Annotated in this window: 35 protein-coding genes and 1 tRNA gene (1 of these 36 cut by a window edge); 25 read left to right on the forward strand and 11 right to left on the reverse strand. The window is 31.3% G+C overall.

Going from position 1 to position 41,943, the window contains the following annotated elements:
• The 3 genes from P9515_RS08995 to P9515_RS09005 form a co-directional block, all read right to left on the reverse strand.
• On the reverse strand, nt 1–843 hold the 5' portion of the coding sequence (locus tag P9515_RS08995) for a valine--tRNA ligase (RefSeq protein WP_011821164.1). The gene continues 1,914 nt to the left of window position 1, outside the view; 843 of the gene's 2,757 nt are visible here — the first part of the coding sequence; its start codon is at nt 841–843; its stop codon lies off the left edge, out of view.
• A 91-nt stretch (nt 844–934) separates the two neighbouring features.
• Nucleotides 935–1,273, reverse strand: coding sequence for an AIR synthase (locus P9515_RS09000; protein WP_011821165.1), 339 nt, complete (start codon nt 1,271–1,273; stop codon nt 935–937).
• A gap of 17 nt (nt 1,274–1,290) precedes the next feature.
• Nucleotides 1,291–1,362, reverse strand: a tRNA-Val gene (locus P9515_RS09005).
• A gap of 99 nt (nt 1,363–1,461) precedes the next feature.
• On the opposite strand from P9515_RS09005, the gene mazG reads away from it, so the two are divergent.
• The 10 genes from mazG (at nt 1,462) to P9515_RS09055 (ending at nt 12,276) form a co-directional block, all read left to right on the forward strand.
• Nucleotides 1,462–2,316: a nucleoside triphosphate pyrophosphohydrolase gene (gene mazG, locus P9515_RS09010; protein ID WP_011821166.1), complete on the forward strand. Its 855-nt coding sequence runs from the start codon at nt 1,462–1,464 to the stop codon at nt 2,314–2,316.
• Nucleotides 2,313–3,164, forward strand: a complete 852-nt coding sequence (gene speE, locus P9515_RS09015; RefSeq protein WP_011821167.1) for a polyamine aminopropyltransferase — start codon at nt 2,313–2,315, stop codon at nt 3,162–3,164. Before mazG ends, speE begins: the two co-directional genes overlap by 4 nt.
• 1 nt (nt 3,165) lies before the next feature.
• Nucleotides 3,166–4,050, forward strand: a complete 885-nt coding sequence (speB, locus tag P9515_RS09020) for an agmatinase (RefSeq protein ID WP_011821168.1) — start codon at nt 3,166–3,168, stop codon at nt 4,048–4,050.
• 50 nt (nt 4,051–4,100) lie between these two features.
• Nucleotides 4,101–5,213, forward strand: a complete 1,113-nt coding sequence (gcvT, locus tag P9515_RS09025) for a glycine cleavage system aminomethyltransferase GcvT (protein WP_011821169.1) — start codon at nt 4,101–4,103, stop codon at nt 5,211–5,213.
• Between the two features lie 58 nt (nt 5,214–5,271).
• Nucleotides 5,272–7,080, forward strand: coding sequence for an aspartate--tRNA ligase (gene aspS / locus P9515_RS09030; RefSeq protein ID WP_011821170.1), 1,809 nt, complete (start codon nt 5,272–5,274; stop codon nt 7,078–7,080).
• Between the two features lie 74 nt (nt 7,081–7,154).
• Entirely contained in the window at nt 7,155–8,765 is a 1,611-nt protein-coding gene (locus P9515_RS09035; protein ID WP_011821171.1) for a CTP synthase, read from the forward strand.
• A gap of 26 nt (nt 8,766–8,791) precedes the next feature.
• Complete coding sequence (locus P9515_RS09040) at nt 8,792–9,463, forward strand: 7-carboxy-7-deazaguanine synthase QueE (RefSeq protein WP_011821172.1); 672 nt, start codon at nt 8,792–8,794, stop codon at nt 9,461–9,463.
• A 5-nt stretch (nt 9,464–9,468) separates the two neighbouring features.
• The gene (queC, locus tag P9515_RS09045; protein ID WP_011821173.1) at nt 9,469–10,143 is read left to right on the forward strand and encodes a 7-cyano-7-deazaguanine synthase QueC; all 675 of its coding nucleotides are present in this window, start codon (nt 9,469–9,471) and stop codon (nt 10,141–10,143) included.
• Complete coding sequence (locus tag P9515_RS09050) at nt 10,133–11,452, forward strand: anthranilate synthase component I family protein (protein WP_011821174.1); 1,320 nt, start codon at nt 10,133–10,135, stop codon at nt 11,450–11,452. Before queC ends, P9515_RS09050 begins: the two co-directional genes overlap by 11 nt.
• Nucleotides 11,449–12,276 carry an aminotransferase class IV gene (locus P9515_RS09055; protein ID WP_011821175.1) on the forward strand — a complete coding sequence of 276 codons (828 nt, stop codon included), beginning with the start codon at nt 11,449–11,451 and terminating at the stop codon, nt 12,274–12,276. The genes P9515_RS09050 and P9515_RS09055 overlap by 4 nt, the downstream gene beginning before the upstream one ends.
• 8 nt (nt 12,277–12,284) lie before the next feature.
• Here the strand turns inward: P9515_RS09055 and cobA are convergent, their stop codons facing one another.
• The gene (cobA, locus tag P9515_RS09060) at nt 12,285–13,064 is read right to left on the reverse strand and encodes a uroporphyrinogen-III C-methyltransferase (RefSeq protein ID WP_187146028.1); all 780 of its coding nucleotides are present in this window, start codon (nt 13,062–13,064) and stop codon (nt 12,285–12,287) included.
• Between the two features lie 45 nt (nt 13,065–13,109).
• Between cobA and P9515_RS09065 the strand changes: the two genes are divergently transcribed.
• The 4 genes from P9515_RS09065 to P9515_RS09080 all read left to right on the forward strand — a co-directional run bounded on the left by P9515_RS09065 (nt 13,110) and on the right by P9515_RS09080 (nt 18,332).
• Complete coding sequence (locus tag P9515_RS09065) at nt 13,110–14,360, forward strand: MFS transporter (protein WP_011821177.1); 1,251 nt, start codon at nt 13,110–13,112, stop codon at nt 14,358–14,360.
• Nucleotides 14,361–14,377: 17 nt separating this feature from the next.
• Nucleotides 14,378–16,456, forward strand: coding sequence for a polyphosphate kinase 1 (gene ppk1 / locus P9515_RS09070; RefSeq protein ID WP_011821178.1), 2,079 nt, complete (start codon nt 14,378–14,380; stop codon nt 16,454–16,456).
• A 206-nt stretch (nt 16,457–16,662) separates the two neighbouring features.
• Nucleotides 16,663–17,682, forward strand: a complete 1,020-nt coding sequence (locus P9515_RS09075) for an RpoD/SigA family RNA polymerase sigma factor (protein ID WP_011821179.1) — start codon at nt 16,663–16,665, stop codon at nt 17,680–17,682.
• 8 nt (nt 17,683–17,690) lie between these two features.
• Nucleotides 17,691–18,332, forward strand: coding sequence for a diacylglycerol/polyprenol kinase family protein (locus tag P9515_RS09080; protein ID WP_011821180.1), 642 nt, complete (start codon nt 17,691–17,693; stop codon nt 18,330–18,332).
• A 1-nt stretch (nt 18,333) separates the two neighbouring features.
• Here P9515_RS09080 and P9515_RS09085 read toward each other — a convergent pair whose 3' ends face one another.
• Nucleotides 18,334–19,401, reverse strand: coding sequence for a 3-deoxy-7-phosphoheptulonate synthase (locus P9515_RS09085; protein ID WP_011821181.1), 1,068 nt, complete (start codon nt 19,399–19,401; stop codon nt 18,334–18,336).
• A gap of 93 nt (nt 19,402–19,494) precedes the next feature.
• Here P9515_RS09085 and acnB point away from each other — a divergent pair, with 93 nt between their 5' ends.
• Both acnB and P9515_RS09095 read left to right on the forward strand, forming a co-directional pair.
• Nucleotides 19,495–22,068, forward strand: coding sequence for a bifunctional aconitate hydratase 2/2-methylisocitrate dehydratase (gene acnB, locus P9515_RS09090; RefSeq protein WP_011821182.1), 2,574 nt, complete (start codon nt 19,495–19,497; stop codon nt 22,066–22,068).
• Nucleotides 22,069–22,077: 9 nt separating this feature from the next.
• Nucleotides 22,078–23,436 carry a ClC family H(+)/Cl(-) exchange transporter gene (locus tag P9515_RS09095; RefSeq protein ID WP_011821183.1) on the forward strand — a complete coding sequence of 453 codons (1,359 nt, stop codon included), beginning with the start codon at nt 22,078–22,080 and terminating at the stop codon, nt 23,434–23,436.
• A gap of 9 nt (nt 23,437–23,445) precedes the next feature.
• Here P9515_RS09095 and purU read toward each other — a convergent pair whose 3' ends face one another.
• A complete protein-coding gene (gene purU, locus P9515_RS09100; RefSeq protein ID WP_011821184.1) occupies nt 23,446–24,300 on the reverse strand; it encodes a formyltetrahydrofolate deformylase in 855 nt (284 codons plus the stop codon).
• A 45-nt stretch (nt 24,301–24,345) separates the two neighbouring features.
• Between purU and P9515_RS09105 the strand changes: the two genes are divergently transcribed.
• Nucleotides 24,346–25,428 carry an FAD-dependent oxidoreductase gene (locus P9515_RS09105; RefSeq protein WP_011821185.1) on the forward strand — a complete coding sequence of 361 codons (1,083 nt, stop codon included), beginning with the start codon at nt 24,346–24,348 and terminating at the stop codon, nt 25,426–25,428.
• On the opposite strand, the gene dnaK is transcribed toward P9515_RS09105, so the two are convergent.
• Nucleotides 25,425–27,329, reverse strand: a complete 1,905-nt coding sequence (gene dnaK / locus P9515_RS09110; RefSeq protein ID WP_011821186.1) for a molecular chaperone DnaK — start codon at nt 27,327–27,329, stop codon at nt 25,425–25,427. The genes P9515_RS09105 and dnaK overlap by 4 nt on opposite strands.
• Before the next feature lie 116 nt (nt 27,330–27,445).
• Between dnaK and P9515_RS09115 the strand changes: the two genes are divergently transcribed.
• Nucleotides 27,446–28,303, forward strand: coding sequence for a shikimate dehydrogenase (locus tag P9515_RS09115; protein WP_011821187.1), 858 nt, complete (start codon nt 27,446–27,448; stop codon nt 28,301–28,303).
• Between the two features lie 109 nt (nt 28,304–28,412).
• Nucleotides 28,413–28,880: a 30S ribosomal protein S6 gene (gene rpsF, locus P9515_RS09120; RefSeq protein ID WP_011821188.1), complete on the forward strand. Its 468-nt coding sequence runs from the start codon at nt 28,413–28,415 to the stop codon at nt 28,878–28,880.
• A gap of 3 nt (nt 28,881–28,883) precedes the next feature.
• Here the strand turns inward: rpsF and P9515_RS09125 are convergent, their stop codons facing one another.
• On the reverse strand, nt 28,884–30,098 hold the full coding sequence (locus P9515_RS09125; RefSeq protein WP_011821189.1) for an argininosuccinate synthase: 1,215 nt from the start codon (nt 30,096–30,098) through the stop codon (nt 28,884–28,886).
• 289 nt (nt 30,099–30,387) lie between these two features.
• Between P9515_RS09125 and P9515_RS09135 the strand changes: the two genes are divergently transcribed.
• Genes P9515_RS09135 through P9515_RS09145 form a run of 3 tightly spaced genes read left to right on the forward strand, consistent with a single transcriptional unit; the run spans nt 30,388 to nt 32,000 of the window.
• Nucleotides 30,388–30,666: a DUF3134 family protein gene (locus P9515_RS09135; protein WP_011821191.1), complete on the forward strand. Its 279-nt coding sequence runs from the start codon at nt 30,388–30,390 to the stop codon at nt 30,664–30,666.
• On the forward strand, nt 30,650–31,726 hold the full coding sequence (gene mraY, locus P9515_RS09140) for a phospho-N-acetylmuramoyl-pentapeptide-transferase (protein ID WP_041710668.1): 1,077 nt from the start codon (nt 30,650–30,652) through the stop codon (nt 31,724–31,726). The genes P9515_RS09135 and mraY overlap by 17 nt, the downstream gene beginning before the upstream one ends.
• Nucleotides 31,727–31,739: 13 nt before the next feature.
• Nucleotides 31,740–32,000 (forward strand): hypothetical protein, encoded by a 261-nt coding sequence (locus P9515_RS09145; protein WP_041710669.1) that lies wholly within the window; start codon nt 31,740–31,742, stop codon nt 31,998–32,000.
• Here P9515_RS09145 and P9515_RS09150 read toward each other — a convergent pair.
• From P9515_RS09150 to P9515_RS09160, 3 genes are all read right to left on the reverse strand, one after another.
• The gene (locus P9515_RS09150) at nt 31,919–33,331 is read right to left on the reverse strand and encodes a glycosyltransferase (RefSeq protein WP_011821193.1); all 1,413 of its coding nucleotides are present in this window, start codon (nt 33,329–33,331) and stop codon (nt 31,919–31,921) included. The two genes, P9515_RS09145 and P9515_RS09150, sit on opposite strands and share 82 nt — an antisense overlap.
• 200 nt (nt 33,332–33,531) lie before the next feature.
• The gene (uvrA, locus tag P9515_RS09155; protein WP_011821194.1) at nt 33,532–36,432 is read right to left on the reverse strand and encodes an excinuclease ABC subunit UvrA; all 2,901 of its coding nucleotides are present in this window, start codon (nt 36,430–36,432) and stop codon (nt 33,532–33,534) included.
• Nucleotides 36,433–36,485: 53 nt separating this feature from the next.
• Nucleotides 36,486–38,162, reverse strand: coding sequence for an AAA family ATPase (locus tag P9515_RS09160; protein WP_011821195.1), 1,677 nt, complete (start codon nt 38,160–38,162; stop codon nt 36,486–36,488).
• A gap of 69 nt (nt 38,163–38,231) precedes the next feature.
• On the opposite strand from P9515_RS09160, the gene P9515_RS09165 reads away from it, so the two are divergent.
• The 3 genes from P9515_RS09165 to thrC are packed head-to-tail and all read left to right on the forward strand — an operon-like array spanning nt 38,232 to nt 41,771.
• Complete coding sequence (locus tag P9515_RS09165) at nt 38,232–40,088, forward strand: ABC1 kinase family protein (RefSeq protein WP_011821196.1); 1,857 nt, start codon at nt 38,232–38,234, stop codon at nt 40,086–40,088.
• Nucleotides 40,089–40,661, forward strand: a complete 573-nt coding sequence (locus P9515_RS09170) for an alpha/beta hydrolase (protein WP_011821197.1) — start codon at nt 40,089–40,091, stop codon at nt 40,659–40,661.
• Nucleotides 40,662–40,667: 6 nt separating this feature from the next.
• Entirely contained in the window at nt 40,668–41,771 is a 1,104-nt protein-coding gene (gene thrC / locus P9515_RS09175) for a threonine synthase (RefSeq protein ID WP_011821198.1), read from the forward strand.
• Nucleotides 41,772–41,943 lie beyond the last annotated feature (172 nt).

Below are 41,943 nucleotides of genomic sequence, written 5' to 3' on the forward strand. Positions count from 1 at the left end.
ACAACCTGTACCAAAATCCTTATCAACTTCCATATCAGCAATAATAGGTATTTCCCTATCAACAAAAGGAACTTTTACTTTTTTTGCAATATACTTTTTATATCTTTCATCATTTGGGTTTACAGCTAAAGCAGTATCTCCCAATAAGGTTTCAGGTCTGGTTGTTGCGACCTCTAAGTATTCATCTAAAATTTGACCCGCATCAGAAATTAAGGGATATTTAAAATGCCATAAATGTCCATTAACCTCCTGCATTTCAACTTCAAGATCACTTACTGCTGATTGAGATGCTGGGCACCAATTAACTAAATATTCACCTCTATAAATAAGTTTTTTATCGTGCAGAATATTAAACGCTTCAATAACTGCCTCATTTAATTTTTCGTCAAGAGTAAATCTTTCTCTCTCCCAGTCTACAGAATAGCCAATTCTCTTTAATTGAGATACTATTTTACCCCCACTCTGCTCTTTCCAAATCCAGGCTCTTTTTAAAAAATCTTCTCTTCCAATATCGCCACTATTTTTACCCTCATTTTTTAATTGTTTTTCAAGTATAGTTTGGACGGCTATTGATGCATGATCAGTTCCTGGTAAGCACAATACATTTTTACCAAGGAGTCTTTGGAAACGAATAATCACATCTATTAACGAACTATTGAAAGCATGTCCCATGTGTAAAGACCCTGTGACATTGGGAGGAGGAATAACTATACAAAAAGGTTCACCTTTATCTCTCGAATCGGGACTAAATGCTCTTAAACTATCCCATTGTTTTTGCCACTTTTTTTCAACCTCTGAGGGTGAATAATTCTTTAATGTAAATTCATCATTCAACTTATTCATTTGCAATAGTTATTTCATTAGCTTTTTATTTATTTTATATTGATAGAAGCAAATAATTGAAAAATATCAGTTTGCAAAAATAAAAATTATTCTAAATCAATTTAAATCCAGAGCCACAAGAGCACCTTTTTGCATTTTCTGGAGTTGAGATAAGAAAACCACCACCACTTAAATCACTGTAATAATCAAGTTTTAAATCTTTTAACAAAGAAAACTTTTTAATATCAGCATATAAAGTTATACCCTCGGTTCTAGATATTGGAGAACCATTATTTATTCCTGGTTTCAATTTAATATGCATCCAACCCTCTGAACCTTCATCTTTAATTAGGTCAATAAACATTTCACCTGGAGAACCCCCAAAGGATGCTTGCCTAGATAGCTCTGATGCAGCACTTTGACTGATTGAAAGATTTACGATCTCAGTCATTAAAATAAATTAGTCAATGGGCGATCCAGGGTTCGAACCAGGGACATCCTGCTTGTAAGGCAGGCGCTCTACCGCTGAGCTAATCGCCCTTATAATAATTCATTCTAATAGATGAAGTTGAAATTTTTATAATAAGTATTTAAATATTTCATGATTAAGGCAAAATTAAAAAAATAAAATAAAGATTTATGACCCCAAACAATTGCAATAACAATCAAAACGATAGAAATTTAAAGGCTTTAGAGAATTTCAAAATTTTAATATCCAATATTAAATTATTAAAAGATAAAACTTGGGGCTGTCCATGGCAAAAAAAACAGTCACATGAAACTTTGATCCCCTTTTTAAATGAAGAAAGTAATGAATTTATTGATGCAGTATATGAAAAAAACGCGAATAATATGTGTGAAGAATTAGGAGACCTTTTATTACAAATACTGCTTCATGCTGAAATTGGTTTTGAAGAAAATCAATTTGAATTAAATGATATTATCAAAAATCTCAATAAAAAAATCATCAATAGACATCCATATATTTTTAAAAAGCAAGAAAAAGTATCTTTAAAAAAATCGCAAGAAATTTGGAGAAATATCAAAAATTCAGAAAAGAAAGATCACAATAAAGAATCTTCAATTAGTAAACAATTAAATTCGGAAATAAGAAGTTTGCCTGCAACAGTTGGATCAGAAAAAATAACAAATACTGTTAAAAAATACGGTTTTAAGTGGGTAAGTAGTAATCAGATTTTTGATAAATTAAGTGAGGAAATATGCGAATTAAAAGAGGCGATACAAAGCAAAAATTCATCAGATATACAGGATGAATTTGGAGATGTTTACTTTACTTTGATAAATCTTTCAAACTTTTTAAAAATAAATCCAGAATCATCTCTACAAAAAACTAATAAAAAATTTTTAAAAAGATTTTCAATAATTGAAGATCTTGCAGGAGATAATATTAAAAAACAAACTCTAAAAGAATTTAAGCGACTTTGGAAAGTTGCTAAAAAAACATTATTTATAGAAAATCTAAAAAACAAATGAAAGATATAACAACGTGGATTGATGAATACCAAAAAGGTTCAAGATTTGGCCTTAAAGGAAAAGTTTTACTCAAAAAAAATTCTAAATTTCAAGAAATCCTGATCATAGAAAGTGATTATTATGGTAAGGCTTTAATGTTAGATAGATGTTGGATGACATCAATGAGAGACGAAAAATATTATCATGAATGTTTGGTTCATCCAGCCTTAAGTAGCATAAAAGAGAAATCTCGCATATTAATAATTGGAGGGGGTGATGGTGGAACCGCAAGAGAATGCTTAAAATATTCTCAAGTAGAAAAAATAGATTTGGTAGAAATTGATGAGGAAGTCATAAAGGCATCTAAAAAATTTTTGCAAGAAATTGGAGGTACTGCCTGGATTGATAAAAGATTAACCATACATATTGATGATGGTGTTAAGTGGGTAGAAAAAGCAAAAAATAATTTTTATGATTGCATTTTTATAGATTGTTCAGATCCCTCAGAATTTTCTAACTTATTATTTACAGATACTTTTTATAAAGAATGCAAAAGAATACTTACGCAAAAGGGAATATTAGCTACTCAAAGCGAATCACCTGAATCATTCAAAAATATACATATACATATTTTGAAATCTCTTAAGAAAGTATTTAAATTATCTGAAACTATGTACTCATTTGTGCCCATATACCCAAGTGGTATTTGGAGCTGGACATTCGCCTCAAAAGGAGAATTGAATTTATCAACACCATGTTGCAATGAGGTTACAACAATAGAAAAGGGATGTGATATTTGGAATTTAAATTTTCAAAATGCGGCATTCAAAATGATGCCAAATAAAATTGTGAAAGAACTAAATTCGTAAAATGATAAATAAAAATTTGTTTGATAAAGAAAAAGCAATTTTTATGGGGTCAAAAAGAAATCCTGATAATTGTTCAATTGGAATATTTGGAGTCAATTATGATGGGACATGCTCCTATAAGTCAGGAGCTAAATTTGGTCCTAATGCCATAAGGCAAGTTAGTACATGCTTAGAAACATTTTGTCCAAGATTAGAAAAAGATTTAGAAGATTTTAATTATGTTGATTTTGGCTCGTTAATAATTCATAAAAAGGACTCAAAGTCTGTCATTAAATCAGTCAAATCAGCAACAAATTTTTTAATGAGTAAAAGCCTAGCTCCCATTATGCTTGGAGGTGAACACTCTATTACGAGGGGTGCTATTGAGGCATTAGTCAAAAAATATCCAGATTTGATTTTAATTCAACTAGATGCTCATGCAGATTTAAGAAGTTCATATATGGGAAACGAACATAGTCATGCTTGTACAATGCAAAGATGCTTAGATGTCTTACCTGAAAAAAAGATTTTGCAAGTAGGGATAAGGAGTGGAACAAAAGAAGAGTTTAAATTTATGAGACATCAAAATCAATTAGTAAGATTCTCCCCAGGCGGGAATACCCAAGAATTAAAAAAGGCTCTTATTCCTTACTCTAATTCTCCAATATATTTAACAATAGATTTAGATTGGTTTGATCCAAGTTTATTACCTGGCACAGGAACTCCCGAACCAGGAGGATTTTTTTGGAACGACTTTGAAGCGATTCTCGACACTTTAAAAAACATTAGAATAGTTGCTTCAGATATTGTGGAATTATCTCCAGATATTGATAACAGCGGAGTAAGTAGTGTCGTTGCCGCAAAAGTACTAAGGAGCTTAATTATGTCATTAAAAAATATGCAATAAAAAAATTCTAAACTAAAGTATAGGAAACTAAAAAAATCGTTTAATATTTCATGGATTTACTTAAAAGTCCACTTTATTCAAAATATATTGAGTCAAATGCAAAGTTAATCAATTTTGCAGGATGGGAGATGCCCATATCCTTTTCGGGATTAATAAACGAACATGAATCAGTAAGAACATCAGCAGGATTCTTTGATATTTCCCATATGGGTGTAATTTCTCTCAGAGGTATTAATCCTAAAGAATATATTCAGAAATTTTTTCCTACTAATTTATACTCCTTTTCAGAAGGTCAAGGGCTTTATACACTAATACTTAATGAGAAGGGAGGAATAATAGATGACTTAATCATTTATGACCTTGGTCGACAAGAAGGTGATATCTCAGAAATCTTTTTAATAGTAAATGCCAGCAGATACCAAGATGATTTTTTATGGATTAAAAATAATTTAAATACCAACCAAGTTTCTGTATCAAACGCAAAAACAGACAAGGTTCTCTTATCAATACAAGGCAGAAATTCCTTTACGTTATTTGAAGAATGGATTGGCTCATCGATCTCACATATTCCCTACTTTGGATGTGAATATAAAAATTTTGATCATATTTCGACTGAAGGAAAATTTTTCTTTTCAAAAACAGGTTACACGGGGGAAAACGGTTTAGAGATACTTTTACCCGCACAATCTGCCATTAATCTGTGGGATTTCTTAGTTTCAAGGAATATTCAGCCTTGTGGATTGGGTGCTAGAGACACCTTAAGACTTGAGGCTGGAATGCATTTATATGGCCAAGATTTAGATGAAAAAACTACCCCATATGAGGCAGGTTTGGGCTGGCTAGTAAATTTAGAGAATAATCATGAATTTTTTGGAAGAGATTTTCTTGAAAAACAATCAAAATTAGGTATTAAAAAAAAATTAGTTGGTCTAACTATTGAAGGCAGAGCTATTGGAAGAAAAGGGTGCGAAGTATTTAAAGATGAAAAATACATTGGAATTATAACCAGCGGTACTTGGTCCCCTACTACAGAAAAGGCAATCGCTTTTGCTTATATTCAAAATTCTTACGCTGCTTTGAATAATGTTGTTGAAGTTTTAATCCGAGGCAAAAAATTCAAGGCGACCATAACGAAAAGAGCTTTTTACAAAAAAGATATTTAACTAAATTTACCCTTTAAGAATTATTATTATAAGTTATTGCTCAATAAGTCATTTCTAGATGCGAAACAAAATTTGTGAAGAACTCAATAAGTCTGATATTGGGAAAGAAGTTAATTTATGTGGATGGGTAGACCGAAGAAGAGATCATGGTGGAGTGATTTTTATCGATTTGCGTGATCACAGTGGATTTATGCAAATCACTATTAATCCTGAAGATGGTGAGACTCTTTTTAAACAAGCTGAAATTCTAAGAAATGAAACTGTGATAATGGTTAATGGAATTGTTAATGAAAGACCAAAGGATTCAATCAATAAAAATATAATCACTGGGGAGTTAGAACTAAAAGTTCAAGATTTACAAATTCTTAATCAAATTAAAAATAATTTACCATTTCCTGTCTCAGTGCATGATTATGAGAATACGAAAGAAGAACTTAGATTAAAATATCGATATTTAGATATAAGAAGAGGAAAATTACTCGAAAATTTAAAAACAAGACATAAGATTATTAAAGCAATAAGAAATTATCTTGATAATTCTGGATTTACAGAGGTTGAAACACCATTACTTACAAAATCGACTCCGGAAGGGGCTAGAGATTTTTTAGTTCCAGCTAGGCTTTCAAATGGTGATTTTTTTGCTTTACCACAATCTCCTCAATTATTTAAACAACTTTTAATGGTAGGAGGATTAGACAAGTACTATCAAATCGCAAAATGTTTCCGTGATGAAGACCTAAGAGCAGATAGACAACCAGAATTTACTCAGCTTGATATTGAAATGAGTTTTGTAAGTGAAGAAGAAATCATTGCTTTTAATGAAAAACTAATAAAACATATATGGAAAAATGTACTCAATATAAACTTAAATGAGGATTTCCCAAGAATGTCTTGGCAAGAAGCAATGGACAACTATGGAACAGACAGACCAGATACGAGATATGGAATGTTACTTAAAAATTTAGGCGAGATACTTGGCAATATTGGTTTTAACATTTTCACCAAAGCAATACAGATGGGGGGAGCAATAAAATCTATAACTATTAAAAATGGCAATTCAAGTATTAGTAACGTACGTATCAAACCTGGAGGGGATATTTTTAAAGTTGCCCAAGAAGCAGGTGCTGGAGGTTTAGCCTTCATAAGGGTTAAAGGAGATGAACTTGAAACAATTGGAGCAATAAAAAATAATTTAAACAAAGATCATATTTCTAATATTTTAAAAATTACCGAAGCAGAAGATGGAGATTTAATTCTTTTAGGAGCAGGAAGCACAAAAATTGTAAATCAATCACTAGATAGAGTAAGACAATATATTGCAAAAGATTTAAATCTTTTAGAAAATCAAAAAGCGCAATCGCAATGGAATTTTTTATGGATCACTGACTTTCCTATGTTTGAAATGAATGAAGAAGAAAAAAGGTTTGAAGCTTTACACCATCCTTTTTGTTCTCCTAAAAATGTAAAGTTTGAAGATAAAAAAGAATTAACAAAAAAAATAGAAACCTCAACTGCATATGCTTATGACTTAGTACTAAATGGATTAGAGTTAGGAGGAGGTTCATTGCGTATACATCAAGCTGAAATGCAAAAAGAAGTTCTCAGAACAGTTGGATTAACAGATCATCAAATTGATGAGAAATTTGGGTTTTTAATTGAAGCTCTTGAAATGGGTGCTCCGCCTCATGGAGGCATCGCCTTTGGATTAGATCGCATAACAATGCTGATTTTGGGAGTAGATTCAATAAGAGAAACAATTGCTTTTCCAAAAAATCAACAAGCCAAATGTCTATTAACTAATGCACCTTCAAATGTCTCCAAATCACAATTAAAAGAATTAGATATTGAAATAACAATTGATGAATAAACTATTTATGGATGATCAATAATTTTTTTGTTTAAATAAAATATAAGGAGGTTGTGCTTAATTAAAAATATTTAATGTCAAAATTTGTTTTTGTTACTGGGGGAGTTGTTTCTAGCATTGGTAAAGGTATTGTTGCCGCAAGCTTAGGAAGATTATTAAAGTCAAGAGGATATAGCGTTTCAATACTCAAATTAGATCCTTATCTCAATGTTGACCCTGGAACAATGAGCCCTTTTCAGCATGGTGAAGTTTTCGTGACAGAAGATGGGGCTGAAACAGATTTAGATTTAGGACACTATGAAAGATTTACTGACACTGCAATGACTCGCTTAAATAGTGTCACAACAGGATCTATATATCAAGCAGTCATTAATAAAGAAAGAAGAGGTAGTTACAATGGGGGCACAGTGCAAGTTATTCCTCACATAACAGGTGAAATAAGAGAAAGGATTCATAGAGTAGCATCTAACAGCAATGCTGATATTGTTATCACTGAAATTGGTGGAACAGTAGGAGATATTGAATCTCTGCCATTTTTAGAGGCAATAAGAGAATTTAAAAATGACGTTAATAAAAATGATGTTACGTATATCCATGTAACTTTACTCCCATATATCAAAACTTCAGGTGAAATAAAAACTAAACCTACTCAACATTCTGTTAAAGAATTAAGATCAATCGGCATACAACCAGATTTACTTGTATGCAGAAGTGATAAAGAAATTAACGACAGTCTTAAAAGAAAACTTAGTGGTTTCTGCGGAGTTAATCTTAATTGTGTAATTGAAGCATTGGATGCTGACAGTATTTATTCTGTCCCACTTTCATTAAAAAAAGAGGGTTTATGTAAAGAGACTTTGAGATGTCTAGATCTAGAGGATAAGGAATGTGATTTAGAAAGTTGGGAAAAAATAATTCATAATCTTAGAAATCCTGGTAACCCTATAAAAGTTGCTTTAGTTGGAAAATATATAGAACTTGGTGACGCATATCTTTCAGTAGTGGAAGCATTAAGACATGCTTGCATTGAACAAAAGGCTTTCTTAGATTTGCATTGGGTCAGTGCTGAAATGATCGAAGAGAAATCAGCCGAAGAGTATTTACATGATGTTGATGCAATTGTTGTACCGGGAGGATTTGGAAATAGAGGAGTAAATGGAAAGATTGCATCAATAAAATTTGCAAGAGAAAAAAAAATTCCTTTCCTAGGTTTATGTTTAGGTATGCAATGTGCAGTAATAGAGTGGGCCAGAAATGTGGTCCAATTACCGGGCGCATCTAGCTCGGAATTAGACCCAGAGTCTGAGAATCCTGTTATACATTTATTACCAGAACAAGAAGATATTGTTGATCTAGGAGGCACTATGAGATTAGGAGTTTATCCTTGCAGACTTCAAAAAAATACAACTGGTAAGGAACTTTATAATGAAGATGTTATATATGAGAGACATAGACATAGATACGAATTTAATAATTTCTACAAACAAATTTTTGTAGATTCTGGATACAAAATCAGTGGTACATCACCTGATGGCAGATTAGTAGAGTTGATTGAGTTAGTTAATCATCCATATTTTTTAGCATGCCAATACCATCCTGAATTCTTATCGAGACCAGGAAAGCCCCATCCTTTATTTAAAGGCTTGATAAAAGCATCTCGAGAAAAATTAGAGCAATCAAAATAATATTATTTATTTTTTTGCATTAAATAATGACAAATTTCTTACCATTAGTAGAAAAATTTCATTCATTACAAGGGGAGGGCTTTCATACAGGTCAAAGTGCATTTTTTATACGACTAGCTGGCTGTAACGTTGGATGTCCATGGTGCGATACTAAACATTCTTGGGATAAAGAAAAATTTCCTTTAATATCAATTCAAGAAATCATAAATGAAATAAAAAGGGCTCGAAAACAAGGGGCATCTTTTTTAGTAATAACTGGTGGTGAGCCTTTACATCATAACTTAGATAATTTATGCCAAGCTATCAATGAAGAAACTTCTACGGAAAATCAAAGCCCAATTAAGATTCATATTGAAACCAGTGGTGTAAGCAATTTGTCAGGTAGTTTTGATTGGATTACTTTATCTCCTAAAAGACACCAACCCCCAAAAACTTATTTTTTGAAAAATTGTAATGAATTAAAAATAATTATCAATGATCAAAAAGATATTGATTTTGCAATCGATATAAAGCAAGAAATTATGAATAAGTATCAGAATTCTTCATCAACAAAGAATTTTTATAAGTTGGATAAAAAATATTATTTACAACCTGCATGGCAAAACGATGATGGGTTTTCCCTTACAATTGATTTTATTAAAAATAATCCTGAATGGAATTTGAGTCTTCAAACACATAAGTACTTAAAAATCAAATAATTTATATGAATTTAGAAAACAAATCTGCAGTAATTTTATTATCGGGTGGCTTAGATTCTTCAACTGTCACAGGCTTAGCAAAAGCCTCCAAGGCAAAGATATTTGGCCTATCATTTGATTACGGTCAAAGACATAAAAAAGAACTCAATTCCGCATTAACGATAGCTAAACACTTTGCAATAGAAGAATTCAAAATCGTAAAGCTTGACCTCTCTTTATGGGGAGGTTCATCCCTTACTGATACAAAAAAAGATTTACCTATCGAAGGTGTTCAACTAAATACAATTCCCAATACATATGTACCGGGAAGAAATACAATCTTTATTTCTGTTGCGTTAAGTTATGCTGAAGCCATTAACGCTGATTTAATAGGCTTAGGTGTTAACGCGCTAGATTATTCTGGATATCCTGATTGCAGGCCTGACTATATTAAAAAATTTCAAGAATTAGCTTATCTTGCTAACAAAAGAGGAAGAGAAGATAATCCAATTAAACTTTGGACGCCATTAATAGATTTAAATAAAGAGGATATTATTCAATTAGCTTTTGATCATAATGTTCCCTTAGAAAAAACATGGAGTTGTTATTCAGGTAATTTAAAACCCTGTGGGAAATGTGATAGTTGCAGAATAAGACAAACAGCCTATAAAAAATGGCAAATTAAACAAAATGAATATTAAAACAAAAAAATTATCTAAGTGGATTGATCCAGAATTAATTGCAAATCATTTGGCCTTGAAATTTGGAGAACATGGGTTGTCCTGGTTAGATAGTGATGGAAAAGATAATGGGAAATGGTCAATAATGGGAGTGAACCCAAAAAAAATAATTTCTTCAGGAAATATAAATAATTTAGATATTGGTAATAACCCTTTTTTAAAATTAAAAAAAATTGAGAAAGGTTTTTGGATTGGATGGCTCAACTTTGAAGCTGGGGCTTATATTGAGCCAAAAAATCCATGGAAAAATCATGAAATATCTACTTTATGGATTGCATCGTATGATCCAATTATAAAATTTAATCTAATTTCAAATGAAATACTGCTTGAGGGAACAAATTCTGCTGAATTAAGTAAATATGAAAAAATAATTTATGATATCGATCCTGAAAAAGAAAAAAATTCTATAAATAAAATTTTTAAATTTGATTTTTCAAAAATTAATTTACTAAAAATAAGCAATCAATTTCAGAAAAATATTTTAAGAATTAAGCAATTAATATCTATAGGAGACATTTTTCAGGCAAATCTAACAACAAAATGTGAAGTTGAAGCTTTAGAAACTTTTAGTTATCTAAATTTATATTTAAAAATAAGAAGCAAACTACCTGCGCCTTTTGGAGGAATAATAATAAATAAATCAAAGGGTATTAACGAAGCAGTATTATCAACCTCCCCTGAAAGATTTTTAAAAATAGACAAAGAGGGATATGTTGAATCAAGACCTATCAAAGGCACAAGGTCTAGACATCAAGATGAAAACCAAGATGCGTTAAATGCCATAGATTTGATAACTAATGAGAAAGATAGAGCTGAAAATATTATGATTGTAGACCTCTTGAGAAATGATTTGAGCAAAGTATGCGAAGTAGGAAGTATTGAAGTGCCGGAGATATTAAAACTTGAAAGTTATTTAAAAGTCCATCATCTTACATCTGTGATTAGAGGAAAGTTAAAAAAAAATAAAAGTTGGGTAGACTTACTAATTGCTTGTTGGCCAGGGGGTTCTATCACAGGTGCTCCAAAATTAAGGTCCTGCCAAAGACTTTTTGAAATAGAAAATAGTAGCAGAGGACCTTATTGTGGATCCTTTATAAAATTAGACTGGCATGGAGAATTTGATAGCAATATACTCATAAGATCATTTATCGTAAAAAATCAGAAAATTCAAATATCTGCTGGATGCGGAATAGTAAATGATTCTGATCCAAAAGAGGAATTAAACGAACTAAAATGGAAACTTTTACCTTTAATTGATTCATTGAAATGACGATAAGTATAGGCTGGCATAAAGATCAATGGCTAAAAATTGAAGATATTTGTATCTCAGCAAATGATAGAGGTCTAAAGTTTGGCGATGGAATATTCGAAACTATTTTGATAAAAAATAATAATGCTATTTTGTTAGACGAACATCTTCACAGATTAGAAAATAGTAGCAAAATTTTAAATATAGATTTTAATATTAATAAATTCTATTTAAAAAAAATTATTAGTCTAGGTATAAAAAAATTATCTCTTAAGAATAATCAATTAGGCTCTATAAGAATTAACTACAGTAGGGGTTTAAATAAAGGGAGGTCAATAAGAATTAGAAACAGTATAGAAGAGAACAATAGCAATAATTTATGGATTGAATTTTATATAATAGAATCTAATTTTTCTCCAATTAGTACTTTCATTAGTCAAACCGAAAAAAGAAATCAATATAGTTTAATTAATCAATGTAAAACGTTTTCATATAATCAATCAATACAAGTTTTATTAGAAGCTAAAACAAAATCATTTGATGACTGTTTAATGTTAAATACAACCAATGAATTATGTTGTGGCAGTACTTTTAATATATTACTAAAAAGGAATAATATATGGTTCACACCAAGAAAAGAAAGTGGTTGTCTTCAAGGAATTATGGTTAGTAAGGCTAAAAAATTAAAACTAATAAAAGAAGATTTAATCCTTCCGAAATTTTATAAAGATGATATTTTAATTGCAATCAACAGCTTATCTTGTAGACAAATTAAAAAAGTTAATGAGATAGAATTTATATCAACTTTTGATCCAAAATATTTCTGGGAATTATTATATAATTAATATTATTTTTAATCTGTTAAAAAAGCATTAGGTAGATTAGTTATATAATTATTAACTTTAAAATCAACAATCCTACCAATAACAACAATTGATGGTGAAGTAAAACCTTTTAGCCTAATATTCTCTACTAGGTTTTTTAATTCTGAAATTAAGCATTTTTGATTATTCAAAGTTGCTTCTTGAATAACAGCACATTTGGTATTTTTATCCAAACCACCTAAAATTAATTCACTAACAATAAATTCAATATTTCTTATTCCCATATAAATTACTAAACCATCAGATGATTGAGATAATGCTCTCCAGTTAACATTCTTTTTATCCTTATTTATATGTTCATGACCTGTCACGAAAGTTATTGAGCTGCCTGCTTCTCGATGAGTTAATGGAATTCCATAATAAGTAGGAGCCGCTATACCTGAAGTTATACCTGGTACTATTTCGATTGAAATCCCATTTTTTTCTAAGAAAGATACTTCTTCACCTCCTCTTGAAAAAACAAATGGATCTCCTCCTTTGAGTCTTACAACTGTCTTTCCTTCTTTTGCTAATTTTAAAATTAGGGAATTTGTATCAGATTGGGGAACTGAACACTTACCAGCCCTCTTCCCTACATTAAATATTTCAGCCTTTTTATTAGTTTCTTTTATTATTTCTGCAGAGATCAGAGCATCATGCACTAATACATCACAACTTTTTATAAGTCGTAAGGCTTTTAGTGTCAACAGCTCAGGATCACCAGGCCCTGCGCCAACTAAATAAACTATTCCGGGCACATTAATCTCCATTAACAAGTATGGTAGTAGAAGAAAATCGTATTGTAGATAAATATCGTGAAAAAAAGTTTATTTAAGCCAAGTAGGAAATTCACATTATTCAGTGCTTTTATAACTCTCTTAAATGATCGTTTAAGTGAAAGTATTCTTTTGCCTATTTTACCTTCTTTTGTTTTACTTTTTGATTCAAAAGCAAGTACTTACGGTTTACTATCCTGTACTTATCAATTAGCACAATTTACAGCTTCACCATTTATTGGGCTTATGAGTGACAGATATGGTAGAAGACCTGTAACACTATTTTGTATAACTGGCTCAATAATCGGAATCTCAATACTATCATTTACAGTTTTATTTGATTGGTCAAATTCAATAGCTACTATTCCCTTATTTTTATTATTTATAGCAAGACTTATAGACGGGCTCAGTGGTGGGACTGCAGCAACAGCGACTACCATCCTTGCAGATATTTCTAGCCCTGAAAAAAGAGCCAAAACATTTGGACTTATTGGGGTTGCCTTTGGATTAAGTTTTTTCTTAGGAAATATATTTGTTGTAATTTTTGCTAAAAATACAAATAATAATTTCATTATTCCCGTAATAATAGCTTCAATTATTCCAATTATTAACTTTATACTAGTCCTTTTTTATTTACCAGAAACTAAACCTCAAAACGAATTAAACAAATCACCCCAAATGTTGAAAAATCCTTTAAAAAAATTATTTAAAGTATTTAAAGAAGATAAAATCAGAAAACTATCTCTAGCTTTTTTTATATATTTCATAGCTTTTACTGGACTAACGAACATTTTAATATTCTTCCTTCAAGAGTCTCTTAATTGGACAACTAAGGCATCAAGTGGAACTCTTGTCGTCGTAGGCGTGATAGCAATAATTGTACAGGGTGGACTAATTGGTCCCTTAGTAAAAAGATTTGGCGAAATGAAACTCACCTTAATTGGTTCAGGTTTTATTCTTCTAGCATGTATCCTTTTGATAACTACCCCTAAAGAAAATGCGGCAATAAATATTTATTCTGCAGTATCATTTTTAGCCATAGGTGCAGGATTAATTACACCTACCTTGAGAGCATTAATATCTAAAAAATTAGACGGAGATAACCAAGGATCGATATTAAGTAATTTACAAGGTCTTCAAAGTCTTGGAGGGGTATTAGGTATCGGTATGGCTGGGAGAGTTTATGACGATTTTGGTCCTAAAGCACCATTTATTGCAGGATCAATTATCTTAATTTTTATGATTTACCTTATTGCTGAAGGGAGAGGTAACAAAATTTCTTATAATTAACTAATTAAACCACCTTAATGAAATACGAAGCTAATAACTACATTAATAGGGAATTAAGTTGGATTGACTTTAATAAAAGAGTTCTTTTGACTGGTATGGAGAATGACTATAAAGTTTTAGATAAAATTAAATTTTTTTCAATTTTTAGTAATAATCTTGATGAATTTTTTATGGTTAGAGTTGCATCATTAAAAGCTCAAGTTGAAGCTGGAATTAGAAAAAAAAGCATTGATGGACTGATGCCCATCGAGCAACTAAAAAAAATAAACAAAGAAGTAAAAAATCTTACAACTCTCCAAGAAAACTTTCTTAATAATGAATTAAATGATGAACTCAGAAATAAAGGAATTTTTATAAAAAAGTATCGAGAACTTTCTGAGAATCAAAAAAATTGGTGTAATAACTATTTTCTTTCATCAATTTTTCCATTATTAACCCCATTAGTTGTTGATCCTGCACACCCATTTCCCTTTATAAGTAACCTTAGTCTTAATTTAGCTGCTCTAATTAATGATGGAGAGGAATCTAAAAATCAATTTGTAAGGATTAAAATTCCGACAAAAAATATCGGCAGATTTATACTAATTCCTAATGAAATTGTTGAAACTGATGATGAAAAAGAACATCTTTTTATAACTGTAGAAGACCTAATTGGAAATAATATCAATTTTTTGTTTAATGGGATGGAATGCTTAAATTATTCTTTTTTCAGAGTAACAAGAGATGCAGATTTAGAATTAAAAGAACTTGAAGCGGACGATTTACTTCTTGCTGTGGAGCAAAGCTTGCAAAAAAGGAGATTAGGGGGTGATGTAGTTAGATTAGAAGTAGAAGAAAATATCCCAAAAAATATTTTAAAATTGCTTATTGATAGTATTCAAATATCAGAAGAATATATTTACTTTTGCAAAAGCTTATTAGGGCTTGATGATTTAAATTATCTCACAAAAATCAATCGCGAAGATTTAAAAAGAAACTTATTAATTGGAGATACACATCCATTGCTCAAATCATTAGATTCTCCAAATGATAAAAATTTTAACTCTATTTTCAGCATTCTTAGAAAACAGAGTGTACTTCTTCATCACCCTTACGACTTATTCAAAACTTCCGTTGAAGAATTTATCAATAAAGCTGCTGACGACCCCCTTGTATTAGCGATTAAAATTACTCTTTATCGAGTTTCGAAGGATTCTCCAATCATTGAAGCTTTGATGAGAGCCGCTGAAAATGGGAAAGAGGTTATGACTCTTGTCGAGCTCAAAGCAAGATTTGATGAAGACAACAACATCCAATGGGCAAAACAGCTTGAACAAGCTGGAATACATGTCGTTTATGGAATACTAGGCTTTAAAACGCATACAAAAATTGCGTTGGTGGTTAGAAAAGAAAAAGGAAGATTAAGAAATTATTTTCATATAGGAACTGGAAACTACAATTCAAATACTTCTCGCTTTTATACAGATATAGGATTTCTTTCGACAGATCCGGATATCTCATCAGATCTAATTGAATTATTTAATTACTTATCAGGATTCTCAAAACAAAAGACTTACCAAAAACTATTAGTGTCCCCAAAATCATTAAGAAAAAAATTTATCTTTTTAATAAACAGGGAAATTGAGAATGCCAAGAAGGGAAAGAAAGGGGAGATTATTGCAAAAATGAATTCATTAGTAGACCCAGAAATTATTCAATTACTTTATTTAGCTTCTCAAACAGGAATAAAAATTCACCTCATTATCAGGGGAATTTGTTGTTTATATCCCCAAAAGGAGAACTTGAGTGAAAATATAACGGTCACAAGCATTATTGGACCTTTTCTTGAACATTCTAGAATTTTCTGGTTTTACAATAATAATAATCCAGAAGTTTTTATTGGAAGTGCTGACTGGATGAGAAGAAATTTAGACAGAAGAATAGAAGCAGTAACACCTATAGAAGATTTGAATTTAAAATCTCAATTATATGATCTTTTACAAACTTATATTGATGATAATTATTTCTCTTGGGTAATGAATCAAGAAGGAATATACGAAAAAAAAAGAGAAAAATCAAACTCAAATCGCTCTCAAATTGATTTAATAAAAGGTTGAAACATAATTCATTTTTATAACATTTTTAAAAATTACTTAATATTATTAAATATTTTATATTTATACAAAACCTAATCATATCAACAGTTCAGGAGAAATATTGATAAAATCTTCCTAATTTGTCTTTAAAGTTTCAACGCAAAAGTAGTTTTTATCTCGATTTCAGTGCTAGCTTTTTAAAAAATCCGTTTTAAGAGGCCAGGGTGATGGGGATCCTTCTGGAATCTGGAAATAGTTCTTCAAAAAATAATAATGAAGAACCTAGATTACCAAACACTGCGGGCAAGACTCGCAAAACAAAATCCAGCTTAAGTGCTAAACAAAGCCAAAAAAAATCTGCAAGACTTGCTTCAGATTCTATTGGTTATTACTTAAGCAGTATTGGAAGAGTTCCTCTGCTTACTGCCGCAGAGGAAATAGAGCTAGCACATCATGTTCAAAACATGAAAAAAATGCTAAAAATTCCTGAAATTGAAAGATCATCAAGAAATCGTCATCTTATTAAAGTTGGGAAGAGGGCTAGAGATAGAATGATGTCTGCCAATTTAAGACTTGTAGTATCTGTTGCAAAAAAGTATCAAAATCAAGGTTTAGAACTATTAGACTTGGTACAAGAAGGCGCTATTGGCTTAGAGAGGGCTGTTGATAAATTTGATCCTGCAATGGGATATAAATTTTCTACTTATGCTTATTGGTGGATTAGACAAGGAATGACAAGAGCTATTGATAATAGTGCTAGAACAATCCGATTGCCAATTCATATAAGTGAAAAATTATCCAAAATGAGGAGAGTTTCCCGAGAATTATCTCAAAAATCTGGAAGGCAACCAACCAGATTAGAAATGGCAACAGCGATGGGGATTGATCAAAAAGATTTAGAAGACTTAATCTCTCAAAGTGCTCCATGCGCATCTCTTGACGCTCATGCAAGAGGAGAAGAAGATCGTAGTACTCTAGGTGAACTTATTCCAGATCCAAATGGTGAAGAGCCAATGGAAGGAATGGATAGAACTATCCAAAAAGAACATTTAGGAACTTGGCTAACTCAGCTAAATGAGAGGGAACAAAAAATCATGAAACTAAGATTCGGCTTAGACGGAGAAGAGCCACTAACTCTGGCCGAAATAGGAAGACAAATAAATGTATCTCGAGAAAGAGTTAGACAACTAGAAGCAAAGGCAATACTAAAATTAAGAGTAATGACAACTCATCAAAAAGCAGCATAATTAAGTAGTTGAAATTTGTTTTTCTTTCTAGTTATATATTAATTGTCTTTTTAATATCAATAATTTATAAAAGGTTTGATCAGGATAATAAAGAGGCACTTAGGAAAATTGTTCATATTGGTATAGGACCCTTAATTCCTCTTGCTAAATATTTAGATTTAGATCAAATTTCTGCTCTATTCTTTACAGGAATTGTTTCTTTATTAACTTTCATAAATTACAAATCTAAATTATTCCCAACTATTGAGGATGTAGATAGAAAAAGTTATGGGACAATTTTTTATTGTCTCAGTTTATTCATTTTAATTTATCTTTATTGGAATAAAGATCCTACTTCCCTCATCGCTGGATTTTTTATAATGACATTTGGAGATGGCTTTGCCGGATTAATAGGCAAAAACATTCAATCCAAAAGTTGGATTATTTTTAACCAAAAAAAATCATTCTTTGGAACGATGACTATGTTCTTAACAAGCTTATTAGTTGTTTTTGGTTTATGTTCTTTTCAAGAATATAGTTTAAATATAAATATTTTTACGATCGCTTTTATTGCTACCATTCTTGAACAATTAAGTTTTTTTGGAGTAGATAATTTTGTCGTGCCAATTTTATCAGCATTTTGCTTTAACTTTTTTATTACAGGTTTATAAATTAAGAAATTGAATCATATAAACTCTCTAGCAAATTTTTTGTCTTGTCTATATTAATGCAAGCATCAGTAATACTTCTCCCATATTCAAGATCTTTATTATTTGAAAGTTTTTGATTACCTTCCTTAAGATGACTTTCAAGCATAATTCCTAAAATATTTTTTTCACCATTCTTAATTTGAGTTGCTACGTTTTCTAGAACATCAGATTGCTTCCTAAAGTCTTTATTAGAATTACCATGACTACAATCGATCATAACCTTATGAGGAAGATTACTGGCTTTTAATTCAGAAGATATGCCTTTTACATGTTGATTTTCAAAATTAACTCCTTTAGACCCACCCCTTAAAACTATATGCCCATCGGGATTGCCAGTCGTATTTACAATAGAAGCATAACCATGATCATTAACGCCTAAAAAGTGATGAGATTTTGATGCAGACTGCATCGCATTAATAGCTGTACTGAAAGAACCATCTGTACCATTTTTAAAACCAATTGGCATAGATAATCCTGAAGCCATTTCTCTATGAGTTTGACTTTCAGTTGTCCTTGCACCAATGGCTGTCCAGCTGATTAAATCAGCAATATATTGAGGGACAATGGGGTCCAACAACTCAGTAGCTGAAGGGATCCCTCTAGTCGCAAGATAGGAGAGCAAGCTTCTAGCTCTACGTAAACCTGTATTAATATCGTAGGAACCATCTAAATGGGGGTCATTTATCAATCCTTTCCATCCGATTGTAGTTCTCGGTTTTTCAAAATATACTCTCATTACAATTTCCAATTTATCATTGTAGATTTTTCTAAATTCCTGAATATATTCTGAATACTCTTTAGCAGCTTTAATATCGTGGATTGAGCATGGTCCCACAATGACTAATAGCCTAGGATCATTATTATGCAAAATATTTTGTATCGATCTCCTCGTATTGGAGACAGTATCAGCAGAGGTATAATCTAAAGGTATATCATTATGAAGTTTGCTTGGAGGTATCAATGGACGTGTTTCAACAACATGCAAATCAGATGTTTTTTCTAAAGATTGATTATTTGATGAAGTCGTCATTAATTCAGTAGTTTGAATATTTTAAAAAGCATTGATAAATACTCTCCTTATCAATATTAAAAATAACAATAGATTAGGCATTAAACCTCACAAATGAAGAAATTGGAAACATTGCTCAAACATTATGAAGACCACGTAGCTGCAAGAGCTGCTCAAGGCATACCTCCTTTACCTCTGAATGCCGAGCAGATAAATTGTGTTACCCAACTATTAGAACAAGAAAACAATTTCGAAAGTAGCTATTTACTTGATTTACTTATCAATAGAGTCCCACCGGGGGTGGATGAAGCAGCATATATAAAAGCAAGCTGGCTTACAGCGATTGTGAATGGAGAAAAACATTGCAAATTTATTAATGCCCAAAAAGCAATACAGATTTTAGGGACAATGATAGGAGGATATAACGTAAACTCGCTAATTGAAATACTTAAAAATAAAAATGATTTGCTAGCTAAAGAAGCAGCAAAAGTTTTAAAGAATATTATCCTTGTATACGATGCAGCAAATGATATTTTTGATTTATCTCAAAATAATATTTATGCAGAAGAGGTTGTAAATAGTTGGGCCAATGCAGAATGGTTTACAACTAAAAAATCCATTCCAAGAGAAATTACATGTTTAGCATTCAAAATCGATGGCGAAACAAACACTGATGACTTATCTCCTGCAGTACATGCTACATCACGTCCAGACATCCCATTACACGCATTATCTATGCTTGAATTCAAGAATCAGGATGGACTAAAAATTCTTGCTGATCTTAAAAAACAAGATCTACAAATAGCGTATGTTGGAGATGTCGTTGGCACAGGCAGTTCAAGAAAATCTGCCATTAATTCTGTTATTTGGCATTTAGGCGAAGATATCCCATTTGTACCTAATAAAAAAACTGGTGGAATAATAATAGGAAATAAAATAGCACCAATTTTCTTTAATACAGCCCAAGATTCTGGAGCTCTACCGATTGAAACAGATGTCTCTAAAATTAATACTGGTGATTTACTAAAAATATTGCCCTATGAAGGTGTAATAAAAAAAATTGATAAAATTTCAAATACTGAATTAACAATAAGTCATTTCAACTTGAAACCATCAACACTTACAGATGAAATTCAAGCTGGCGGAAGAATAAATCTCATGATTGGGAGATCTCTCACAGATAAAATCAGGAAAAAACTTGAATTACAACCTAGTAAAGTATTTATACGCCCAAAAAGTCCAAAAGAAATTAATACTGGATTTACTCAAGCACAAAAAATAGTAGGTAAAGCATGTGGATTAAAAGGAGTACTTCCAGGAATGACATGTGAGCCCATTATGACAACTGTTGGGAGCCAAGATACTACTGGTCCGATGACTAGAGACGAACTTAAAGAGTTAGCTTGTTTAGGTTTTACTGCAGATTTAGTAATGCAAAGTTTTTGTCATACTGCTGCTTATCCGAAACCAGTTGATTTAGTTACTCATAAAGAATTACCTGATTTTATTTCGCAAAGAGGTGGCGTAGCTCTTAAACCTGGTGATGGCATCATTCATAGTTGGCTTAATAGAATGCTACTTCCAGATACTGTAGGAACAGGAGGAGATAGTCATACGAGATTTCCTCTTGGCATTTCCTTCCCTGGAGGTTCGGGGATTGTTGCTTTTGCAGCAGCAATAGGATCAATGCCATTAAACATGCCAGAATCAGTATTAGTAAAATTTACAGGGAATTTACTACCAGGAATAACACTACGAGATCTTGTGAATGCAATTCCACTCTTTGCAATAAAAAAAGGTTTATTAACCGTTGCTAAGGAAAACAAGAAAAATATCTTTAACGGAAAAATTATGGAAATAGAAGGTTTGCCTGATTTAAAACTTGAGCAAGCGTTTGAATTAACTGATGCCACTGCTGAACGCTCATGTGCTGGCAGCACAATACTCTTATCGCATAGGACAGTAGAAGAATATTTAAAAAGTAATATCTGCCTCTTAGAAAAGATGATTGAAAGCAATTATGAAGATGCAAAATCGATATCAAGACGAATCAGTGATATGAAAACGTGGCTAAAAAAACCCGAATTAATTCAGCCCGATAAAAATGCCTCTTATGAAGAGATTATAGAAATTGACCTAGCTAAAGTTACTCAACCAATAGTAGCTTGCCCAAATGACCCAGATAATGTAAAAGAAATTGAAAATGTAGAAAATACTGAGATAGATGAAGTTTTTATCGGATCTTGTATGACTAATATCGGACACTATAGGGCTGCAGCTAAGGTTCTTGAGGGTATAGAAAAATTAAATTCAAGACTATGGATTTGCCCTCCTACAAAAATGGATGAAGAAACACTTAAAGCTGAAGGATACTATGAAATATTTGAAAAATGTGGCGCAAGATTAGAGTTACCAGGTTGTTCATTATGCATGGGAAATCAAGCAAGAGTAGATGAAGGTTCAGTTGTTTTCTCCACCAGCACAAGAAATTTTGATAATAGACTTGGTAAAAATGCTCAGGTATTTTTAGGAAGTGCTGAGTTGGCAGCAGTTTGTGCTCTTTTAGGAAAAATACCTACAGTAAATGAATATCAAGATATTACTAAAAACAAAATAAATCCATACTCAGACGAACTTTATCGTTATCTTCAATTTGATGAAATAGAAAATTTCAGTTTGACAAAATAATAAAGGACTATGAAAAAGCTAATAAAAGAAAATATTCAAAAAACCAGTAGTAACTCTTCTCAAAGCATAAAAAAATTACTTAAACAGAGATCTTTTGTTGTTGTCATATCAATTCTATTAACAGGATTAGGAGCATCAATAACTAGTATTTCTTTTAAAACTGGTATTTATTTTATAAATAATTGGAGATTAGAACTTTTAGAGAATTTTCCATCCATTGCAGTATTACCAGCATTTGGGGCTATTGGTGGAGCCATAGCAGGCTTTTTAATTAAAAACTTAGCTCCAGCAGCAAAAGGTTCTGGTGTAAGTCAAATTATGGGATTCTTGAGGCATAAAAAAGTACCCATGAATCTAAAAGTTGGCTTAGTTAAATTATTATCTGGAATAATTGCAATTGGAAGTGGGTTTCCTTTAGGTCCTGAAGGACCATCAGTTCAAATGGGAGGTTCAGTTGCTTGGCAAATGGCAAGATGGCTGAAAGCTCCATTAGCTTTTAGAAGAGTAATTGTTGCAGCAGGAGGAGGTGCTGGAATAGCTGCAGTATTTAGCGCTCCATTAGGTGGATTCATCTACGCGATTGAAGAATTATTAAATTCTGCAAGACCAATAATTTTATTATTAGTTGTAATAACAACTTTTATAGCAGATTCATCTGCGGATATTATTCAAGCCCTGGGTCTTGACCCCAAAGCAGGAGGTTTTGATTTCAACTTAGGATTTTTAATCCAAAAAGAATATGATCCATCTGTCTTTTTCTTACCTATAGATTTTATTTATCTTATTTTACTAGGAGTTATTATTGGACTATTTGCAGAACTTTACAGCAAATATGTTCTTGTAATGCAGGATCTTGGGAAAAAATGGTATAAAAAAAAATTTGTTTTAAAAATGAGTATTTGTGGACTCTTACTTGGTAGTATTTATTCATTTTTACCTAGCTCTTTTCATAATTTAGATGAATTACAAAAAATAATAGCTGAAAAAAACACCAGTATCGAAATAGCTCTTTTAGCTGTGTTGATACTCTTCATTACAACTGGATTAGCTGCAGCTTCTGGAGCGCCTGGAGGATTGTTCTACCCAATGCTTACCTTGGGTGGGGCCATAGGATTAATAATGGGAAGCTGGGTAGAAATTGCCACAGGCCATGCTCCAAGTACATATATCTTTGCTGGCATGGGGGCATTTGTAGCAGGATGTTCTAGAACACCTATAACAGCTATGTTCTTGGCTTTTGCCTTAACAAAAAATTTATTAATAATGAAACCTGTTCTTATTAGTTGTATTACAAGTTTTTTAGTGGCAAGAGCTTTTAATGAAAAATCTATTTATGAAAGACAAATACAGATTGAATTAGAAGAATAAAATTGATTTCTAATCAAAAACAGCTGTTTTGCTATCGTATACGAAAATCTGATGATTCAAATGTAATCTAACTGCCCTTGCAAGCGCAATCCTCTCAGTATCGCGTCCTTTTCTAATCAAATCAGCAACTTCATCTCTATGACTTACATTGACAGTACATTGCTCAATTATTGGCCCTTCGTCTAAATCTTGAGTAACATAATGTGCAGTCGCACCAATCAATTTCACACCTCTCTTCCATGCTCGATGATAAGGTTGCGCGCCTTTAAATGCAGGCAAAAAAGAATGATGTATGTTAATAATTGAGGAATAACTTTTCAAAAAAGAATCACTTAAAATTTGCATATATTTGGCTAATACAACCAGTTCGATATCAAAATCATTTAACAAATTTAAAATCTGGTTTTCGACAGTAGATTTAGAGTATTTTAAATTATCAATATAAACAAATTGGGCATTAAAATCCTTAGCGATTTCTTCAAGATCAGGATGATTAGAAATTATTAATGGTACATTCATTTTTAATTCGCCGTTTCTTACTCGCCAAAGCAAGTCTATTAAACAGTGATTTTGCTTACTTACAAAAATACCTACATTTGGTATCTCATCTGAGTAATTAATATTAAATTGGCCATTTATATCTATTGCATTTTTCTCAAATTGCTCATAGATTTCAACTTTATTAATTGGTAAATCATTTAAATTCCATTCTATTCTACTCAAAAACAATCCTGCTTCTTGATCTGTATGGTGATCTGAATGTTTGATATTGCCCCCATAATTAGATATCCAACTAGTTAATTGACTAACTAGTCCGGAACGATCAGGACAAACTGTTCTGAATATAATAGATGGTCTTTCCAAAAATCTAAGTATTTAATTTTTTAGTTAATTTCATATAATATATCAATGAAAGTATTAAAAAAACATTTTAAAAAATCTCATATATTAATTATCGGTTCAGGAATTATTGGTAAATTTAACGCATTGGAGCTATCTGAACAAGGTTTTCAAATCACTATTGTAGATCCAAAAAAAGGTACAAATAGTAGTAGCGCTGCGTTGGGTCTCTTAATGAGTCACATGTATCAAAAAAGTAAAGGCAGAAGTTGGGAACTGAGAAAAAAAAGTAATGAATTATGGCCAAAATGGATAAAATTTCTTAGACAATATGACGAAAATTTAAAAATTGAAAAACCATTAATTCAACTAACAACAGACAAAACAAAATTTGAAAAACTAAATCAGTTTATATCTCATCATCCCAATAGAAATTTAAAAGTTTTAGACAGAGATTCTACGATTATAAAAAGTATTAACAAAATATTTAATATTGAAAACTTAAGAGGAATCATCTCTTTTCAAGATGGCAGAATTGATCCTATTTCATTATTAAAAACATTAGATATTTATATAAAAAGTAAAAAAATAAAAACTATAGAAGAAGAAATTATCAAAATAAAAAAAATTAATAATCAATGGATTTCTGAGTGCAAAAATACATTAGAAATAAAATCTGATGCAATTATTTTATGTAACTCTCTTGAAGCAATAAAATTGATTGATTCAGATCTTCATAAAATCAGATTAAAACCAGTATTAGGTCAAGCGATAGAAATTGCAACTAATGATAAAGAAATTGATTTATTCTCTCTTCCTAAGCATTTCAGTATTAATAGCAAAAATTTTATTAGAATTAATAAAAACAAATTGATTATTGGGTCTACGGACGAAAATAAAATAACACCTAGAGATAACGCATTTGAGGAACTTACCAATTTCTTAGAAAATAAGCCAAGTTGGCTGAACCAAAATACAATTACAAATAAATGGTTTGGTATTAGATCACGTCCTGAAGGAGAACCTTCTCCTATACTAAGAAGTTTAGAAAAAGGTTTGGTTTTATGTACTGGTTTTTATAAAAATGGAATATTACTTGCTCCCGCTTGTTCTTCTTGGATTTCAGATGAAATTAAAAAACACGTTATTTAATCTTTTGTTTCTGTAAAGTCAGCATCAATAACATCATCATCAGGACCTTTATCATCAGAAGCATTTGCGTTTGGACCTCCTGGGGCAGGTGGTTGATTACCTGGCTGTTGATAGACTGAAGAGCCTATTGCATAAAGTTCTTGTTGTAGTTCCTCTAACAATTTCTTCATAGAATCATAATCTTCTTTAGAAGTAGCCTCTTTCAAAGCTTTACTTTTTTCTTCTACCTTCGCTTTAGCAGAATCGTCAACCTTGTCACCAAGTTCCCCTAACTGTTTTTCTGTTTGATAAACGAGAGTTTCTGCTTGATTCTTTAAATCAATCTTTTCTCTTTTTTCTTTATCTACTGAAGCATTTGACTCTGCATCTTTTACCATTTTATCAACTTCATTATCTGAGAGAGTTGAAGCACCTGTTATTGAGATAGATTGCTCCTTTCCACTTCCTTTATCTTTAGCAGTAACACTTAGGATTCCATTGGCATCAATATCAAATGTTACCTCTATTTGTGGAACACCCCTTGGTGCGGAGGGAATCCCGTCAAGTCTAAATGTTCCTAAACTTTTATTATCTGAGGCCATTTCCCTCTCTCCTTGAAGGACATGAATTTCGACATTAGTTTGACCATCAACAGCAGTTGAGTAAGTCTCAGATTTTTTAGTTGGTACTGTTGTATTACGAGTAATCATCTTAGTCATCACTCCTCCTAAAGTCTCCACACCTAGAGATAACGGAGTAACGTCTAACAATAATATGTCTTTAACCTCACCTGCTAACACACCCCCTTGTATCGCTGCACCCACAGCTACAACCTCATCTGGATTTACAGTTTGATTCGGGTCTTTACCTGTTACTCTCTTTACTAACTCCTGTACAGCTGGCATTCTTGTTGAACCTCCAACCATAACTATTTCATCAATCTCACCTGTAGAAAGCTTTGCATCCTTAAGAGCTTGCTCTACAGGAACTCTACATCTATCGATTAACTTGGAGGCTAGTTCTTCAAAATTAGCTCTAGTCAAATTCAAATCAAGATGCTTTGGACCATCTGGTGTAGCAGTAATGAAAGGTAAATTTATTTCGCTTTGAGTAGCATTTGAAAGTTCAATCTTTGCCTTTTCAGCTGCTTCAGTAAGACGTTGTAAGGCTTGTTTGTCCTCTCTCAAGTCAATCCCTTCATTGCTTTTAAAAACGCTCGCCAGATGATTGACAATACATCTATCGAAATCATCACCTCCTAAATGAGTATCCCCAGATGTTGATAAAACTTCGAAAACACCGTCTCCAACTTCTAAAACTGAAACATCAAAAGTTCCACCTCCTAAATCAAAAACTAAAATCCTCTCATTACTTTTTTTATCTAATCCATAAGCTAAAGCCGCAGCTGTAGGTTCATTAATTATTCTTAAAACCTCTAATCCTGCAATTTTACCCGCATCTTTTGTAGCCTGTCTTTGAGAATCATTAAAATAGGCTGGAACTGTTATTACAGCTTGAGTGATGTTTTCACCTAAATACTTACCAGCATCTTCAGAAAGTTTTCTTAAAACCTGAGCACTAACCTCTTCAGGAGAAAATTGTTTATCTAAAACTGGACATTTTAATTTTACATTTGATCCAGCTTTTTCAATCCCATAACTAACATCTTTAGATTCTTCATTAACTTCGTCGACTCTTCTACCAACAAAACGCTTAGCTGAATAAAAAGTATTTTCAGGGTTCATTACAGCTTGTCGTTTTGCAATCTGTCCAACAAGCTGATCTTGGTTTTTAGTATATGCAACTACAGATGGTGTTGTTCTGAAACCCTCTGCATTTGCTATTACAGTAGGTTTACCCCCTTCCATCACAGCAACACAACTATTAGTTGTTCCTAAATCGATTCCAACAACCTTCCCCATTGGTAGATACTCTGCTTAATATTCTCCATAATCGGTCATTGACGACATTATTGTTACTCTAAAACGAGGTGTGGTTCCCGAACAGATCACAATTTTTTTTAAAAATTTCTCTAAAAATGATTACAAGTAATACATCTTTTCTTGCTTTAATTGGAAACCCAGTAAGCCACTCTTTATCTCCAATCATGCAAAATGCAGCTATAAAATATTTAGGTCTTGATTTAATTTACATAGCAATTCCCTGTAAAAATGAAGACTTAGAAATTGTTGTAAATTCTCTAAAAAAAATGAATTGTAAAGGCTTAAATATTACAATTCCATTTAAAAAGAAAGTATTTGATCTCTGCAGTGAAATATCACCAGTTGCAAAAAAAATACAGGCTATAAATACTCTTAAACTTAAAAATGATAATAATTGGAGTGGTACAAATACTGATATTGAAGGGTTTATCTACCCTTTAAAAAACCTAAATTTAACAAACAAAAATTCGATAATTTTGGGTTCTGGAGGCGCTGCAAGATCAGTAATTCAAGGTCTTATAGATTTAAAATTATCGAAAATCACCATTATCTCAAGGAATAATAACTCTTTAAATGAGCTAATTACCCTTTTTAAAAATGACATCAAAATAGAGGGAATACTAAATACTAATGATGAAATTGGTAACTTAATTGAAGAAACAGATTTAATAGTCAATACAACTCCAATAGGAATGAGTCAAACCTCAGATAATGATGCAATACCATTTGGGCAATCGTCTTGGGAAACTATTGATTCAAATACAATTGTTTATGATCTTATTTACAATCCTTCACCTACTCCTTTTTTAAAGTTTTGCGATAGAAAAGGATGTATGACTATAGATGGTACTCAAATGCTAATTGCTCAAGGAGCAAAATCATTATCATTTTGGACAAATGGTTTAGAAGTACCTTTTGAAGTAATGCATGATGCACTAAAAAAATATCTTTAACCAGATAAAAAGCTCATTATTATTAAGAATATGACCTTGATAATGTATCGTATGTAATGTACAGACGCTCATTAACAAATTTACGAGCCAAAGACCTTGTCTGAAAATTATGACTGATCAAATTTATTACGAAACTATGTATATTCTTCGCCCGGATATCGCGGAGGAGGAAGTGAAAAATCATATCGATAAATATAATAAACTTCTTGAAGAATTTGGTGCGACAATCCTCGATAGTCAAATGAGAGGTAAAAGAAGGCTTGCTTATCAGATAGCAAAACATCGGGAGGGGATTTATGTGCAATTAAGTCATCAAGGGGACGGACAACATATCTTCAAAATAGAAAAAGCAATGCGTTTAAGTGAAGATGTCATAAGATATTTGACAGTAAAGCAAGAAGGTCCTTTACCGACACCAAGATCTTCTAATAAAAGCTCTAATCAAGCAGAAAAAAAAGAAAATGAGAATATTGATTCAGCCAATAAATCTGAGCCTAAAGCAGACGAAACGGATAATAAAAAGAAAATAACCTTAGAATCTTCTACTCCAGAATTAGAAGAGCAAGTAAAATCTTAAGTTTTAATTATTCATTTTTGAATTTAATTCTGCCCATATTTTATTAGACATACCCCACATATAGATGAATCCTTCTGCTTGCTTGTGGTCAAAAATATCATCTTTACTATAGGTTGCTAAATCTTCCCTATAAAGAGAATTATTTTCAGAGGACCTACCAATTATTATTGCATTTCCTTTATGTAATCTTATTTTCACCTTTCCATTAACAGAAGTTTGTGTTGCATCAATAAAACCATCTAATGCTTTCTTAAGAGGGCCGAACCAAAATCCCTGATATACAAGTTGGGCCCATTTTTTTTCGACTAAATTTTTAAAATCTAATACATCTGGATTTAACGTTATGCTTTCTAATTCTTTATGAGCTTTTATAAGCAGTAAAAGACCAGGAGCCTCATATATTTCTCTACTTTTAATGCCAACTACTCTATCTTCAATCATATCAATCCTACCAAAACCATTTTTTCCTGCTAAGTAATTAACCTTTTGAATAATCTTTAAAGGGCTTAGAGATTCGTTCCCAATAGCAATAGGAAATCCATTTTTAAATGTAATTTCTATATCCTTTGGATAATTTGGCGAATCATCAATAGATGAAGTCATCGCAAAAACTTCTTCATTAGGTTCTTGCATCGGATCTTCCAAAAAACCAGCTTCGACACTACGGCCAAGAAGATTGACATCAATCGAGTATGGTGATTTCTTAGAAACCGGAGCAGGAATTCCAAATTTTTCTCCATATAAAATAGCTTCTTCTCTACTCATCTTCCATTCTCGAGCAGGTGTAATTATCTCCAAATCAGGTCCTAAAGCATTAATAGCCAAGTCAAATCTTACTTGATCATTTCCTTTTCCTGTACAACCGTGCGCAACTGCGCCAGCATTTAATTTTCTTGCTAATTTGACAAGATTTTCAGCTATTAAAGGTCTGGCCAAAGCTGTTGATAAAGGATACTTTTCTCCATAAAGTGCGTTTGCTCTTATAGCAGGAAAAGCATACTTCTCAACAAAATCCTCTACTAAATTTCCAATCACCGATTTTGTTGCTCCGGAATTTAAAGCTTTTTGACTAATACTCTCTATATCGTCTCCTTGACCAAGATCTGCCACAAAAGTAATAACTTCTGAAATTCCGTATTCATTTTTAAGATATGGAATACAAACACTAGTATCAACTCCACCAGAATAGGCAAGAACAACTTTTTTTGGGTGCTGCATTAAAATTTCCCTCAGGTAACAGTCTAAAATCTAAATTTCATTTAGCTTTCAAAATTTTATTGAAAACTAATATTATTGTAACTACAAGTCCTGGACCAAAAACTAATAAAAGAACAAGATAATTATTAATTAATAAAATCTCAGGGTTTATAAAACCATAAAACTTAAAAAGAATAGCTAAAAAAAAGGAAATTGACCAAATTAAGAAATATTTAAAATTTTCTTTATCAAACAAAATTTTCAAAGTGGCATGTTTATGTATTATGTTACATGTAAGTGAATTTACAAAATGGATTCTGATAAAATCAAACTTAGATTGAATGAAATTGCTGAAGTAAATCCAGCCTTGACTTGTTATCGAAGAGAAGACCCCGCACCCGTATTACCATTAAGAGAAGAACCTGATTTGCTATCTTGGTTAGAAGAGACAGGAAGACTTGTAACTGAAAAAGATGGAGACTCACAAGAAATTAGTACAATTGAAGAGGAAGAACTTTCAGCTTTAATGGGAGAAAAAGAGGATTATAAAACCGAAGATGATTCATCAGAAGATGATTGGGAAGACTAGAAGACTAGATTTTACTACTTTATTTTTTTTAATTACATTATCTTTAATAGTAAATTCTTTTATTTTTAATAATTTACTTATAATTTGTATTTTTCTTGTATTTTTTTCTATTTGTATATTAATAACTAATTACGGTTTAAAAATAATTAAACAATTAAATTTACTACAAAATATTAGAGATACAGGACCATCTTTTCATTTTAATAAAAAGAATACACCTACAATGGGAGGAATATTTATTATTCTTCCTTTATTATTACTGCTTTTAATAGTAAACCATTACTTCTATTCCATGGGAATAATACTATTATTTTTTGGTAGTTTAAGTTTTTTTATTATAGGATTTTTAGACGACTATTTAAGTATTAAGAAGAAAAAGAATATAGGTTTAAGATCAACTCAAAAATTCATATTACAATCATTAATTTCAATATTATTTATCGTATTAGCCTATCAAAATGGTTATATAAACTCTTTAATTACAGTATCCAATAATTGGGCTATTGATACTAATATAGTGATTTTTCCAATCTGTTTTGTTACCTTAGTAGGTTTAAGTAACGCAGTAAATTTAACAGACGGACTTGATGGATTAGCATCTGGATGCGGGTCAATAGTCTTTTATGGACTTGGCACAGAAATATTTATTAAAGGTCAGCAAGAATTAATAATATATGGTCTTATTGCGTACGCAATGTCAGGTTTATGTGTAGGCTTTTTGAAATTTAATAAGTATCCTGCAAAAATATTCATGGGCGATACAGGATCATTAACAATTGGTGCAACATTAGGTTATATTTCAATATTAACTAATAGCTATTTTACATTATTTATTATCTCAGGAATATTTGTTATTGAAGCTTTATCAGTAATTATTCAAGTAAGTTTTTTTAAAATAACCAAAAAAATATTTAAAAGAGGAAAAAGGGTCTTTTTAATGACTCCAATACATCATCATTTTGAATTGAGTGGAATGAAGGAAGAAAAAATAGTTGAAAACTTCTGGAAAATCAACATATTACTCGTAATTTTAGGTATAGTTTTAAAAATAAATCTTTAAAGCATTACTTAATATGAGTTTCTTTACATGGAAAGATGATGGATTAACAAGTGACTGTAGTAGTCTTGATGCGATGGCTTCTAGATTTGAAGAAACAGCTAACTTAATAAAGAAATTATCGCAAAAAGGCTTTCAATTAAAAAAAACGCAAAAGAATCAATTAATTATCCATTCTGATCCAAAGGTTTTTAATCAATGGGGCTTTATCAGTGAAGAACTACCTTTTAAACAACTTTCCTTGATTTTGGATGATGAATCAATAGTTGATTTTTGATATTGACTTGATAGGACTGATAAATATTTTCTGACATGAGTATTCCAGCTAAAATGTCTATGAACTCCTTCAATTCCGTTTCTACTCCATAATTTCCATTGAGAACTGTTTGTAATGCCTTGTTCAAGAGCAAGTTTTAATTTATTAATATCACTTACATCAACTAATAAGCCATTATCACATTTTGAGTGAATCTCTTTAGGCCCTCCATCATCTGTGGCAATAATTGGCAAACCACATGAAGATGCTTCAAGTAACGTTAATCCAAAAGGCTCTGTTAATGCAGGATTCACAAATATACCTCCCCTACTTGCTGCCCATCTATATAAGGCAGGAATGTTTGCTGGAGAATGTTTTTTTGGATAAGCTACTTTTCCATATAAATTGTATTTATCTATCATTTCAAAAATTTTTTGAAAAACATCTTTTTGTTGAGAGTCAAGTTTTGAAGTATTATCTCTACAACCTAAAACTAAAATCAAATTAGTTTTCCTTTTAAGTTTTTCTGATCGTCCATATGCTTCTACTAGAGCAGGAATATTTTTTCTTCTTACTGCTCTGGAAATAGCCAAAAAGGGAGGCTTTCTTAAGTCTTTTAAAAAAGGAAGCATCATATTATCAATTTCAGCAATTTCAGTTGTAGAGTTAATATGATGAAATTTTTTGTGATTTACTCCAGGAGCAATTACTTTAGATTTATCAAAGGAAAAAGAATTATATTGAGAGTATTGATATATAGATTCTTGTTTAGTGCTTGTTACGACAATATCCGCATATTTTAAGGCCTCTTCCTCAGCATTAATTCTTTTACTTATAAAGTACAACTTTTCAATTTGATTAATTTTTAAACCAGCCTCAATTAGTTTTCTTTTTTTCTCTCTCCCTAAAGAATGCCCAGTAAAGATTAAAGGTACTTTAAGAACTTGGCTTAATCTAATTCCTACGTAACCAGCATCTGCGTAATGAGCATGAATAAAATTTGGCTTGTTATCAAGTTTTTTATAATAGTTGATGAGGTTGTGAGTCAATTCATCTAAATAAGGCCAAAGTAATTCTTTTCTTAAATATTTATTAGGACCAAATTGAAATCTTAATATTTGTGCTCCGGGTTCAATAAATTCCTTTTCTTTTGAATAAGATTTGTCGACTTTATTATCATTAATCAGACGAGTCACTAAATCTACTTGCTCAACTTGAGAAGTATTTGCTAAGCCTTTGACTAATTCCAATACATATTGCGTTTGCCCACCAGTATCTGAATCCCTACCTAATTCAAGGCTACTGGAACGTATTAAACCATGCAAATGTAAATATAAAAATTTTAAACCCATTTCACACGTTTCAGATACAATCTCCTATTAGAGATAAGCTGAATTTCAACAAGAAATATTAAGAAAGCATTATGATTTATTAATTTATAAAAAGTATAGAGGACTAAAAGCCCTGAAAACAGTAGGTTCTCATAAGTTTATAAAAAGATTTTCAAAAATAATAATATATAGAATGCAAAGAAATACAACTAATTATTTACTCAATTTAGAGCTTGCTTTAAATATTTGGCTGTATAACTTGTTGCATGCTTCGCAACATCTTCAGGTGTACCCTCCACGATGATTTCTCCACCTTTATCACCTCCATCAGGTCCAAGATCAATTATCCAATCTGAACATCTAATAACATCTAAATTATGCTCAATAACTACTACAGAATTACCTTTATCTACTAAACGTTGAATAACATCCATTAATTTATGCACATCATAAAAACTTAATCCCGTTGTTGGCTCATCAATTAAATATAAAGTTTTTCCAGTAGCTCTCTTTGATAATTCAGTTGCTAATTTTACTCTTTGTGCCTCTCCACCAGATAATGTTGGAGCTGGCTGGCCTAATTTAACGTAACCAAGTCCTACATCAACTAAAGTAGACAATCTATCTGCAGCTTGAGGAATAGCAGAGAAAGTTTCAGCTGCTTGCTCAACAGTCATTTCTAAGACATCTGATATATTAAAACCTTTATATTTAACTTGAAGCGTTTCTCTATTAAAACGAGCACCTTTACATACATCACATTGAACATAAACATCAGGCAAAAAATTCATTTCAATGACATTAACTCCTTGACCTCTACAAGCCTCGCATCTACCCCCTTTAACATTAAAGCTAAATTGGCCAGCTTGATAACCTCTAGCTTTAGCTTCTACAGTGGCAGTAAACAATTGTCTAATCGGATCGAAAGCACCTGTATAAGTAGCAGGGTTTGATCTAGGAGTTCTTCCAATAGGAGATTGATCAATAACAATTACTTTATCAATAGCTTTTATACCTTTTAATTCTTTAACACCCTTAGGAAAAGGAACTTTTAAACCAAGAGAGTGTGAAAGTGCAGGATGTAATAATTCATTAACTAATGTACTTTTCCCACTACCACTTACACCAGTTACAGAAACTAATCTTCCCAAAGGAAATTCAACTGATATATCCTTGAGATTATTCTTAACACAATTATTTAGTATAAGACTTTTCTTAACTGAAGATCTTCTAACACTTGGTGTAGGAATAGACTTCCTCCCACTGAGATAAGCGCCAGTCAAAGACTTTTCTGAGTTTAAAACATCCTCAAATGTACCTTTTGCAATAATTTCACCTCCATAAACGCCTGCACCGGGCCCTATATCCACTAAGTAATCTGCAGATTTCATAGTATCTTCATCATGTTCTACAACAACAAGAGTATTACCTAAATCTCTGAGATTTTTTAATGTTTCAAGCAACCTATCATTATCTCTTTGATGTAAGCCGATACTTGGTTCATCCAATACATATAAAACACCAGTTAAACCTGCTCCTATTTGAGTTGCTAATCTAATACGCTGAGCTTCTCCACCAGACAAAGTCATGGCTGGTCTATCTAGTGTCAAATAATCCAGACCTACATTAATAAGAAACTTTAAACGTAATCGAATTTCTTTTAAAACTAATTCACCTATTTGTTTTTGTTTAGATGACAAGAGAACAATTTCTGTTTTATTTTTACTTAAACCCATTATTTTCTCAATATGAGATAAAGTTTCTGAGACGCTAATAGAAGTTAAATCAGTGATGTTATAGGGGCCAAGTTTAACAGCGAGTGCTTCTGGTTTTAATCTCTTACCTGAACATGTTTTACAAGGAACTAATTCTAAATATTTTTCAAGCTTTTGTTTAACTGATTCTCCATTAGATTCACTTAATTGCCTTTCTAGGATTGGCAAAATTCCCTCAAAAGGTCTTTCAAAACCGCTAGAAGTTTTAAAGCGACTATCAGCTTGAATTAAAATTGGCTTATCAGATCCCGAAAGTAAGACATTTTTTTGTAAATCACTGAGATCTTTCCAAGGAGTTTTTAATTCAAAACCATAAGCTTGTCCTACTGAATAAAGTAACGAAAAATAATATGTATTATCTTTTTCGCTCCAAGGAGCTATGGCAGCGTAAACAGGTAAAGAAGTATCAGGTATTACTCTATCTGCAGTAAATTTTTTTAAATAGCCAATACCATGACAATCGGAACAAGCACCATAAGGGCTATTAAAAGAAAATAATCTTGGAGACAATTCTTCAACAATAGATCCATGAATTGGACATGCATAGTTCTCAGAATATAATTTTTCTTTATCTAACTCGGGAGGTAAAGTTTCCCCTTTTTTAGGAACAACTTCAACAATAGAAAGCCCATCTCCTCTTTTAAGGCAAGTTTGTAAAGAGTCATTCAATCTTTCCTGAATTCCATCTCTAGCAATCAATCGGTCTACTACAACCTCGATATTATGAATATGGTTCTTATCTAACTCAATACTATCTGCAAGCTCTCTAACCTCACCATTAATTCTTACTCGAGCAAAACCTTCTGCGGCTAATCCGCTAAGTAATTTTGCATGAGTTCCCTTTTTACCTCTTACGACAGGTGCAAGCAATTGATACCTTGTTCCTTCAGGCAACAAAACTATTTGATCAACCATTTCATCAATTGTTTGCGGAGCAATTGGCAACCCACAATGATGACAATGAGGTTCTCCAGCGCGTCCAAATAATAATCTTAAATAATCTTGTATCTCAGTAACTGTTCCAACAGTTGATCGAGGATTATGACTCGTTGATTTTTGATCTATAGATATAGCAGGGGATAATCCCTCAATATTATCTACATCTGGTTTGTCAACTTGACCTAAAAACTGTCTGGCATAAGCAGAAAGGCTTTCTACATATCTTCTTTGACCTTCTGCAAAAATAGTATCAAAAGCTAAAGAGCTTTTACCACTACCGCTAACACCTGTAAAAACAATAAATTTATTTCTTGGAAGAGTTAAATCTATATTTTTTAAATTATGTTGTCGAGCACCTCGGATTTTTATGGAATTATCTTCATTGATACCAATATTTTTTTTAACCATGCTTAAATCTTGATTGATTTAAAGAATTATCATTATAGTCTATATTTTTTTATTTATGCGGCTGCTTTATCGATTAGTGTAGATGCATAACTATTTGCTTCACTAAAACCACCACCTATAAGTTCAATTAACTCATTTTGTCTTTCTCTTTTTGTATTTAATTTAAGAACAGAAGTAAAAGTTATTCCATTAATTACATTTTTCTTGACTTTAAAATGAGAATTACCAGTTGCTGCTAATAAAGGCTGGTGCGTAATACATAAAACCTGCCTGTCCTGTGCAGTAGCTTTTATTAATTCAACTAAAGAATATAATGATTTCCCACTTAAACCATTATCGATTTCATCTAAGAAAAAAGTATTAGATTTTTGAGAAATGCTAGATTTTATTGCTAATAAAAATCTTGACATTTCTCCTCCAGAAATAATTTTGGATAATGGCGCTAACTTTTGATCAGGATTTGCCGAAAATAGAAAGTCTATCGTCTCATTGCCTTCTGAAGAAGATGCAACTTTTGAAAATTCAATTGAAAAATCTGCGTTCTCTAACCCTAAATTTTTTAAAATAGAAATTACAGAATTTTGAAGTTGATCAGCTGTTTCCTTTCTTTGAGAAGACTGAATCTCAAAAAGGGTATTTAAATTAACTTCCAATTTATTGATTTGAATATCCAATTTCTTAATTTCTTCCTCATCTAAATTATCCTCTATAAATGTTTTTAATTCATTTCTTTTTAAAATTAAATCTGGTAGTTCGAGGGAAAATGTTCTCTCTAAATTTTGTAAGTAAAATAATCTTTTTTGAACTTCTTCCAAGCTGAAATCCTCATTCTCTAGTTGTTCCGAATATTTTGTTAAAGCAAAAATTAAATTTTCTACATCATTTTGAATACTTATTAAATCATCATTTAAATCTTTAATCTTTGAATCAAATTGACTAACTTTACTTAATTGTTTTATTGATTGAGCAATTAAATAACTTACGGAAGAATCGTTGTTATAGCTATTTAAATTATCAAGAGATAATTGTATCGAGTTTTTAATGTCAAAATTGCTTGAAAGTCGCAACTCTTTTGATTGCAGTTCTGAAATTTCACTTTTTGAATTTAAATTAGCTTCTTCCAACATTTTAAACATCTCTTGAATTGCAAAATTATTCTCTTCTTTCTTTTTAAATGCCTCCTTCTTCTCTTCCCTTCTTTTTTTAAGAATCTGAAATTCCTGCCATAAACTTTTAATGTCAAAATTAATCTTCTTTAATCTTTTTGAACCTAAATCATCAATTATTCTTCTTCTGTAATCTTGATTATCATATAAAAAGGTATCAGATTGACCAGCAAAATCTACTAACAATAATCCTAATTTTCCCAAAACTTTTTTGTTAACAGATAAATTGTTTATCGTATATTTTGAATGAATTTTATTATTTTTTTTATAAGATTGTCTTTTAACGAAAATTTCATCCGAAATTTCTTTAAAACCATTTCTTGAAAACCAATCAGTTAGTTTTGAGGAATTTGAAAATTTCGCCTCAATTAAACATTCTTTTTTTCCTGGACGAATTAAGTGCTTTAAAGGTATATTAGTTCCACCGAATAAAACATTTAAGGAATCTAGGATCAGTGATTTTCCTGATCCTGAATCTCCCGTAATAATATTCAACCCTTTTTCGAAATTAATTTCTATAATTTCAATTAAGGCAATATTTTTTAATTTTAATTGTATTAACATGATAATTCTTACATACAAAAAAATTAACTTCTTTTTGAAGAAAATAAAAGGGTTTAAATAAATAAAGTTATGAACGAAGATTATACAGATTTTATAGAAGCTTCGGGATTACTTGAATATAATCCAGAAATAATTTCTAAAATTTATCAAAAAAACCCTAGTCGACTATTCAAAAGACTTTGGCAAACTCTAATCCCAATTTTTGTATATATAATTTCAGTCGGGTGGGATAAATTAACTGGACAACTAAAAAAAGAATCTAAAGCTAGATATAGAGCAAAGCAACTAACAAATTTATTAGTAGAATTAGGCCCTGCATTTGTTAAAGCTGGTCAAGCTTTATCAACCAGACCAGACATTATTCCTAGTGTTCTTCTAGAAGAGTTATCTGAGCTTCAAGATCAATTACCAGGATTTGATGGAGATAAAGCGATGGAACTTATAGAAGAAGATTTGAATAAAGAAATTGATGAGATTTTTTTAACTATTGATAAAGAACCAATTTCTGCAGCATCTTTAGGACAAGTTCATAAAGCTGTTCTCAAAAATAAAGATGTTGTGGCTGTAAAAGTACAAAGACCTGGGTTAAGAGAACAAATCACACTTGATTTATACATAGTTAGAAATATTGCTAATTGGTTGAAAAATAATATTGGACTAATTAGGAGCGATCTTGTTGCTTTGATTGATGAATTAGGAAAAAGAGTTTTTGAAGAAATGGATTATCTAAACGAAGCTGAAAATGCTGAAAAATTTAGAAATTTTCATCTACATAACTCAAAAATTGCTGTGCCAAAAATTTATAAAGAAACCACTTCACGAAGAGTGTTAACTATGGAATGGATAGATGGCACAAAGCTCACAAATCTCGAAGAGGTTAAAAATTTAGGTATAGATCCTGACGAGATGATTGAAATAGGAGTGCAATGTAGTTTAGAGCAATTATTAGAACATGGTTTCTTTCATGCTGACCCACATCCTGGCAATTTATTAGCCTTGAAAGATGGCAGATTATGCTATTTGGATTTCGGTATGATGAGTGAAGTTACTAAAACATCTAGATCCGGATTAATCCAAGCAGTAGTTCATCTTGTTAATAAGAATTTTGATAAATTATCTCAAGATTTTGTTAAGTTAGGTTTCTTATCTGAAGAAGTTAATCTTGAACCTATTGTTCCAGCTTTTCAAGATGTCTTTATAAATGCAGTAGAACTTGGTGTGTCGAAAATGGATTTTAAAAGTGTAACTGATGATATGTCAGGAGTTATGTATAAATTTCCTTTTAAATTACCTCCATATTATGCACTTATAATTAGGTCTTTATTAACATTAGAAGGGATTGCTTTAAGCGTAGATCCTGATTTTAAAATACTCGGAGCAGCTTATCCATATTTCGCCCGAAGATTAATGGAAGACCCTGATCCTCAACTAAGAGAAAGTTTAAAAGAAATGCTTTTTGATAATAAAAAATTCAAATGGGACAGATTAGAAGATTTACTATCTAACGCAGCAAAACAGACCAATCTCAATTTAGAAAAACTTCTTGATGAAGTTATTAATCTTCTTTTTTCTCCGAAAGGTGGATTTCTAAGAAATGAAATTATTAATAGTTTGACTGATCAAATAGACTTAGTAGGTTTAAAATTACTGAAGGGTGTAAATAATTACCTTCCAAAATCAATTAAATTAAACATTGCAAAAGATAACGAAAACATTAATGATTTAATTTTAACAATTGAGCCTTTCAAAAATTTTCTAGAAATCATACAAAAAATACCTGGATACTCTATTGATATTTTTCTAAAAAGAGTTCCAAGACTTATAAACGAACCTTACACAAAAGAAATGAGTTTAACAATTGCAAAAAAAGTTACAGAAAAAAGCGTTGTCAGACTTGTAAAAATTGCTGCTGGTGTAACTATATAAATGAAATTTTCTAAAAGTTTGCTTTCTAAAATTTTTTTAATAATAATTACTAATCACATTTTTTTAAATCCACCTAAAGTTCAATCTGCAGAAAATATCAAAATTATCTACGGCATTTTTTCAAGAACAGTAACTGTAGATTCTTTAAAAGATTTTGCTGAGAATGGTAAATCATCAATGTCATTAAGAAGAATTTTAAATGCGACCGGTTCTTCAGATGATGAGATTCAAACAATATTAAATAAAAATTTCGAAATACCAATAACTATTGCAAGTAAATTAGTTTACTCCGAAATAGGTAACGTTTTTTTAACAAGGCTATCATCCATTCTTCACACCCCTAGAACAAATGATGAAAGAACAGGTATGTTAGCTCTGAGATCAAGTGTAATAAAGGGTTTAAATATTGGAAATGGAAAAATAAATCTCATAAGATTCTTTGAAAGTTATCCTACGAAAACTATTATTTTAAACGTAAACGCTTTAAGTAAAGTAATGAATAAAGTACAATCAATATCGGAATTATTAGAATTTTTCACTAGCAAGCCTCTAGAACAAATTAAAAACAATTAAATAATTATGAAATTCATAAATAAAATTAAAAATAAATTCAAAGGAAATTACAGAAAAAAAAGATGGCCAGGGTTAATTAATGCATATAGACAATATCTGCCAGTATCTTCAAAAACTCCCATTATTTCCTTAAATGAAGGAAATACTCCTCTTATATTCAGTGAATCAATTAGTAATCTACTTGGAAACAATACAAAAGTTTATTTAAAATATGACGGCTTAAATCCTACTGGATCATTCAAAGACAGAGGAATGACAATGGCTATAAGTAAAGCAAAAGAAGAAGGGCGTGAAGCTGTAATATGCGCTAGTACAGGAAACACTTCTGCTGCTGCTGCTGCTTATGCTTCAAGAGGTGGTTTAAGATCTTATGTAATAATTCCTGATGGATACGTAGCTCAGGGAAAACTTGCTCAAGCTTTAATGTATGGTGCAGAAATTATTTCTATACAAGGTAATTTTGATAAAGCTTTGGAAATAGTTAGAGACTTATCTTCTGAATATCCAATAAACCTTGTAAATTCTGTTAATCCTTATCGAATACAAGGTCAAAAGACTGCTGCCTTTGAGATAGTAGATGACTTAGGTATTGCTCCTGACTGGCTTTGTATACCTATGGGAAATGCAGGAAACATAACGGCTTATTGGTTAGGGTTCAAAGAGTATAGAAAAATAAAAAAGAATTTAAAATTACCAATTATGATGGGATTTCAATCTGAAGGATCTGCACCTTTGGTAAAAAATATTATCGTTAAAGATCCTGAAACCATTGCAACAGCAATTAGAATTGGAAATCCTGTAAATAGAGACAAAGCAAAAATAGTCAAAAAAGAAAGCAAAGGAGATTTTCAGTCTGTTACTGATAAAGAAATTATTGAAGCTTATAAAATGCTTGCCAAAGAAGGAGTTTTTTGTGAACCAGCAAGCGCTGCCTCTGTTGCAGGGCTTATTAAAAATAAAAACAGAATAAAAAAAGGATCAACAATAGTTTGTGTTTTAACAGGAAATGGGTTAAAAGATCCAGATTGTGCCATTAATAATAATGACGCTGTTTTCAGAAAAAATATTGAACCTTCATTAAAAAATATAACTAAAGTTTTAGGATACTAATAAAACCAAAAAACAAAGTGACTGTGGAAATAGTTTAAAACTCATTAAAAATTGTTAATTACTGTCTAAAATCAAATCGATTTTGTTGATAAAATTTTAAGAAAATTATATTAGTCTTTATAAATACACATTAAAAAAAACTTTTCCACTATGAAGTTTTTTCAGAAAATGA

Source organism: Prochlorococcus marinus str. MIT 9515 (assembly GCF_000015665.1).
Classification (GTDB): domain Bacteria; phylum Cyanobacteriota; class Cyanobacteriia; order PCC-6307; family Cyanobiaceae; genus Prochlorococcus_A; species Prochlorococcus_A marinus_P.

What these genes read in the sequence shown, in the direction of transcription:
- P9515_RS09085 (WP_011821181.1), bottom strand. Translation starts at nt 19,401, where the DNA reads ATGACGACTTCATCAAATAATCAATCTTTAGAAAAAACATCTGATTTG.
- mraY (WP_041710668.1), top strand. Translation starts at nt 30,650, where the DNA reads ATGATTGGGAAGACTAGAAGACTAGATTTTACTACTTTATTTTTTTTA.
- dnaK (WP_011821186.1), bottom strand. Translation starts at nt 27,329, where the DNA reads ATGGGGAAGGTTGTTGGAATCGATTTAGGAACAACTAATAGTTGTGTT.
- aspS (WP_011821170.1), top strand. Translation starts at nt 5,272, where the DNA reads ATGCGAAACAAAATTTGTGAAGAACTCAATAAGTCTGATATTGGGAAA.
- P9515_RS09160 (WP_011821195.1), bottom strand. Translation starts at nt 38,162, where the DNA reads ATGTTAATACAATTAAAATTAAAAAATATTGCCTTAATTGAAATTATA.
- P9515_RS09135 (WP_011821191.1), top strand. Translation starts at nt 30,388, where the DNA reads ATGGATTCTGATAAAATCAAACTTAGATTGAATGAAATTGCTGAAGTA.
- P9515_RS09095 (WP_011821183.1), top strand. Translation starts at nt 22,078, where the DNA reads ATGAAAAAGCTAATAAAAGAAAATATTCAAAAAACCAGTAGTAACTCT.
- speE (WP_011821167.1), top strand. Translation starts at nt 2,313, where the DNA reads ATGAAAGATATAACAACGTGGATTGATGAATACCAAAAAGGTTCAAGA.
- P9515_RS09075 (WP_011821179.1), top strand. Translation starts at nt 16,663, where the DNA reads ATGGGGATCCTTCTGGAATCTGGAAATAGTTCTTCAAAAAATAATAAT.
- P9515_RS09055 (WP_011821175.1), top strand. Translation starts at nt 11,449, where the DNA reads ATGACGATAAGTATAGGCTGGCATAAAGATCAATGGCTAAAAATTGAA.
- acnB (WP_011821182.1), top strand. Translation starts at nt 19,495, where the DNA reads ATGAAGAAATTGGAAACATTGCTCAAACATTATGAAGACCACGTAGCT.
- P9515_RS09170 (WP_011821197.1), top strand. Translation starts at nt 40,089, where the DNA reads ATGAAATTTTCTAAAAGTTTGCTTTCTAAAATTTTTTTAATAATAATT.
- rpsF (WP_011821188.1), top strand. Translation starts at nt 28,413, where the DNA reads ATGACTGATCAAATTTATTACGAAACTATGTATATTCTTCGCCCGGAT.
- P9515_RS09115 (WP_011821187.1), top strand. Translation starts at nt 27,446, where the DNA reads ATGATTACAAGTAATACATCTTTTCTTGCTTTAATTGGAAACCCAGTA.
- mazG (WP_011821166.1), top strand. Translation starts at nt 1,462, where the DNA reads ATGACCCCAAACAATTGCAATAACAATCAAAACGATAGAAATTTAAAG.
- speB (WP_011821168.1), top strand. Translation starts at nt 3,166, where the DNA reads ATGATAAATAAAAATTTGTTTGATAAAGAAAAAGCAATTTTTATGGGG.
- P9515_RS09150 (WP_011821193.1), bottom strand. Translation starts at nt 33,331, where the DNA reads ATGGGTTTAAAATTTTTATATTTACATTTGCATGGTTTAATACGTTCC.
- P9515_RS09050 (WP_011821174.1), top strand. Translation starts at nt 10,133, where the DNA reads ATGAATATTAAAACAAAAAAATTATCTAAGTGGATTGATCCAGAATTA.
- P9515_RS09165 (WP_011821196.1), top strand. Translation starts at nt 38,232, where the DNA reads ATGAACGAAGATTATACAGATTTTATAGAAGCTTCGGGATTACTTGAA.
- cobA (WP_187146028.1), bottom strand. Translation starts at nt 13,064, where the DNA reads ATGGAGATTAATGTGCCCGGAATAGTTTATTTAGTTGGCGCAGGGCCT.
- P9515_RS09000 (WP_011821165.1), bottom strand. Translation starts at nt 1,273, where the DNA reads ATGACTGAGATCGTAAATCTTTCAATCAGTCAAAGTGCTGCATCAGAG.
- P9515_RS09040 (WP_011821172.1), top strand. Translation starts at nt 8,792, where the DNA reads ATGACAAATTTCTTACCATTAGTAGAAAAATTTCATTCATTACAAGGG.
- ppk1 (WP_011821178.1), top strand. Translation starts at nt 14,378, where the DNA reads ATGAAATACGAAGCTAATAACTACATTAATAGGGAATTAAGTTGGATT.
- P9515_RS09105 (WP_011821185.1), top strand. Translation starts at nt 24,346, where the DNA reads ATGAAAGTATTAAAAAAACATTTTAAAAAATCTCATATATTAATTATC.
- P9515_RS09035 (WP_011821171.1), top strand. Translation starts at nt 7,155, where the DNA reads ATGTCAAAATTTGTTTTTGTTACTGGGGGAGTTGTTTCTAGCATTGGT.
- thrC (WP_011821198.1), top strand. Translation starts at nt 40,668, where the DNA reads ATGAAATTCATAAATAAAATTAAAAATAAATTCAAAGGAAATTACAGA.
- P9515_RS09145 (WP_041710669.1), top strand. Translation starts at nt 31,740, where the DNA reads ATGAGTTTCTTTACATGGAAAGATGATGGATTAACAAGTGACTGTAGT.
- queC (WP_011821173.1), top strand. Translation starts at nt 9,469, where the DNA reads ATGAATTTAGAAAACAAATCTGCAGTAATTTTATTATCGGGTGGCTTA.
- gcvT (WP_011821169.1), top strand. Translation starts at nt 4,101, where the DNA reads ATGGATTTACTTAAAAGTCCACTTTATTCAAAATATATTGAGTCAAAT.
- uvrA (WP_011821194.1), bottom strand. Translation starts at nt 36,432, where the DNA reads ATGGTTAAAAAAAATATTGGTATCAATGAAGATAATTCCATAAAAATC.
- P9515_RS09125 (WP_011821189.1), bottom strand. Translation starts at nt 30,098, where the DNA reads ATGCAGCACCCAAAAAAAGTTGTTCTTGCCTATTCTGGTGGAGTTGAT.